This window comes from Bradyrhizobium sp. STM 3566, assembly GCF_045571445.1.
GTDB classification, from domain to species: domain Bacteria; phylum Pseudomonadota; class Alphaproteobacteria; order Rhizobiales; family Xanthobacteraceae; genus Bradyrhizobium; species Bradyrhizobium vignae.
The window spans coordinates 2,943,958-2,997,801 of sequence record NZ_CP120692.1; the positions used below are offsets into that span (position 1 = coordinate 2,943,958).

At 63.6% G+C, this 53,844-nt stretch carries 57 protein-coding genes, 4 tRNA genes and 7 pseudogenes (1 of these 68 only partly in view); 46 read left to right on the forward strand and 22 right to left on the reverse strand.

Features of this window, described 5'->3' with window-relative positions; all coding sequences use genetic code 11:
* Together P6U27_RS13975 and P6U27_RS13980 are read right to left on the reverse strand one after the other, a co-directional pair.
* A protein-coding gene (locus tag P6U27_RS13975) for a serine hydrolase (RefSeq protein WP_122402640.1) crosses the window boundary here: on the reverse strand, positions 1-369 show its beginning. 1,017 nt of this gene lie to the left of the window's left edge; 369 of the gene's 1,386 nt are visible here — the first part of the coding sequence; its start codon is at positions 367-369; its stop codon lies off the left edge, out of view.
* Positions 370-480: 111 nt separating this feature from the next.
* Positions 481-1,023, reverse strand: a complete 543-nt coding sequence (locus P6U27_RS13980; RefSeq protein ID WP_122402641.1) for a lipopolysaccharide assembly protein LapB — start codon at positions 1,021-1,023, stop codon at positions 481-483.
* Positions 1,024-1,319: 296 nt separating this feature from the next.
* Here P6U27_RS13980 and P6U27_RS13985 point away from each other — a divergent pair, with 296 nt between their 5' ends.
* The 4 genes from P6U27_RS13985 (at position 1,320) to P6U27_RS14000 (ending at position 3,761) form a co-directional block, all read left to right on the forward strand.
* A complete protein-coding gene (locus P6U27_RS13985; RefSeq protein ID WP_209295895.1) occupies positions 1,320-1,676 on the forward strand; it encodes a His-rich protein BRANT in 357 nt (118 codons plus the stop codon).
* Positions 1,677-1,908: 232 nt separating this feature from the next.
* Positions 1,909-2,304 carry a hypothetical protein gene (locus P6U27_RS13990; RefSeq protein WP_407194447.1) on the forward strand — a complete coding sequence of 132 codons (396 nt, stop codon included), beginning with the start codon at positions 1,909-1,911 and terminating at the stop codon, positions 2,302-2,304.
* A 260-nt stretch (positions 2,305-2,564) separates the two neighbouring features.
* Positions 2,565-3,269: an outer membrane protein gene (locus P6U27_RS13995; protein ID WP_407194228.1), complete on the forward strand. Its 705-nt coding sequence runs from the start codon at positions 2,565-2,567 to the stop codon at positions 3,267-3,269.
* Between the two features lie 249 nt (positions 3,270-3,518).
* Positions 3,519-3,761, forward strand: a complete 243-nt coding sequence (locus tag P6U27_RS14000; RefSeq protein WP_407194229.1) for a hypothetical protein — start codon at positions 3,519-3,521, stop codon at positions 3,759-3,761.
* Positions 3,762-3,787: 26 nt separating this feature from the next.
* Here the strand turns inward: P6U27_RS14000 and P6U27_RS14005 are convergent, their stop codons facing one another.
* Together P6U27_RS14005 and P6U27_RS14010 are read right to left on the reverse strand one after the other, a co-directional pair.
* Positions 3,788-4,042 carry a hypothetical protein gene (locus tag P6U27_RS14005; RefSeq protein ID WP_407194230.1) on the reverse strand — a complete coding sequence of 85 codons (255 nt, stop codon included), beginning with the start codon at positions 4,040-4,042 and terminating at the stop codon, positions 3,788-3,790.
* Between the two features lie 301 nt (positions 4,043-4,343).
* Positions 4,344-4,718, reverse strand: coding sequence for a hypothetical protein (locus P6U27_RS14010; protein WP_209295892.1), 375 nt, complete (start codon positions 4,716-4,718; stop codon positions 4,344-4,346).
* A gap of 101 nt (positions 4,719-4,819) precedes the next feature.
* Between P6U27_RS14010 and P6U27_RS14015 the strand changes: the two genes are divergently transcribed.
* Positions 4,820-4,984, forward strand: a complete 165-nt coding sequence (locus P6U27_RS14015; protein WP_407194231.1) for a hypothetical protein — start codon at positions 4,820-4,822, stop codon at positions 4,982-4,984.
* Positions 4,985-4,987: 3 nt separating this feature from the next.
* Here the strand turns inward: P6U27_RS14015 and P6U27_RS14020 are convergent, their stop codons facing one another.
* Entirely contained in the window at positions 4,988-5,350 is a 363-nt protein-coding gene (locus P6U27_RS14020; protein WP_407194232.1) for a hypothetical protein, read from the reverse strand.
* Between the two features lie 9 nt (positions 5,351-5,359).
* Between P6U27_RS14020 and P6U27_RS14025 the strand changes: the two are divergent.
* Both P6U27_RS14025 and P6U27_RS14030 read left to right on the forward strand, forming a co-directional pair.
* A pseudogene (locus P6U27_RS14025) lies at positions 5,360-5,593 on the forward strand (methyl-accepting chemotaxis protein); the annotation flags it as partial.
* A 61-nt stretch (positions 5,594-5,654) separates the two neighbouring features.
* Positions 5,655-5,849, forward strand: a pseudogene (locus P6U27_RS14030) (aldehyde-activating protein); the annotation flags it as partial.
* A 406-nt stretch (positions 5,850-6,255) separates the two neighbouring features.
* Here the strand turns inward: P6U27_RS14030 and P6U27_RS14035 are convergent.
* Together P6U27_RS14035 and P6U27_RS14040 are read right to left on the reverse strand one after the other, a co-directional pair.
* Positions 6,256-6,330, reverse strand: a tRNA-Thr gene (locus P6U27_RS14035).
* 187 nt (positions 6,331-6,517) lie between these two features.
* Positions 6,518-6,979: a hypothetical protein gene (locus tag P6U27_RS14040; RefSeq protein WP_407194233.1), complete on the reverse strand. Its 462-nt coding sequence runs from the start codon at positions 6,977-6,979 to the stop codon at positions 6,518-6,520.
* A 283-nt stretch (positions 6,980-7,262) separates the two neighbouring features.
* Here P6U27_RS14040 and P6U27_RS14045 point away from each other — a divergent pair, with 283 nt between their 5' ends.
* Both P6U27_RS14045 and P6U27_RS14050 read left to right on the forward strand, forming a co-directional pair.
* The gene (locus P6U27_RS14045; protein ID WP_122402648.1) at positions 7,263-7,745 is read left to right on the forward strand and encodes a hypothetical protein; all 483 of its coding nucleotides are present in this window, start codon (positions 7,263-7,265) and stop codon (positions 7,743-7,745) included.
* A 43-nt stretch (positions 7,746-7,788) separates the two neighbouring features.
* Positions 7,789-8,307: a hypothetical protein gene (locus tag P6U27_RS14050; protein ID WP_407194234.1), complete on the forward strand. Its 519-nt coding sequence runs from the start codon at positions 7,789-7,791 to the stop codon at positions 8,305-8,307.
* 60 nt (positions 8,308-8,367) lie between these two features.
* Here the strand turns inward: P6U27_RS14050 and rlmB are convergent, their stop codons facing one another.
* Positions 8,368-9,201 (reverse strand): 23S rRNA (guanosine(2251)-2'-O)-methyltransferase RlmB, encoded by an 834-nt coding sequence (gene rlmB, locus P6U27_RS14055; protein WP_209295887.1) that lies wholly within the window; start codon positions 9,199-9,201, stop codon positions 8,368-8,370.
* Positions 9,202-9,408: 207 nt separating this feature from the next.
* Here rlmB and P6U27_RS14060 point away from each other — a divergent pair.
* Positions 9,409-9,494: transfer RNA gene (locus tag P6U27_RS14060), tRNA-Tyr, on the forward strand.
* Positions 9,495-9,603: 109 nt separating this feature from the next.
* On the opposite strand, the gene P6U27_RS14065 is transcribed toward P6U27_RS14060, so the two are convergent.
* Positions 9,604-10,635: an LLM class flavin-dependent oxidoreductase gene (locus P6U27_RS14065; protein ID WP_209295886.1), complete on the reverse strand. Its 1,032-nt coding sequence runs from the start codon at positions 10,633-10,635 to the stop codon at positions 9,604-9,606.
* A gap of 137 nt (positions 10,636-10,772) precedes the next feature.
* A complete protein-coding gene (locus P6U27_RS14070) occupies positions 10,773-11,696 on the reverse strand; it encodes a LysR family transcriptional regulator (protein WP_407194235.1) in 924 nt (307 codons plus the stop codon).
* Positions 11,697-11,808: 112 nt separating this feature from the next.
* Between P6U27_RS14070 and P6U27_RS14075 the strand changes: the two genes are divergently transcribed.
* From P6U27_RS14075 to P6U27_RS14085, 3 genes are read left to right on the forward strand one after another with little or no spacing between them, the layout of a single operon-like run.
* Entirely contained in the window at positions 11,809-13,167 is a 1,359-nt protein-coding gene (locus tag P6U27_RS14075; RefSeq protein ID WP_407194236.1) for an MFS transporter, read from the forward strand.
* The gene (locus tag P6U27_RS14080) at positions 13,164-13,667 is read left to right on the forward strand and encodes a GAF domain-containing protein (protein WP_122402654.1); all 504 of its coding nucleotides are present in this window, start codon (positions 13,164-13,166) and stop codon (positions 13,665-13,667) included. The genes P6U27_RS14075 and P6U27_RS14080 overlap by 4 nt, the downstream gene beginning before the upstream one ends.
* Positions 13,668-13,680: 13 nt before the next feature.
* The gene (locus tag P6U27_RS14085; RefSeq protein WP_407194237.1) at positions 13,681-14,928 is read left to right on the forward strand and encodes an amidohydrolase family protein; all 1,248 of its coding nucleotides are present in this window, start codon (positions 13,681-13,683) and stop codon (positions 14,926-14,928) included.
* Positions 14,929-14,990: 62 nt separating this feature from the next.
* Here P6U27_RS14085 and P6U27_RS14090 read toward each other — a convergent pair whose 3' ends face one another.
* On the reverse strand, positions 14,991-17,048 hold the full coding sequence (locus P6U27_RS14090) for an ATP-dependent helicase (RefSeq protein ID WP_407194238.1): 2,058 nt from the start codon (positions 17,046-17,048) through the stop codon (positions 14,991-14,993).
* Between the two features lie 128 nt (positions 17,049-17,176).
* Here P6U27_RS14090 and P6U27_RS14095 point away from each other — a divergent pair, with 128 nt between their 5' ends.
* Positions 17,177-17,767, forward strand: a complete 591-nt coding sequence (locus tag P6U27_RS14095; protein ID WP_407194239.1) for a TMEM175 family protein — start codon at positions 17,177-17,179, stop codon at positions 17,765-17,767.
* A gap of 3 nt (positions 17,768-17,770) precedes the next feature.
* On the opposite strand, the gene P6U27_RS14100 is transcribed toward P6U27_RS14095, so the two are convergent.
* On the reverse strand, positions 17,771-18,151 hold the full coding sequence (locus P6U27_RS14100) for a YciI family protein (protein ID WP_407194448.1): 381 nt from the start codon (positions 18,149-18,151) through the stop codon (positions 17,771-17,773).
* Positions 18,152-18,349: 198 nt separating this feature from the next.
* Between P6U27_RS14100 and P6U27_RS14105 the strand changes: the two genes are divergently transcribed.
* The 3 genes from P6U27_RS14105 (at position 18,350) to P6U27_RS14115 (ending at position 19,178) form a co-directional block, all read left to right on the forward strand.
* Positions 18,350-18,535, forward strand: coding sequence for a hypothetical protein (locus P6U27_RS14105; protein ID WP_122402658.1), 186 nt, complete (start codon positions 18,350-18,352; stop codon positions 18,533-18,535).
* 52 nt (positions 18,536-18,587) lie between these two features.
* Complete coding sequence (locus P6U27_RS14110) at positions 18,588-18,761, forward strand: hypothetical protein (RefSeq protein ID WP_407194240.1); 174 nt, start codon at positions 18,588-18,590, stop codon at positions 18,759-18,761.
* 343 nt (positions 18,762-19,104) lie between these two features.
* Positions 19,105-19,178 (forward strand) — tRNA-Gly (locus P6U27_RS14115).
* 168 nt (positions 19,179-19,346) lie between these two features.
* Here the strand turns inward: P6U27_RS14115 and P6U27_RS14120 are convergent.
* Positions 19,347-19,997, reverse strand: a complete 651-nt coding sequence (locus tag P6U27_RS14120) for a GntR family transcriptional regulator (RefSeq protein ID WP_407194241.1) — start codon at positions 19,995-19,997, stop codon at positions 19,347-19,349.
* 101 nt (positions 19,998-20,098) lie between these two features.
* On the opposite strand from P6U27_RS14120, the gene P6U27_RS14125 reads away from it, so the two are divergent.
* The 4 genes and pseudogenes from P6U27_RS14125 to P6U27_RS14140 form a co-directional block, all read left to right on the forward strand.
* Positions 20,099-20,893, forward strand: a complete 795-nt coding sequence (locus P6U27_RS14125; RefSeq protein WP_407194242.1) for an enoyl-CoA hydratase/isomerase family protein — start codon at positions 20,099-20,101, stop codon at positions 20,891-20,893.
* Positions 20,894-20,961: 68 nt separating this feature from the next.
* Positions 20,962-22,095 carry a CoA transferase gene (locus P6U27_RS14130; protein ID WP_208738544.1) on the forward strand — a complete coding sequence of 378 codons (1,134 nt, stop codon included), beginning with the start codon at positions 20,962-20,964 and terminating at the stop codon, positions 22,093-22,095.
* A gap of 25 nt (positions 22,096-22,120) precedes the next feature.
* Complete coding sequence (locus tag P6U27_RS14135; RefSeq protein WP_407194243.1) at positions 22,121-23,326, forward strand: ABC transporter substrate-binding protein; 1,206 nt, start codon at positions 22,121-22,123, stop codon at positions 23,324-23,326.
* A gap of 828 nt (positions 23,327-24,154) precedes the next feature.
* A pseudogene (locus tag P6U27_RS14140) lies at positions 24,155-24,351 on the forward strand (transposase); the annotation flags it as partial.
* Positions 24,352-24,516: 165 nt separating this feature from the next.
* On the opposite strand, the gene P6U27_RS14145 reads toward P6U27_RS14140, so the two are convergent.
* Both P6U27_RS14145 and P6U27_RS14150 read right to left on the reverse strand, forming a co-directional pair.
* Complete coding sequence (locus P6U27_RS14145) at positions 24,517-24,879, reverse strand: hypothetical protein (RefSeq protein ID WP_129146313.1); 363 nt, start codon at positions 24,877-24,879, stop codon at positions 24,517-24,519.
* Positions 24,880-25,440: 561 nt separating this feature from the next.
* Positions 25,441-25,992: a ferritin-like domain-containing protein gene (locus P6U27_RS14150; protein WP_407194244.1), complete on the reverse strand. Its 552-nt coding sequence runs from the start codon at positions 25,990-25,992 to the stop codon at positions 25,441-25,443.
* 179 nt (positions 25,993-26,171) lie between these two features.
* Here P6U27_RS14150 and P6U27_RS14155 point away from each other — a divergent pair.
* The 10 genes and pseudogenes from P6U27_RS14155 to P6U27_RS14200 form a co-directional block, all read left to right on the forward strand.
* Positions 26,172-26,633 (forward strand): annotated as a pseudogene (locus P6U27_RS14155) (NuoB/complex I 20 kDa subunit family protein); the annotation flags it as partial.
* Positions 26,634-26,950: 317 nt separating this feature from the next.
* A complete protein-coding gene (locus P6U27_RS14160) occupies positions 26,951-27,403 on the forward strand; it encodes a DUF2231 domain-containing protein (RefSeq protein WP_407194245.1) in 453 nt (150 codons plus the stop codon).
* Positions 27,400-28,734, forward strand: a complete 1,335-nt coding sequence (locus P6U27_RS14165) for a PQQ-dependent sugar dehydrogenase (protein ID WP_407194246.1) — start codon at positions 27,400-27,402, stop codon at positions 28,732-28,734. The genes P6U27_RS14160 and P6U27_RS14165 overlap by 4 nt, the downstream gene beginning before the upstream one ends.
* 59 nt (positions 28,735-28,793) lie before the next feature.
* Entirely contained in the window at positions 28,794-28,997 is a 204-nt protein-coding gene (locus P6U27_RS14170) for a hypothetical protein (protein ID WP_061030115.1), read from the forward strand.
* A 40-nt stretch (positions 28,998-29,037) separates the two neighbouring features.
* Positions 29,038-29,208, forward strand: a complete 171-nt coding sequence (locus P6U27_RS14175) for a hypothetical protein (RefSeq protein ID WP_198028350.1) — start codon at positions 29,038-29,040, stop codon at positions 29,206-29,208.
* Positions 29,209-29,567: 359 nt separating this feature from the next.
* On the forward strand, positions 29,568-30,965 hold the full coding sequence (locus P6U27_RS14180; protein WP_407194449.1) for an MFS transporter: 1,398 nt from the start codon (positions 29,568-29,570) through the stop codon (positions 30,963-30,965).
* A 114-nt stretch (positions 30,966-31,079) separates the two neighbouring features.
* Complete coding sequence (locus P6U27_RS14185; RefSeq protein WP_407194247.1) at positions 31,080-31,907, forward strand: 3-keto-5-aminohexanoate cleavage protein; 828 nt, start codon at positions 31,080-31,082, stop codon at positions 31,905-31,907.
* Positions 31,908-32,041: 134 nt separating this feature from the next.
* Positions 32,042-33,247 (forward strand): MFS transporter, encoded by a 1,206-nt coding sequence (locus P6U27_RS14190; protein WP_407194248.1) that lies wholly within the window; start codon positions 32,042-32,044, stop codon positions 33,245-33,247.
* Positions 33,248-33,432: 185 nt separating this feature from the next.
* The gene (locus tag P6U27_RS14195) at positions 33,433-34,662 is read left to right on the forward strand and encodes a CaiB/BaiF CoA-transferase family protein (protein ID WP_209296401.1); all 1,230 of its coding nucleotides are present in this window, start codon (positions 33,433-33,435) and stop codon (positions 34,660-34,662) included.
* Between the two features lie 192 nt (positions 34,663-34,854).
* Positions 34,855-35,070, forward strand: a complete 216-nt coding sequence (locus tag P6U27_RS14200) for a hypothetical protein (protein ID WP_036010888.1) — start codon at positions 34,855-34,857, stop codon at positions 35,068-35,070.
* A gap of 126 nt (positions 35,071-35,196) precedes the next feature.
* On the opposite strand, the gene P6U27_RS14205 is transcribed toward P6U27_RS14200, so the two are convergent.
* Complete coding sequence (locus tag P6U27_RS14205) at positions 35,197-35,862, reverse strand: TetR/AcrR family transcriptional regulator (protein WP_407194249.1); 666 nt, start codon at positions 35,860-35,862, stop codon at positions 35,197-35,199.
* A 311-nt stretch (positions 35,863-36,173) separates the two neighbouring features.
* On the opposite strand from P6U27_RS14205, the gene P6U27_RS14210 reads away from it, so the two are divergent.
* Together P6U27_RS14210 and P6U27_RS14215 are read left to right on the forward strand one after the other, a co-directional pair.
* The gene (locus tag P6U27_RS14210) at positions 36,174-37,409 is read left to right on the forward strand and encodes an acyl-CoA dehydrogenase family protein (protein WP_407194250.1); all 1,236 of its coding nucleotides are present in this window, start codon (positions 36,174-36,176) and stop codon (positions 37,407-37,409) included.
* Positions 37,410-37,557: 148 nt separating this feature from the next.
* Complete coding sequence (locus P6U27_RS14215) at positions 37,558-38,616, forward strand: phosphotransferase family protein (RefSeq protein ID WP_129146307.1); 1,059 nt, start codon at positions 37,558-37,560, stop codon at positions 38,614-38,616.
* A 118-nt stretch (positions 38,617-38,734) separates the two neighbouring features.
* On the opposite strand, the gene argE is transcribed toward P6U27_RS14215, so the two are convergent.
* Entirely contained in the window at positions 38,735-39,913 is a 1,179-nt protein-coding gene (gene argE / locus P6U27_RS14220) for an acetylornithine deacetylase (protein ID WP_407194251.1), read from the reverse strand.
* A 691-nt stretch (positions 39,914-40,604) separates the two neighbouring features.
* On the opposite strand from argE, the pseudogene P6U27_RS14225 reads away from it, so the two are divergent.
* Both P6U27_RS14225 and P6U27_RS14230 read left to right on the forward strand, forming a co-directional pair.
* Positions 40,605-40,832, forward strand: a pseudogene (locus tag P6U27_RS14225) (hypothetical protein); the annotation flags it as partial.
* A gap of 27 nt (positions 40,833-40,859) precedes the next feature.
* Positions 40,860-41,105 (forward strand): annotated as a pseudogene (locus P6U27_RS14230) (integrase core domain-containing protein); the annotation flags it as partial.
* Between the two features lie 521 nt (positions 41,106-41,626).
* On the opposite strand, the pseudogene P6U27_RS14235 reads toward P6U27_RS14230, so the two are convergent.
* Both P6U27_RS14235 and P6U27_RS14240 read right to left on the reverse strand, forming a co-directional pair.
* Positions 41,627-42,792, reverse strand: a pseudogene (locus P6U27_RS14235) (IS110 family transposase).
* Between the two features lie 281 nt (positions 42,793-43,073).
* Positions 43,074-43,859, reverse strand: coding sequence for an SDR family NAD(P)-dependent oxidoreductase (locus tag P6U27_RS14240; RefSeq protein WP_129145679.1), 786 nt, complete (start codon positions 43,857-43,859; stop codon positions 43,074-43,076).
* Positions 43,860-43,991: 132 nt separating this feature from the next.
* Between P6U27_RS14240 and P6U27_RS14245 the strand changes: the two genes are divergently transcribed.
* Together P6U27_RS14245 and P6U27_RS14250 are read left to right on the forward strand one after the other, a co-directional pair.
* Positions 43,992-44,690 carry a histidine phosphatase family protein gene (locus tag P6U27_RS14245; protein ID WP_164937193.1) on the forward strand — a complete coding sequence of 233 codons (699 nt, stop codon included), beginning with the start codon at positions 43,992-43,994 and terminating at the stop codon, positions 44,688-44,690.
* Positions 44,691-44,723: 33 nt separating this feature from the next.
* Positions 44,724-45,491 carry an SDR family NAD(P)-dependent oxidoreductase gene (locus tag P6U27_RS14250; protein WP_122402678.1) on the forward strand — a complete coding sequence of 256 codons (768 nt, stop codon included), beginning with the start codon at positions 44,724-44,726 and terminating at the stop codon, positions 45,489-45,491.
* Between the two features lie 174 nt (positions 45,492-45,665).
* Here the strand turns inward: P6U27_RS14250 and P6U27_RS14255 are convergent, their stop codons facing one another.
* A complete protein-coding gene (locus P6U27_RS14255) occupies positions 45,666-46,901 on the reverse strand; it encodes a serine hydrolase domain-containing protein (protein WP_407194252.1) in 1,236 nt (411 codons plus the stop codon).
* Between the two features lie 149 nt (positions 46,902-47,050).
* Between P6U27_RS14255 and P6U27_RS14260 the strand changes: the two genes are divergently transcribed.
* A tRNA-Trp gene (locus P6U27_RS14260) sits at positions 47,051-47,126 on the forward strand.
* Between the two features lie 65 nt (positions 47,127-47,191).
* Here the strand turns inward: P6U27_RS14260 and P6U27_RS14265 are convergent.
* Together P6U27_RS14265 and P6U27_RS14270 are read right to left on the reverse strand one after the other, a co-directional pair.
* On the reverse strand, positions 47,192-47,608 hold the full coding sequence (locus P6U27_RS14265; RefSeq protein ID WP_407194253.1) for a hypothetical protein: 417 nt from the start codon (positions 47,606-47,608) through the stop codon (positions 47,192-47,194).
* 89 nt (positions 47,609-47,697) lie between these two features.
* Entirely contained in the window at positions 47,698-48,003 is a 306-nt protein-coding gene (locus P6U27_RS14270) for a hypothetical protein (RefSeq protein ID WP_407194254.1), read from the reverse strand.
* A gap of 142 nt (positions 48,004-48,145) precedes the next feature.
* Between P6U27_RS14270 and P6U27_RS14275 the strand changes: the two genes are divergently transcribed.
* From P6U27_RS14275 to P6U27_RS14310, 8 genes are all read left to right on the forward strand, one after another.
* Positions 48,146-48,844, forward strand: coding sequence for a methyltransferase domain-containing protein (locus P6U27_RS14275; protein WP_407194450.1), 699 nt, complete (start codon positions 48,146-48,148; stop codon positions 48,842-48,844).
* Positions 48,845-48,899: 55 nt separating this feature from the next.
* On the forward strand, positions 48,900-49,859 hold the full coding sequence (locus tag P6U27_RS14280; protein ID WP_122406484.1) for an IS110 family transposase: 960 nt from the start codon (positions 48,900-48,902) through the stop codon (positions 49,857-49,859).
* Positions 49,860-50,019: 160 nt separating this feature from the next.
* Positions 50,020-50,391, forward strand: coding sequence for a methyltransferase C-terminal domain-containing protein (locus P6U27_RS14285; RefSeq protein WP_407194255.1), 372 nt, complete (start codon positions 50,020-50,022; stop codon positions 50,389-50,391).
* A gap of 323 nt (positions 50,392-50,714) precedes the next feature.
* Positions 50,715-50,906 carry a preprotein translocase subunit SecE gene (secE, locus tag P6U27_RS14290; RefSeq protein ID WP_407194256.1) on the forward strand — a complete coding sequence of 64 codons (192 nt, stop codon included), beginning with the start codon at positions 50,715-50,717 and terminating at the stop codon, positions 50,904-50,906.
* Entirely contained in the window at positions 50,906-51,460 is a 555-nt protein-coding gene (nusG, locus tag P6U27_RS14295; protein WP_028146088.1) for a transcription termination/antitermination protein NusG, read from the forward strand. Before secE ends, nusG begins: the two co-directional genes overlap by 1 nt.
* A gap of 133 nt (positions 51,461-51,593) precedes the next feature.
* Positions 51,594-52,022, forward strand: coding sequence for a 50S ribosomal protein L11 (gene rplK, locus P6U27_RS14300; RefSeq protein ID WP_011088164.1), 429 nt, complete (start codon positions 51,594-51,596; stop codon positions 52,020-52,022).
* Between the two features lie 6 nt (positions 52,023-52,028).
* Positions 52,029-52,721, forward strand: a complete 693-nt coding sequence (rplA, locus tag P6U27_RS14305) for a 50S ribosomal protein L1 (RefSeq protein ID WP_025037003.1) — start codon at positions 52,029-52,031, stop codon at positions 52,719-52,721.
* Positions 52,722-52,811: 90 nt separating this feature from the next.
* Complete coding sequence (locus P6U27_RS14310) at positions 52,812-53,765, forward strand: 2-hydroxyacid dehydrogenase (protein WP_407194257.1); 954 nt, start codon at positions 52,812-52,814, stop codon at positions 53,763-53,765.
* Positions 53,766-53,844: the final 79 nt, after the last annotated feature.

Consider the following 53,844-nt stretch of genomic DNA (forward strand, 5'->3'; position numbering starts at 1 on the left):
GGAATCGGCGCCGTCGCGCGTCAGCCCCGCGCTGTGCGAGAGCACTTGCGCGATCGTCGTCTCGGCGACGCGCGGATGCAGGCCGCCGACATATTGGCCGACCATGTCGTCGAGCCGGATCTTGCGCTGCTCGCGCAGCTTCATGATGCCGGCCGAGGTGAAGCTCTTGGAATGGGAGGCGATGCGGAAGCGGTGGCGCGGCGTGAGCTTCTCGCCGGTGTCGAGATTGGCGAGGCCGAATGCATGCTCGGCGACGACCTCGCCGCGATGGGCGAAGGCCACGATGACGCCCGGCTGCTGGATTGTCGTCAGTTGGAATTCGATCCAGGAGCCGATGTAGTCGATCGCGGATCGCAGCCACGTGTCCATTGCGAAACCAATTTGCGAGGGAGGATTGGGTGCGCGAGGCTAGCCGAAAATGCAGAACGGGCACAACCCTGAGGTTGTGCCCGTCCGCTTCGTCGGAAGATGCGATTGGTCTCAGTAGACTAGCGTCGCGCCGGTCGGCTTGTCGAGCGCTGCGGCAAGCGAGCGATATTCAGAGCTGTCGGTGCCGGCGAGCGAGGCGATCTTGTTCAGATGATACTGCGCCTGTTCGCGGTTGCCCTGCTCGAGCTGCCAGAGGCCGTAATACTGCCAGGTGCGCACGTGGTTCGGATCGTCCTTCAGCGCCAGCTCGTAATAGACCTTCGACGACTGGTAGTCGCCGAGCTTGCGATAGGAATAGCCGATCAGGTTGGCGACGTCGGCGACGTCGTCGCGCCCCAGCGACTTCAGCTGGTCGATCGCGCCCGTGTAATCGTGCTTGTCGTAGACCGCGGCGTAGGCGGTGCGATAGGCAGCCAGGAATTTGGGATCGCTAACGGAAGAGCTCTTCTTCTTGCCCTTCTTGGACGAGGAGTCCGATTTCGGCGGTGAGGACGGCTCGTCGCTGCCAGCGGCGTAGGCGCTGGACAGCACCGGCGCAGCCGCCAACGTCATGGCGACCAGGCCCGGCACAACAAGCGTTGAGAGTTTGCGCATCTAAAAGTCTCCCGTATGGAACGTGGCGATCCTACACGATTGCCCAAAGACCGGAACACCCATCGGGCGGAAACATTCCCGCTTCGCACGATCTATTCGCCAAGTTCTATTCGCCAAGTTCTATTACCCAAGTCGCGCTGTTCGCCCAGCCGCGGATGACAAACTTGTCATCGAGATGAACGGAAGCCTGCAAGGGGCTTCAGACTGGGTTCAGCGCGCCACGCCTAGGCTCCGACCCACGATCGAAGGGGTGACGAGAGGGCGCCGCCTCAAGATCCTTGCAAGAGGAGACCACCATGTTGAAGACGATTTCTGCAGCCTTGCTCGCAGCTTCCGTGATCGCAGCCCCTGCCTTCGCAGCTGAACCCGGCAAGACCACCACGACAGCCCCGGTGATCAAGGCGGACCAGGGCCAGACCAAGGCGGCGACCACCGCCGCGAAACCGGACACCGGCGTCAAGGCGCCCGATGTAAAGGCCGATGCCAAGGTCGATACCAAGTCGAAGGCGATGAACGCCAATGCCGCGGTCACCACCGACGAGCACAAGACCGTGCGCAAGCATCGCCATCACCACAAGCAGGTCTCGGCCAAGGCGTCGCAGAAGGCGCAGCCGGACGTGACCAAGCCGGCAACGTCGGACAAGCGCAACTGACGACTGATCCCGCGCGGCGGCATCCCTGGCATTGCCCCGCCGCCGCGCGCGGACGTCAGGCCCGGTCCGCTCGCCACATCTTGCGCGAAAGCCCGAGGTGCCGGCAGCGGGCCGGTGCGCTGTTTGCTCCGCTGCAAGCGAATTCCCTTCGCGCAGGCTTGGGGCTAGAACGTCTCCGAATCTGATCGAGCGGAGAGCGGGGCCGGTGGGGCGATTGGCGAGATGTGCGGTGATCCTGGCGTTGCCGCTGGTGCTTGCGGCATGTTTCGGCAATGAAGGTGACCGTCCAACCCTGCTGGATGGGACACAGGCGGGCGGGCCGCAGCCGTTTCCCGACAATTTCCGCAGCGACACGGTGGCTTTGATGAAAGCGTATCTCAACAATCCGGTCGGCGTGCGCGATGCCAGCATGGCCGAGCCGGTGCAACGCGAGGTCGGCGGCCGGCAGTTCTATGTGAGCTGCCTGCACTTCACGCCGCGCGAGAGCGATGGCAGCTACAAGGCCATGCGTGAACGTGCCGTGATCTTCGTCAACGGCCGAGCGGATCGCGTGGTTGACCGGACCAGCGATCTCTGCACTGGTGCGGTTTACGCTCCCTTTCCGGAACTGGAAAAGATGACGCGGTAGCGCAAAGCCCGCCTTCATCGTCTGGTGTTAGACAGAAGCGGCCGAGCCGCTGGATCACGTTTCGGCGAGCTTTGAACGGGGTGGTTTGTCTTGCGACAAATCGTTGCGGCGGCCTTGCGCAGTCGACGTGGTGGAACAAAATACCCTTGTTGCAAAGCCGTCACAGTAACGAACGATCAACGTTCCGGCATCGCCGCGAAGCAACCCAATTCACGCCACGTTGTTTCCCGAGTGTCGTAGATGAAAGAACGGGGATGATCATGAAGTCGATTTTGCTCGGTGCAGCAGCTCTGCTGGCGCTGGCCGCACCGGCGGCCGCCGCGGACATGCAGCCGCGCACCTATACCAAGGCTCCGGCCTATACGCCGCCGCAGGTCATCTACAACTGGACCGGTTTCTACATCGGCGGCCATGTCGGCGGCGCGTTTGCCGGCGACAGCAGCTTCCAGTCGAGCGACGCCCGCTTCATGGGCGGCGTGCAGGGCGGCTTCGACTACCAGTTCGCGCCCAACTGGGTGGTAGGCGTCGAGGCTCAATATTCCTGGCTGCCGACCAACAACAACGGTGTCACCTTCCCGCTGGGCACGCAGGTCACGTCCAACACCGACCAGATCGGGTCGGTGACCGGTCGCATCGGCTACACCTGGGGACCGACGCTGCTTTACGCCAAGGGCGGTTACGCCTGGCGCAATAATGCCCTTGGCGTGAACATCGCCGGGGTGCCGCAGGCCTTCACCACCACCGGCAACAGCAAGGACGGCTATACCGTCGGCGCCGGCCTCGAATACATGTTCGCGCCGAACTGGTCGGCCAAGGCCGAGTACCAGTATTACAATTTCGGCAGCACCACCTTCGCCTCTGGTCCGGCCGACATCGTCGGCGTTCGTGGCCGGGAGGATGACCATACCGTCAAAGTCGGTGTGAACTATCGCTTCGGCTGGGGCGGCCCGGCCGGCTCCCGCTAGTGAGCGGCCCAGCGACGATCCAAAACCCGACAAAGGCCGGCTCCGCCGGCCTTTCGTTTGCCGGTCTTCCGGCCGGCTTGCTTGCCTTGCGTAAACCATCTGGCGCGTCACTTGCTTGCAAACGATGCTGACGCGCCTTCTCACGCGCGTCACGGAGCCGACGTAAAGCAAAAATAATCTTTGCGATTTACGGAACTCGCGCTCCGGAACGCGTTATATGAGATTTACCGGGCTGGTGGGACGACGGACATGCGTATCTTGATGTCGGCAGTGGTGCTCTCGTGCTTCTCCGGCCTGCCGTGCTCTGCACAGACAATCCTCAAATCCGAGCCTCTGATGCTGGCACCTTATGAGGTCGCCTTCGTCAAGGACGCTTCCTGTCCGTCGGGCCAGGTGTTGAAGGTTACCGGCGCCATCCGTGGGCTGCATCGCCGCAAGGCCTGCGTCGCCATGCCAGGCGAGCAGGCCTCGCTTGCGGCCGCCACGCCCTGAGCTGCGATCCGGTTTCGTGCCGGAGCTCAGGAGTTCAGCTCGAACTCCATCCGCGACTCCTGGTCGGCCTCAGCCTTGTTCTTGACGGGGTCCTCGCCCTGAGCTGCCTGGCAAGGCGCGATCTCGTAGTCGTTGTCGAGCACCCGGCGCGGTCCCGGCCGCTCGTCGTCCGCCATCACGTCCACGACGAGACCGCTCCGTTGCGCGAGCTTCCAGACGTCGGACTCGCTCGGATAGGCCTTGCTGATCTGGGCGTCGTTGCAGAACAGGGCGTAGGGCATTCTTCCCGCTCCAACAAACCCATTTAACGAGCTTGCCCGGTAAGGGGTTCCGGCCCGCGGTTCGATCACGGCGCCGTGATCGGTTACCGCCGTCCCTGAGTCCTTAACGAGTCCTGAATCCCGGAAAAAAGAATCCCTGGGACTCGTTGGCCGGAATCAGCGGATGTTTTCCGCCATGACGAGCGACCTGAAGACATCCTGTGGGCACATGCTCCTGCCCCTCACGCTAGCGCTGTTCGGCGCCTGCGCGACCAATCTCTGGCTGGTCTGGTCCTGGCTGTAGGTCCCTGACGGGGCGACCTTATTTTTTGGCCGGGGGGCCGCCGGGGTCGCGGATGGCGGCACGCAGTTTGGTCAGCGTCGCCGCATAATATTCCTCACGCTCGCGCTCGAAGCGCTCCTGATGCTTGCGGAAATTGGCGATGCGGGCCTGCATCTCGGTGCGGAAATCACCGTTTGCCCGCGGCAGCGGGACAGGTGCGGGCCGGGACGGAAGGGGGGCTGGCGGCGGTTCGAACTCGCGGGCGACCGCCTCCACGGCGACGATCTCCACCGCGGCGGTCGAGCCAACCGCAGGGTTCTCCGGCTGAAGGGTGTCATCCTTCCTGCCGGTCACCGATTGGACGAAGGCCAGTGTCTGCGCGATCAGTGCGTCGCGCTCGCTGATCCATTTCATGATCCACCTCAGCCACGCTTATTCCAGCAAAGCGGCTGCATCGAATCAAGGAGGTTCGCAAAGGGATTGCATAATTTTCCCGGTCGTCAGACATTGACCGAATGGTCGCTGCAGAAGAACGGTCGGACGAAATGGAGGGGCTGAGGCTCATCCGTGCGTTCCTGTCGCTGCCGCCCGACAAGCGGGCGGAGGTGATCGCGTTTGTGGAAGAATTGGCACGTGCCCACGTCCCGCCCGAGGAGGGCGCGAAGGTCTCGCCGCGGTGAGCGCTACCGCTCGCGCGGATTGACGTTGGGCTCGAACGGCGCGCCGACCACTCGAACTGGGGCCTGAATCGATGTCCGGGTAATGTCGATCACGGCTCCCTCGGCGACACGCTTTTCAGGCGCCGGTCCCAGCACCGGCTCGAACAGCGCCAATGTGCCAGCCAAGGCGCTGCAGCACAGCGTCACCGTCGCTAGCAGAATCATGTTTCGGTTTTCTTCCCGGATCCGCATGGGCCAATAACGGCTGGTGGCGGAGCCAGTTCCGGGCCCGGCGAAAACAGACGCGGTCCTCACCGAGGCAACCGAGGCCGTCTCAAGGCCGCGCAGATCGAAACGGAGAAGCAGGCCGCCGAGCAGCGCCGCCACGACATGCCGACCTCCGTCATCGTCGCGGCTTCGGGTGAAGCCACCGGCAACGTCCAGTCGGTTGCGACCGCGACGGAGGAGCTGTCCTCGGTGAACGAGATCAGCCGCCAGGTGCAGGCATCGGCGCGGATGGCGGGCGAAGCCGTCACCCAGGCGCGCACCACGACCGAGCGCGTCAGCGAGCTCTCGGTCGCCGCCACCCGCATCGGCGACGTCGTCGAGCTGATCAACAACCTTTGGGGCGCGGCAGTACGCTCGCGTCGCCGCAAGCGGCGATGAGGTTCGCTTCTATTTCTGCGCTGGCTGTGGCTCGACGGTCTGCTGGAAGGCCGACAATCTGCCCGACACGATCGGCATTGCCGTCGGCGCCATCGCGGGTCTGGATTTTCCGGCGCCCGTCAGATCGGTGTTCGAGCAATCGAAACATGCCTGGGTCGAGATCGGTGGCGCCGGCGTCGCGCACTTCGAACAGGGCAGCGCGCGCAAGCGTTCAAGCTGAGGCATAGGTATCGACTGCTGGTGCTGGTCGCGGCCGGCGTTCGGTCAGGGACGCTGCCTTGCGTTGGATGGCGTTCCTGTTGTCTGTATCGGTTCACCGGGAGCACGGTCCAGCGGCGGGTGGGGCCTGGCGAGTCCTACCGTTCCGGGAGGAGCGCCGTTGCTGGCCGTACGGGTATTGACGCGCTCCAACGTGACTGTCGATGCAACCACAATGGCGATGGCCAAGGCGACAGCGGATAGGGCTAAGGCTACCCGATCATTCGGGTCCATCGCTAGACCTCCGCGAGACGGCTCCATAGCAGGAGGATGATAACGCCAAACCGATGATTTAGTTCTTCCGGTGGTCGCCGAAAGGGGCCGTGGCCATTGACAGGTTTCGATCTGCGGTCGCGGAGCTAAACCAATGGTGCCGGCTGAGGGGATTGAACCCCCGACCTTCGGTTTACAAAACCGCTGCTCTACCGCTGAGCTAAGCCGGCGACGCCCAAGATGCGGGGCGGGGCTCGGCCTACCCGGAGCCGTCTGCCCGTGCGCGCCGCAATACCAGACTTGATTGGAAAGTGCCAGAACCCGCGATCGTGGTCGCAGGCATGAAATCAGGCGGCCCGAGGAGGAGCCGCCTGATCCGTGTCGCCGCCCAATCTGTGGCGTTCGGCTCAAACCGCTTTACTGGCACATGTGCCGGCGGCCGTCTTCACCCTTGAAGTAAGTGCCGGGCGTACAGACGAAGCCGTTGCGCTGGGCGTAGGTGCGGGTGTCCCAGCCGCGATTGTCCCAACCGCGGTCATAGGCGTAGGAATTGTCCCAGGCGCGGAACGGGGCGGTGGCAATCGCGCCGGCAGTGCCGATCGCGGCGCCGGCGACGCCTGCCGCGACGTCGGTGGGCCAGAAGCCGGTGCGGCTCCTGTTCCAATCGTTATTCCAGTCGGCCCGCGTCTGACGATAGGACATGCGGCGATGACGGTACCCGCTATCGGTGTACGGATTTCCGGGGCCGAGGTTCTGGCAATTGGCGTTGGGGAATTGCGCCGAGCAGCGGCCCGGATTGGTGACGACCGCCTGCGCCATGGCAGAGCCTGCCAGCATGGTCGCTGCAAGCGCGGTGGCCCCGAGAAGCTTGATGTTCATGGTTCTTCGCTCCCATTTTGTTGACGGAAACTAAACGCTGACGGCGCAGGACGTTCCGGTGCAACCGTGGGATTTTCGCCGGCGAACAGTCAAACGGATGTGAGCACAACGGCGCCGTTCCGGCGGCGGAATCCCGCGCCGTTAACGCTTCGCTAGCTCGCTCTTCAGCATTTGAGTGTCGCGCAATCCTTGCACGTTAGGCTTACCGGAATTTGGTGAGCTGGCCTTAACCCTCTCGGCGCCGCGATCGGTTAGGTTGTACCCGGATAACCGGGGTCTCCTCATGCGCGCTGTCGCGCTCGCCGCCTTTCTGATCGGACTGCCTGCGACGGCGTTGGCCGGCGGCTTCGAGATCGTCGTCCCGGGCCGTCCTGGCGTGCCGATCATCATCAACAACATCGACGCGTCCTATAGCGTGGTCGAAGGTGTCTGGGGCCTCGGCAAGAACCAGCAAGTACAGCCCACAATCTATGGTGGACGCTACATCGCCGAGCGGCAGCCCGACGACGTCGGCCACTATTATCCGACGCTGGGTCTGCGGCCGGGCTACGGCCGGCTCGAGGTCGAGCCGCCCGCGAACCGCAAATTGCCGGCGCCCGCCGAGAGCTACCACCAGAGTTGGGGCGCGTCGTCCGCGCCCTTGCCGCCGCAGATGGACGTGCCCGTCGATCCGCCGCCCGTGATCTATGCGCCCGAGATCAACGACCGTCCTCGGCCCCCTCGGCTGCGGCCGCATACGGAGATACCCGGCAAGCCGCCGGGTTGAGAAACGTGAAAATCCAAAAAACGGAAATCAACAGGAGAGAGTAATGCGTCAGATGATTTCGGGAGTGGTCGCGGCAGCTGCCGTGATGTTTGCCGCCACCGCGCCCGCCGCGGCCTGCGGCTTCACCACGTGCGCGCCGATTGCACCGGTCTATACCGGCTGCAACACCGGTTGCGGCGGGTATGGCTACGGCTATGGCTATGGCTATGGCGCCTATGAGCGTCTCGTCGAGCCGACCACGCAGTATTATTACGTCAACCAAGGCCCGACCTATACCGGTCCGGGTGCCTTCGCGCCGTATCCGACCTACCGTGAGGACGCCGTCGTCGCGCCTGCCAATTACGGCTACGGTTATGGCTATGGCTATCGTGCTGCTACGGTGGCGCCGCCGGCCGCTTATCCCTATCGCCGCCCGTACTTCCGTCCATATCGCTACGGCTATGGCCCGCGCTACGGCTATCTGCCGCGCGTGCACTACGGCCATGCTCCGCGTTACGGCTATGCCCATCGCCACGCGCCGTACTATTATGGCGGTCACCGCGTGCTGCGCCGCTATTACTGATCTCTGATCGGTTAGAGCCAACGAGACGCCCGTCTGCGCAATGCTGACGGGCGCTTTGTTCTATTGGCGCTTCATCAAACCCAGCCGGCTGGCGCCGACATAGAGCGCGAGCGCCGCGGCGTTCGAGACGTTGAGGCTCTTGATCTCGCCGGGCATGTCGAGCCGTGCGACGACGCTGCAGGTCTCGCGGGTCAATTGCCTGAGGCCCTTGCCTTCGGCTCCCAACACCAGTGCAAGCGGCTCGCGCAGCGCGACGTCGCCGATATCTTCGCTGCCTTCGCTGTCGAGGCCGACGGTCTGGAAGCCGCGCTCGTTCAGCGCCGTCAGCGCACGAGCGAGGTTTTGCACCGTGACAATCGGCACCAGCTCGAGCGCGCCGGAGGCGGCCTTGGCCAGCACGCCGGTCGCTTCCGGGCTGTGCCGCGCGGTGGTGACGATCGCCTTCACCGCGAAGGCTGCGGCCGAGCGCAGGATGGCGCCGACATTGTGTGGGTCGGTGATCTGGTCGAGCACCAGCACCATGCCCTCCTGCGTCAAGGTCTCGATATCGGGCGAGGGCAGGGGATCGGCCTCGGCCAAGAGCCCCTGGTGTACGGCGTCGGGCGACAGCAGCCGATCGATCTCCTGGGGCCGCACGATCTCGGGCGCCACACGGATCTGGATGTTCTCTTCCGCAAGTCGTCTTGCGGCGTTCTCGGTCAGCGTCAGCTTGCGGATTCGGCGCCGAGGGTTGGCGAGTGCCATGGTGACGGTGTGCCAGCCATAGAGAATGACGGGGCCATCTGCTTGCGAATCACGCTCGCGCCAAGCCGGCCGGCCGGGTGATTTTCCGGGCCGGCTGAAGGGCTTAGCGCCGCCGCGAGCCCCCTTGGGGCCGAATTTTCGATCCTTCATGGGCTCGCTTCTGTCACGGGTTCCGGAATATGGCAATTTCGGTGCCTGAGGGGGCGATTTTAGCTGCTTGCCTCGGTTGACTTTGCCCCACCGCTTCGCCCATAAACGCGCCCGGTCGCGCCCCGATCCGGGTTGTCGCGGCCTTCACGTTCCATGGCCGTCTTCGGTCCGCCGGCAAGGTCCGGCCCGATTGTGCTGCCGTCGAGCGGGGGAGTGTCCCGAGTGGCAAAGGGAGCTGACTGTAAATCAGCCGCCTCATGGCTTCGCAGGTTCGAGTCCTGCCTCCCCCACCATGCTTCGCCCTTCGGGCTAGGCGTGGCGCAGCCACGTGATACCCGAAAGGCGAAGCGTGGTGTCCGGCGAAGCCCGTAGGGCGAAGACGGACTGAGGCTGTCTCAACCGCTACCCCATCATCTCCCGCACCATCGGCACCACCTTCCGTCCATAAAGCTCGATGCTCCGCATCAGCTTCTCGTGCGGCAATGGTCCCGCCGAGTACTTCAGCTGAAATCGCGAAATCCCGAGCGCCTTTGCGGTCTTCGCGATCTTGCGCGCCACCGTTTCCGGCGAGCCGACATAGAGCGATCCATGCTCGGCCTCGTTGACGAATTCGTCGCGTCCCATCGGCGGCCAGCCGCGCTCCTTGCCGATACGGTCGCGCATGGCCTTGTAATCGGGCCACAGCTCCTCGCGCGCCTGCGCATCGGTCTCGGCGACATAGCCCGGCGAATGCACGCCGATCGGCTGCACAGTGCGGCCAAACTCCTTGAAGGCGCGGTGATAGAGATCGACGTAAGGCGCAAAGCGCGCGGGATCGCCGCCGATGATCGCGAGCATCAGGGGCAGATCGTAATGCGCGGCGCGCACCACCGATTGCGGACTGCCGCCGACGCCGATCCAGGTTTTGAGCGTGCCGTTCTCGACCGGCGGATAGACCAGCTGCTCCCGCAGCGGCGGACGCAGCTTGCCTTCCCAGGTGACCGGCTTCTGCGACAACAGCGCGGCGAACAGATCGAGCTTCTCCTCGAACAGCTCTTCGTATTTGCGCAGGTCGAAGCCGAACAGCGGGAAGGATTCGGTGAAGGAGCCGCGGCCGAGGATCACCTCGGCACGTCCGTTCGAGAGCGCGTCCAGTGTTGCAAAACGCTGGAAGACGCGAATGGGATCGTCCGAAGACAGCACCGTCACGGCCGAGCCGAGATGGATGCGCCTGGTGCGCGATGCGATCGCCGCGAGCACGGTTTCCGGTGAGGAGATCGCGAAGTCGGCGCGGTGATGCTCGCCGAGGCCGATGAAGTCGAGCCCGAGCTCGTCGGCCAGCACCGCTTCGTCGACGACGTTGCGGATCACCTGCGCATGCGGAAGCAGGCCGCCGGAGCCGGCCCTGGTGACATCGCCAAAGGTATCCAGTCCGAATTCGAGCGGTGCGGTCATCGATGAGGTCTCTGCGGGGCGCGAAGGCGCCGTCGTGTGGGAGGAAATGATTGCGGTGGAGCTAGGGGGTGAAGACCGCTTCGACAATGCTGCTCCAGGAAAGGCATCGTTTCCGGTTCTTCATCGAACCGGCGGGCTCAATCGGATCTGGCGAACATCTCGACCAGGGTTTCGCGCAGCCAGCGCTGCGCCGGCACGGTGTCGTTGCGCTGGTGCCAGAACAGGCTGACGATGCGCGGCGGCGCTTTGAGGGGCAGCGGCATCGCATGCAGGAACGGCGCTTGCCTCGATTGCGAGCGCAGGTCGCTCGGCAGCACGGCGATCAGGTCGGACTGGCGCACGACCTCGTAGGCGGCGCTGTAGTGATTGACGGTGGCGACCAGGTTGCGCGACAGCCCCCGCGAGGCAAGGAAGAGGTCGTAAGACGGCATGGTCTTGCCCGCGAGGCTCACGTCGACATGTCCCGCGTTCAGGAAGGTTCGCGTGCTCAGCCGTTTCTGGGCAGCAAGCGGATGGCCGCGCCTCATGAAGCAGGCATAGTCGACGGTCCACAGCGAGCGCGAACGAATGGCAGCCGGCTGCTGCGCCTCGTTGACATAGACGCTGAGCACGCAATCGACTCTGTTGTCCTCGAGCTGGTCGGCGATCTCGACGACGGTATTGGGCACAGTGTGGACGCGCGACTTTGGGGAAACCCTGCCGAGATGGTCGAGCAGGTTCGGCATCACCAGCGAGGAGACGTAGTCCGACATCGACAGGCTGAATTCCGTCTGTGCGCGAGCGGGATCGAACACCTGCTCGTCGAGCGCTCCACGGACGCTTTCCAGTGCCTCGCCGATCGGCTCCCACAGCACTACGGCGCGCTGGGTCGGGCGGATACCGGTGCCGGCTCGCACGAACAGGGGATCGCCGAGCGCGTCGCGCAGCCGCGCGAGCGCATTGCTGACGGCGGGCTGGGTCATCCGCAGCGCATTCGCGGCGCGCGTGACGCTGCCCTCGGTCATTAGCGCCTCGAAGACTTTCAGCAGGTTGAGGTCGAGCGCGCGGAACGACAAGGACATTCACCTTAGTGATATATCAGATCATGATTATAAATTATGACGATAATGTCACTTTGTCTATGGTTCCCTCCCGAGCGGCGCGCCGGGCCCGTGACATCAGAGGGGGACTTTCATGTCGATGATATCGGCGCGCATCGAGCGCCTTCCGTTCGCACGTTTCCACACGCATCTGCTGCTGATGGGCGGGCTCGGCTACATGTTCGACGCGATGGACGCAGCGGTGCTGGCCTTCATCCTGCCGGTGCTGCGCACGGCGTGGAATCTGTCGAGCGTGCAGATCGGCGTGCTCGGCAGCAGCACTTACATCGGCTTCCTGTTCGGCGCGTTGCTGGCCGGCACGCTGGGCGATTTGATCGGCCGACGTGCGGTGATGATGTCGGCGCTGGCGCTGTATTGCGCGGCGTCGATCGTGAGCGCGGTGGTCGACACATGGCCGTCCTTTTTCGCCGCGCGTGTCGTGGCCGGCATGGGCACCGGCGCGGAGAGCGCGATCATCGCGCCTTATCTCGCGGAGTTCGTTGCGCGCCGCTATCGCGGCAGCTTCACCGGCGCGCTGGCCGGCTTCTTCTCCTTCGGTTTCGTCGCTGCAGCCTTGCTCGGCTACTTCATCGTTCCCACCTCCGACAACGGCTGGCGTATCGTACTGGTGATCACCGCGGTGCCGGTCGTCATGCTGCTGTGGTGGCGCAAGTCGCTGCCGGAATCGCCGCGCTGGCTCGAAAGCCGGGGCAGGGGCAAGGAAGCCGAGGCCCTGCTGGACCGGATCGAGGCGGGCTTTGCGCGCGAGGGTCATGTCCTGCCGCAGCCGGTGGTGGAAGCAACAGCGCCGGCGGGGATAGGCGGGACGCTGCTCGCCAATTTCGCCGCGCTTCTGGCGGGCCGGCAGGCGCGCATCACCATCATGACCTGGATCATGTGGCTGGCGATCACCTTCAGCTATTATTCCTTCTTCGTCTGGATCCCCGGTCTCCTGGTCCAGAACGGCATGAGCATCACCAAGAGCTTCGCCTATTCAATCGCGATCTATTGCGCGCAGATTCCCGGCTATTTCAGCGCGGCGTATTTCAACGAGCGCATTGGCCGGCAGGCGACGATCGCGACCTACATGGTGCTCGGCGGCGCCAGCGCGCTCGGGCTCGCCTTCGCGCAGAGCGACCAGCAGATCATGGCGGCGGGAATCTTCCTGTCGCTGTTCATGAACGGCACTTATGCGGGCGTCTATGCCTATACCGCGGAAGTCTTCCCGACCCCGGTCAGGACCACGGGTGCCGGGCTCGCTTCCGCAATCGGCCGCATCGGCGCGATCGTCTCGCCGATCCTGGTCGGCTATCTCTATCCGACCTTCGGCTTTGCCGGCGTGTTCGGCGTCACCACCACCGTGCTGCTGCTCGGGGCTGTCACCGTCGTGCTGATGGGCGTGCCGACGCGCGGTCGCTCGCTGGAGGAGATTGCGGCGGGCGAAGTCGCATGACGCGGACGAAACTGAAGGCCGATCCCTGGCTCTGCGCCGTCGCGGCGGCGCAGGGCAGGATGGATCAGCCGGATGCGCTGTACGTGGCGCTGGACCAGGCCGTGAAGTCGGCGATCGGGCACAAGCTGTTCACGATCCTCACCTATGACGGCAGCACCGGTGAAGCGGCGCGGGTCTATTCCAATCTCCCGGGCCCGTACCCGACCGGCGGACGCAAGCGGCTCACGCCCGGACCGTGGACCGAGGCCGTGCTCGATCGCGGCGAAGCCTATATCGGCCGTACCCATGACGATCTGCGCACCGTCTTCTCCGATCATGAGCTGATCGCTTCGCTCGGCTGCGAGAGCGTGCTCAACATGCCCGTGCGCTGGCGCGGGCGCACGCTCGGCTCGCTCAATCTGCTTCACGAGGCGGGCTGGTACGGCGAAGATGATGTGGCTGCGTGCCTTCCCTTTGCCCAGCTTACCTTGCCGGCACTGCTCTCGCCGGCCGATCTCTGACAGGACCGTCGCGATGACAAGCATCCTCTTCAAGAACGCCGCACTGCTCGATCCGCTCCAGCCGGACTTGCTGGAGGGGCATCATGTGCTGGTCGAGGACAATCTGATCAGGGAGATCTCCGACCGGCCGATCCAGGCCACCGCCGATCGCACCATCGATTTGAACGGCAAGACGCTGATGCCCGGGCTGATCGATCTGCATGTTCACGCGATCGCGGTCGAGCTCAATCTGGCGCAACAGGTGCACATGCCGAACGTGCTGGTGACGCTGCGCTCGACGCTGCTCTTGCGCGGCATGCTGCGGCGTGGCTTCACCACGGTTCGCGACGCAGGCGGCGCCGGCCACGCGCTGAAGCAGGCGATCGAGACCGGCCTGACCGATGGACCGCGGCTGTTCGTCTCCGGTCGCGCGCTCAGCCAGACCGGCGGCCACGGCGACATGCGGGCACGCTCGGATTACCTTGCGAGCGACGCGCCCTGTCCCTGCTGCGTGCGGGTCGGCGCGCTGGCGCGCGTTGCCGACGGCGTCGACGGCGTACGCAAGGCCGCGCGCGAAGAGCTCCAGATGGGGGCCGACCAGATCAAGATCATGGCCTCCGGCGGGGTGGCGTCGCCGACCGATCCGGTCGGCGCCTTTGGTTACTCCGAGGACGAGATCCGCGCCATCGTCGAGGAGGCACGCGGGCGACAGACCTATGTGCTCGCCCACGCCTATACCGCTGCCGCGATCGAGCGCGCGGTGCGCTGCGGCGTGCGCACCATCGAACACGGCAATTTGGTCGATGCGCCGACCGCGCACCTGATGGCCGAGAAGGGGGCCTATGTGGTGCCGACGCTCGTCACCTATGAGGCGCTCGCCAACGAGGGCGCCCGATACGGCCTGCCACCCGAGAGCGTGGCCAAGATCGCCGATGTCCGCGACGCCGGCCTGCGCTCGCTCGCGATCTATCGCGACGCCGGCGTGAAGATGGGCTTCGGCAGCGATTTGCTCGGGCCGTCGCAACGCCTGCAGAGCGATGAATTCCGCATTCGTGCCGAAATCCTCGGCCCGCGCGCCGTCATCGCCAGCGCAACGGTGATCGGTGCCGAGGTGCTCGGCATGGAGAGCAAGCTCGGCCGCATCATGCCGGAGGCTATCGCGGACCTGCTGGTGGTCGACGGCAATCCGCTGCGCGATGTCGCCTGCCTGCTCGGTCAGGGCGAGCATATCCCGCTGGTGGTGAAGGCGGGGAAGGTCCAGTTCGACAGGCTGAAAGCCTAAGGCGTTTTCGAGCGAAGTGGATACCGGTTCGCTAAAGAAAACGCGTCAAAACAAGACGCCAACTACCGCCACATCCCCCGCATCTTCGCCCCGATGTCGATCTTCGGCCCCTGCGCGGCAGTGCGCGCTGCGCCCGCCGCGGCTTTCGGCCAGGCGGTGCGCTCGAACAGGTAGACCAGCTGCTCCGGGATGAAGCGGGTGCGCGAGGCGTAGACGTGGCGGTCGCCCTTGGCGGCCTGGCCGTGGACGAAGAAGCGTTGCGGCACCACGAGGTGGAGATCGTCCTTGGCGCGCGTCATCGCGACATAGAGCAGGCGGCGTTCCTCCTCGAGCTCGGCGCTGGTGCCGGCGCCGAGATCGGAGGGCATGCAGCCGTCGACGACGTTGAGCACGAACACCGATTTCCACTCCTGGCCCTTGGCTGAATGGATGGTGGAGAGGATCAGATAGTCCTCGTCGCGCAGGGGCGGTCCGGATTTGTCGCTGGTCGCATCGGGCGGATCCAGCGTGAGTTCGGTCAAAAACTTCTCGCGCGAGGCATAGCCGCCGGCGATCTGCTCGAGCTGCATCAGGTCGGCGCGGCGCGTCTCGGCATCCTCGTGGATGCGATCGAGATGCGGCTCGTACCAGAGCCGCACGCGTTCGAGATCGGCAGGCCATTCCGAATAGCGCAGGTTTTCGACGGTGCGGACGAAGTCGGTCCAGTCGGGGCCGGTGCGCGCCGGCACCGGGAGCCGGCCGAGCGCGGCAAGCGGGTCGGTGCTCTCCGCCATCTGGTCGAGCACGCGCTGCGCCGTCGCGGGGCCGATGCCCGGCAACAGATGCAGGAGGCGAAAGCCGGCGACGCGGTCGCGCGGGTTTTCGGCGAAGCGCAACAGCGCCAGCACGTCCTTGACATGGGCGGCGTCGAGGAATTTCAGCCCGCCGAACTTGACGAACGGGATGTTGCGGCGGGTCAGCTCGATCTCGAGCGGCCCCGAATGCGAGGACGTCCGGAACAGCACCGCCTGGTGCTTGAGCAGAGCACCTTGCTCGCGATTGGCCAGCACCGCTTCGACGATGTAGCGCGCCTGGTCGGCCTCGTCGTGCACGGTGACGAGCTGCGGCTTCTGCCCGGAGGTGCGGTCCGTCCAGAGGTTTTTCGTGAAGCGCTCACGCGCCAGGCCGATGACGCCGTTCGCCGCCGACAGCACTGCTTGTGTCGAGCGGTAATTGCGGTCGAGCGTGATCATCTGCGCGCGTGGCGAGAAGCTCTGCGGGAACTCCAGGATGTTGCGCACGGTGGCGGCGCGGAACGAATAGATCGACTGCGCATCGTCGCCGACGACGGTGAGGCCGCGCCCGTCGGGCTTTAGCGCCAAGAGGATCGAGGATTGCAGGCGGTTGGTGTCCTGATATTCGTCGACCAGCACGTGATCGAAGCGCCCGCCGATCTCTTCCGCAATCAGCGCATCGCTCATCATCTGCGACCAGTAGAGCAGGAGGTCGTCGTAATCGAGCACGTGCTGGGCCTGCTTGGCCTCGACATAAGCGGCAAACAAGCCCTTCAGCTCGGCGGCCCAGCCCGCGCACCAGGGATAGTGCTGGCCGAGCACCTTCTCGATTTCCATCTCGGCATTGACGCAGCGGGAATAGATCGACAGGCAGGTGCCCTTGGCGGGAAAGCGGCTCTCGGTCTTCGACAGCCCGCGCTCGTGCCGCACCAGGTTCATCAGGTCGGCGGAGTCCTCGCGGTCATGGATGGTGAAGGCGGGATCGACGCCGATCCGCTCGGCATATTCGCGCAGGAGCCGCGCGCCGATGCCGTGGAAGGTGCCGGCCCAGGTGAGCGCATCGCGCATGATCGCGGCGTTGTTCTCACCCAGCACCTTGCGGGCGATACGCTCGACGCGGCCGGCCATCTCCGCCGCCGCGCGGCGGGAAAAAGTCATCAGCAGGATGCGGCGGGGATCGCTGCCTGCGACGATCAGATGCGCAACGCGGTGGGCCAGCGTGTTGGTCTTCCCGGAGCCGGCGCCGGCGATGACGAGCAGGGGGGCGCCCACGGTCGCGCCTTCAGCCACGCCATGCTCGACGGCGCGGCGCTGCTCCGCATTGAGCGTGTCCAGATATGTCGCCACGAATCGCCCCGGTGGAAGGATGAGAGTCGGCGATCCCGGTGCGAATCGCAATGCGGCTGGACGAAACCGGGTTTAGGATTTAGGGGGAAAGGGCGGCCCCGAGTTCCAGCCCGAGAAACGCGTCCGCTATGACCGAGCTCAAGCGCGACCAGTTCGAGATGCGGCGGCTGGAATCGCTCAGCAACACCATCTTCGGTGTCGCCATGACGCTGCTCGCCTACGACCTGCCCAAGGCTGCGGTGTTCACCAGCGCTCCCGGCTGGAGCGATCTTGCCCATGTCTATTCCGGCAAGCTCGCCGGCTTCGCGCTCAGCTTCATCATCGCCGGCGTGTTCTGGATCAGTCATCACCGCCGGCTGGCGCGCCAGCCGGTCGGCAGCCGCGGCATGGTGATCCTCAATCTGTTTTTCCTGCTCTCGATCGTGCTGCTGCCGGTGACCAACGGCCTCTATACCAATTACGCCATGAGCAGCGCCGTCGCCGTGCTCTACGGCTTGCATCTGACCGCGATTGCCGGCCTCAACGCCTGGATGTGGTGGACGATCCTGGGCGGCTGGCGCCACGAGATAATGGCCTCGCTGTTTCCACTTCTGGTGTTCATCCCGGGCACGATCGTTGCGGCGTTCGCGCCCCAGGTCGCCCCCTTTTTGTGGTTCATTGCGTTCGGCGGGCTCGTGATCCAGCGCTTCTATGCGGGGCGGACAGGGCCGGAGGCGTAGGACTCAACCGGATGTCGCGCCGAACCCATCGGCCGGCACGTAGAGCTTGACCGGGCGGATTTCGTAGACGGCCGTCGGATTGACCGCACGCAGCTTCCGCGCCGCCGCGATCGCCTCATCCTCGGTGGCGCATTGCATCAGGTGGAAGCCCAGAAGCTGCTCCTTGGTCTCGGCAAACGGCCCGTCCAGTACCATGCCCGCGCCAGGGCCCCGCAGGGTGCGGGCCTTTCGGGTTTCATCCAGGCGGGCCGCCGGCCCAAACTGTCCGCTGGCCCGAAGAGGTGCTTGAACCTCGATGACTTTGGCCACGACCGCGGCGTCCTGCTCCGGCGTCCAGGACGGGACTTCGTCTTCCACGTGATAGGCCAGGATGGCGTACAGCATCATCATCTCGTTTCTTTCTGCGCAAGTCCAAAGGACGTGGCACGGCAGCCCGTGCCGACAATCCCGAAGCAAAATATTGCGTGGCCGGCAAGCGGCGAAACCGTCCTGAAACCCGATTGCGGCCTTGCCATGTGAACGCCGCCGGAACTGGTCGCGACTGATGGACCACGAACAACAAAGCTTTGGCTGGAGGCGGCAATGTCGGGTCACACCATCAAGATCATCTGCGATGCGCGGCGGGCGGCACAGTCGCAGCCGGCCGATTTGCACGACGAGGCGGGCCATCACCGCTATTACGGCAGCTCGGCCGAGAACGGCGGCGAGCGCATCGCGGAGAGCCGGCGCGGCAAACGGCCGCGCGCGTTCAACATCTGCGGCTTCTGAAGCATTTCGACGCGCCGGTCAAAATGAGCGCCCTGCAAATGCGATCGCGGCGATGCCGTTCCTGGTCGCGCTGATGAGCCGGACCGGCAAGGCCATTGCGCCGTGCCTTCTGGCGAGCCTCTTCACGGTGCTGCTCGGCGGCGAGCCGCACCGCGCGGTCGTCGCCTGGTGCGTCGGCATGCTGATCGCCGCCGTCGCACTGCGCGAGCGGCTTCGCGCCGGCTGACCCGGCGATCCGGCTTCAAGGAAATCGCGAAGAAAAGGCGCGGCGGGGAGACCCCGTCGCGCCCGATTTCTTGCTCGCTGGTCCAGGGCTGAGAGCGCCCCGATGCCAAGCTTCAGCCAAAGCTCAGCGGGCGATCCCAGCGAGGTGACAGCGCTTGAGATAAGACACTGGATCACCTCCTTTCGTTGGTTTCGGAAGTCTTCAATATAGGTAGCATTGCTGCCGCTGTTAAGGGCGGCGAGTCCAGAGGGGACAGAAGCGGTCCGCGAGGGGTGGAAGACGCCGGAAAGCGACCTCCTGGGCAGTTGAGACCGCGGTCCGGCCGTGTTAGGGAGCCCGTAACGCGGGTGTAGCTCAATGGTAGAGCAGCAGCCTTCCAAGCTGAATACGAGGGTTCGATTCCCTTCACCCGCTCCAATGATTTCAGTTACTTAGTGAGCTTGTTGGTTTTCATTCCGACAAGGGTTCACTTTTGGGCCGCCTGCTTGATCCGCTTCATTTTTGCGTCCTGCTTCTCCTCATCATCGTGATGAAGATGCACCATCGTTTATCGATGACCTTTTCACGGCGCGGGGCGCGGAACCGTCACTCGGGCTTGATGGAAGCGACCATGTCGGCAAAGAGGTTGCCTCCGACGATGATGTGAGCGCGCATCGATTGCTGTGCGTCGCCTTCGCTCCCTGTTTCAATCGCCCTGACTATCAGAGCGTGCTCGCCGAATGATGCCGCGAGGCGGGCTGGTCGCGACAAGCTCTGATGCCGGAAGAACCGCATGCGAAGGCGGGTTTCAGTCACGAGATCGGCCAAGGGCGTGTTGCGTGCGCCAGCGTAGATGGCTTGGTGAAATGCGGTGTTGAGTTCGACGTAGCGCGCCGTGTTGCCGGTGTGCACGGCTTGCGCGGACTGCTCGTGTATCTCACGCAGGCCGGTTCGTTCGGCGACAGTCATTCGGCGAGCCGCCAGACCGGCAGCCTCCGCTTCGAGCGCAGTGAGAATTTCCACCATGCCGATCGCTCGCTGAGGTGTCATGCTCGCGATGGTTGCGCCTTGGCGCGACCTGAACTTGACGAGACCCTCATTGGCCAAGCGAAGCAGCGCTTCCCGCGCTGGCGTGCGCGAGACCGAAAAGCGTCTGGCGAGGCTCTGCTCGTCCAGCTTGTCGCCGGGGAGCAGCCGTCCCTCGGCGATATCGCTTTCGATCCGTCGACAAAGCTCATCGGAGACACGAACCCGCATTGGCTTGCCCTTATGTATACGCTTATGCCTTTATGTATACGTAGACCATTTAAAAAAATACATATAATCCGGGCACAGAACGAGGACAACAGGAAACGCCGATGACTTCCGTGAATTTGAGCGGCACCCCTTTGCTGAAGACGGATGGGCCTATCGCGACGATCCAGCTCGATCGCCCGCGGCAGATGAACAAGATCACCGCAGCCGATCTCGCCGTGTTGTCGGGCCACTTCGCCAGCATTGAGAAGGCAGGTGCGAGAGTTCTCATCCTGACCGGCGAAGGACGCGCGTTCAGCGCCGGATACGACCTCGGAGACATCGCTGCGCGAACGTCGTCTAAGGAAGATGTTCATGCTTCCGGTTTTGAGAACGTCGTCGATCAGCTCGAAACGCTGGCGATACCGACCATCTGCAGGCTGAACGGCGGAGTCTATGGCGGCGCAACTGATCTTGCGCTCGCCTGCGACTTCAGGATCGGCGTGGATGATTGCGAGATGTTCATGCCGGCCGCGCGCCTCGGGCTTCACTATTACAGCAGCGGTCTCATGCGCTTTGCGTCGCGCCTCGGCGTAGCGGCGACAAAGAAGCTGTTCCTCACGGGCCTGAAACTGGACGCGGCCGAGATGCTGCGCATAGGCTATCTGGATGAAGCCGTTCCTGCGGGCAGCCTCGATGCGCGCGTGAAGGAGCTCGCCTCTGTTCTCGCTGCCAATGCGCCGGCCGCCATGCGTGGCATGAAACGCGCCATCAACGAGATCGCCGGAAACTCGTTCGATCGTGCTGCTGCCGATCAGCCTTACCGTGAGAGCCTCGTGGGCGCCGAGCTGCGCGAGGGCAGCGCGGCTTTCGCCGAAAAGCGCCCCCCGCGCTTCGGCGCCGACCTGGACGGCCGATGACCGGACCTCACTCGCCACCGGCGTCCACGCTGAAGCCGCGGTCAAAGGGGCCACTCGCTGGGTTGATCGTGATCGATCTCACCCGCGTGTTGGCCGGACCGTATTGCACCATGATGCTCGCGGATCTCGGCGCGCGGGTCATAAAGGTCGAGATGCCGGGCATCGGTGACGATGCGCGGCACATCGGCCCGTTCATCTCGAACGCCGATGGCTTGCCAAGCTCGGGCTATTTCTTCTCGATCAATCGAAGCAAGGAATCGATCGCACTGAGCCTCAAGGATGCTGCCGACCGCGCGATTTTCGAGCGACTATTGCTGGACGCCGATGTCCTCGCGGAAAATTTTACGCCCGGTACCATGGACCGTTTCGGCTACGGCTGGGAGGCGCTCAGCTCGCGCTTTCCCCGGCTGGTTCTGGCGTCGATATCGGGCTTTGGTCAGACGGGGCCCTACCGCGAACTGCCGGCTTACGACATGGTCGTGCAGGCCATGGGCGGTGTCATGAGCTTGACGGGCGAGGAGGGAGGCCCGCCGACGCGCGTCGGAGTATCGATCGGCGACATCGCCGCGGGCACTCATGCGGTGATCGGAGTTCAAGCGGCGTTGATCGAGCGCGCCCGCACCGGTCGCGGTAAGCACGTCGATATTTCCATGCTAGATACGCAGATCTCTCTGCTCGAGAATGCCCTTGTCCGCTATCAAGTCGAGCAAGTCGTTCCTGGGCCCATCGGCTCCAGGCACCCCTCTATCACGCCATTTGGCGTCTTCAAGAGCAAGGTCGGGCATCTCATCATCGCCGCCGGCAACGACCGGAAGTTCAGAGACCTTTGCGATGTGCTGCAGATGCGGGACGTCAAAGCCGATCCGCGATTCCTCTCCAATTCGTCGCGATGCGAACATCATCGTGCCCTCGCCGCGCGGATCGAAGAGGCGCTGGCAACCAGAACCGCCGAGGAATGGCTCCCCATCCTGACGCAAGCCGGGATTCCCTGTGGACCAATGAACGACATTGCCGGCGTACTGCGTGATCCGCAGCTCAACGCGCGCGACATGTTCGTCTCATTGGAGGCTCCGGGGGGCATGGTGTTGAAAACCGCGGCCTGTCCCATCCGGTTCGCCGGCGAACAATTCGCAAACTATCGGCCTGCGCCAGAGCTCGATGCCGACCGCAATGCTCTCCTGCAAGAACTCGGACTCGTCTGATCGGCTCCGCGAAGAGGATTTGACAATGAGATATGCCTGCTCCTCGACGTTCGTCGCCTTGAGCGTCGCTCTCCTTTCTTCGGCCGCGTCCGCGCAGAAGCAATATGATCCCGGCGCCAGCGATACCGAAATCAAGGTCGGCAACCTGATGCCCTATAGCGGGCCGGGATCGGCTTATTCCGTGATTGGGAAAGTCGAGGCGGCGTACTTCGAGATGATCAACAAGAACGGAGGCATCAACGGTCGAAAGATCAACTTCATCTCGTACGATCATGCCTACAGTCCGCCGAAAGCCGTCGAGCAAGTCCGCAAGCTGGTGGAGAGCGATGAGGTTCTGCTGACCTTCAACATCCTCGGCACGGCACACAATGCCGCTGTGCAGAAGTACCTCAACGGCAAGAAGGTGCCGCAATTGTTCGTGGCCAGTGGTGCGGAGCGATGGAACGACCCGGCGCACTTTCCCTGGACGATGGGCTGGCAGCCAAGCTACCAAGCCGAAGGACGAATTTATGGTCGGTATGTCGCTCAAACGCTTTCCGATGCAAAGATAGGGATACTTTGGCAGAACGACGACTCCGGACGGGACTACGTCAAGGGCTTCGTTGCGGGGCTAGGCGGCAAATTCGAGCCCACAACCAGATTGTCCTATGAGATCACGGACCCGACCATCGATCCCCAGATGTCGCAATTGAAGGCATCCGGCGCGAACGTTTTTTTCGACGTGACGTCGCCGAAATTTGCCGCGCAGGCCATTCGCAAGACGGGTGAGCTGCAATGGCGGCCGCTGCACATCCTGAACAACGTCTCCACGTCGGTGGCCGCGGTCTTGAAACCTGCCGGGCTCGACAACGCCAAGGGCGTGATCTCGACCGCATATTTGAAGAATCCGCTCGATCCGGCCTGGAGCGGCGACGAGGGCTACCGGCACTGGCTTGCCTTCATGAACGAATACATGCCCGGAACTGACAAAGCCGATTCCAACACGGTCTATGGGTATTCGGTCGCGCAGACCCTGGCGGAGGTGCTCAAGATGTGCGGCGACGATCTCACGCGAGAGAACGTTATGAAAAAAGCTGCCAGCCTCAAGGATCTGAAGCTCGACATGCTTCTCCCGGGAATAACGATCAACACGTCACCGACGGACTTTGCGCCGATTAAACAGGAGCAACTCATCCGGTTCGACGGGGAAAAATGGGAGCGGTTTGGGCCGGATGCGGAGAATATGAGGTAATCAAAAAGATTTCGATTCCGCCAATCGGAGGCTCGATCCATCTCCAGCTAGATGCAACGTGGTGAATCATGAGGATAAATACCTCCGCTTCGTGGCCTTCGATTCATTTGGAAACTGAGGGTAGACCTCATACTCGCTCAGCGAGACTGGCCGGCTCGCGACTCCTCCAGGTAGGCCACGATGGCCTCCATCTGGTAGTCGGAAGGCCTCGGGTTTGGCGTCGCCTGGTCTGGTCCGAGTCCTAACAGCTTGCCTGCCAAACAATCGTTCCGCGGCGACCGGATGAGCTGTGCTCAATCGCGAGACACGTTGCCACCCGTACTTCATGGATTTCCATAGACTAGGAGACCGTTCGGGAAACTCGCACGACCATTCCGACAACGGGAAATTCCCTTGTGATCTCAAGCGTCCGGAGGGCTGCAAAATGTCGGAATCGGCCTTGCGCGGATTGCGAATTTGTGACTTCCAAGCTGAATACGAGGGTTCGATTCCTTTCACTCGCTCCGGTTGCGCCGTAAAAATCATCGATGATTCAATGCATTGCATGCGGTTCCGACGGCAGTCAATCGCTCTTCACAACCCAATTGTGGATACTTCGGGCGCAGGTCGGACTCCAAAAATCCCGAAGTCTATGAGACGCGTGCACTTTTGACTCCGAGCGATTTAGATCATCAGAATTTTCGTCTGATGATTAGCGCGCTCGGCGCTTCATTCGTCGCGCTCTAGCAGAAAGATAACAGTCGTCGGGCCGGGGACAGGCCCGGCTTCAGTCGCATGTCGATGAGGCGAAGACGGAGGAAGAGCGGGAGAGGGCGGAGAGGGAGTTGCGCAAGCTCGACGCTGATCGCGATCGGGGTCGACTGGGAGGGACGGCGCCAGGTGCTCGCGGTTGAGCTCGCCAACCGGGAGAGCCGATCGAGCTGGAAGGTGTTTTGGAAGGCCTGAAGGCCCGCGGCCTGCATGGCGTCGAGTTCGTCGTCTCCGATGATCATCCGGGCTTGAAGAAGACCATTCCCGACGTTCTCACCGGCGTGTTCGCTGGCGAGCGACGGCGGCGGAGAGGGGTGGCGTGCATCCCCTTGATGGGCCTCAGCATCGTGGTGCCAATTTCTTCGTCCGCTTCGCGCTTAGGGGGTGCCGGATCACTGAAAACGGCTGAAACATAGTCATTTGGCTATTAAAGTCGGTTGCTAGTTCAGATCACTTGAGACTGCGGTGATCCATCGAGAGTTCTGTGTGTCAAGTTCAGCAAAATTGATCATGGGGTCCGGCCGAGCCATCCCCTCGGAGCCGCCGTCGCTCGCTTGCCCAAAAGCGCAGCGCTGGCGAGCGATGGCGGCGGAGAGGGGTGGCGTTCGTTGCACAAGATCGCGTTCGCGCTCGGCATCCAGGTCGCCGAGCTTGTGCTGCCACAAGGCACCGTGCTCGCGCAGGGGACGAAGCCGGCCGCGCGAGGCCGAGAAAGAAGCCCGAGAAGACGGGGCATCCCATGAAGCCGCGCGAGCGCTGATCAGGCCGTGCTCGTCAGCAATGCGATCGAGCAGACTGTTCATGGCTGCTGAATATGTGCTCAGCTCTGTTTCTGTGTTTAGGATGCGGGTGTCGAGGTAGTCACCGTGCAGCTTCACACCTGAAGGGTAAGTGCGGCTCCCTGTTCCATTCCTCTCCGAGATCCGGCTTCCTCCGCTCAGCGCCTTGCGCTCCAGCGCCAGTACGGAGGATCAGAAACATTAAAAATGGCCGTCGTCCGGAACGTCCATGGAGGTCATCGGTTGGTAGTTCAGTGACGATCGATGAATGGCGAGGCCAGAGCGAAAGCTGCGGATAAACCAAATCAAAGATTCGTCACAAGCCCCGCCAGGTTACCCCGGTAACCGGCGGGGTCCTTTTTTTGAAGACTCCTTGTTTTGAAGACCTCGCTTTAGGGATGATGGGCCCGTTGGGATTTGTGTAGGGTCCAAGGTTCCGCGACGAAAAACCAAGCGCAACTATCCGTTTCACGCGTGATTGCGGGTACAAAGACTGCGCTTAAGACCCGCCGCATCTAAGGCAGGCCGGGGCCTTCCCACCGAACTCGAGTGGCCGTCAGCAAGGAGTCATCAGCGACGTTCCAGTCAGGCTGCAAGAGCGTCGAGATTGACCTCGTCCTTCGCGAGCGTCGTCAGCATGACGTCGGTCGCCTTCTCCTCCTCCAGGCTTTCGTGCAGGATGTTCTGGTCCTCCCTCACCTCGAGCTGCCCGGCAAGGGCGGCTGCGCTGCCGTAGGCGGCAATCTCGTAATGTTCCAGCTTCTGGGCCGAGGCGATCATCGCGGCGTCGCGCAAGTCATCCTGCGTCACCATCTTCATCATCTTCGCAGTTTCTTCGATCAACGATTCCACGGCCTGATCGGTGTGCACGCGCGCATCTGCGCCATGCCGCCGCAGGATTTTCTGAAGCCGTTGACCTTGTTGCTCCGTCTCTCGCTGATGCTCGGCCAGAGCAAGTTTCAGGGAAGGATGCACCGCCATCTCGGCCATTCGTTTGAGTGCATCGCTGAGCTGGTCCTCCATGCTGACGAGTTCCTGCAGCTCGGCGATATACAGGTCTTTGAAGTTTTCGATCTTCATGATGTTCGTGTCCATGGCTTGGATTGGGATGACCCGGGTTCCGGATTCGGCGGTCAACCGCCTATCCGCGAGACTGTTCCGGGGTGCAAACGACATTTGAGCTCGGGGCCGAGGAATCAGCGAAGAAATTAGGAACAGCGCGACGGAGCCGTGCTTGCCGCATCGGGAAGGGCTTGCAAGGCGATATCGCCATGAACCATCTCGAAAACGCTGCCCTCGACAATGTCCAGGACCATCTCGGTGACCGTGGCTACTTCGTCGCCCCGCTCGACGACCTCATCACATGGGCGCGATCGGGTTCTCTGATGTGGATGACGTTTGGCCTTGCGTGCTGTGCGATCGAGCAGATGCAGGTATCGATGCCACGATACGACATCGAGCGGTTTGGCGCGGCTCCTCGCGCATCGCCAAGGCAGTCCGATGTCATGATCGTCTCGGGTACGCTCTGCAACAAAATGGCACCAGCCTTGCGCAAGGTCTATGACCAGATGCCGGAGCCGCGCTACGTCATCTCGATGGGATCGTGCGCAAACGGGGGCGGCTACTATCACTATTCGTACTCGGTCGTGCGCGGCTGTGATCGCATCGTGCCGGTCGACATCTATGTGCCCGGCTGTCCTCCGACGGCTGAAGCCCTGCTTTATGGGCTCGTCCTCCTGCAGAAGAAGATTCGGCGAACCGGAACGATCGAGCGGTGACCCGATGTGTCAGCCCCGCGGACGGGGCTATCGCATTTGATGGCGTCTTCACTGCGGCGCCTCCTTCGAGACGCCCGCCTCTGGCGGGCCCTCAGGATAAGGGCGGAGTGTGTGGCAGCTGCTTTGGCGGGCGCCGATGCCCGTTTAGCCTTATCCTGAGGGACCGCGAAGCGGTCGTCTCGAAGGACGAGGCGTGCGTACAGGTCTTTCAAAAAGCCATACGCGATTGCCCTGCCGGGGAAGGTCGGGTCCGAGGAACCATCACTGCAGGCGCGAGTTGGCCGGCCGGGCGGGGCGAAAGTCACGCGAGGCCAACCGTGCAAGACGACGTGCGCGTGCGCTCGACCGCGCAGATCGCGGGTCATCCGATCCATCCGATGCTGGTGCCGACCCCGATCGTGTGCTTCATCGGGGCGCTGCTGACCGACATCGCCTATGTCGTCAGCGCCGAGATCATGTGGGCGGATTTTTCGGCCTGGCTTCTGCTCGTCGGCGTCATCTTCGGCGTGCTGGCGGCGATCGCGGGCCTGATGGACTTCCTCGGAAACCGGCTGGTGCGGGCGCAGACCCCGGCCTGGCCGCATCTGATCGGCAACGCCGTGGCGCTGATCCTGGCGATCTTCAACGCGCTGATCCACACCCGCGACGCCTGGACCTCGGTTTGGCCGGTCGGGCTGGTTCTTTCGGTCCTCACCGTCCTGATCCTGCCCGTCACGGGCTGGCTCGGCTGGGCCATGGTGTACCGCCACGGCGTGGGAGTTGTGCGATGAGAACCTCGATTGCCCGCGCGCTGCTCTGCTCCTCCTTGCTGTGTCTTGCCGGCTGCAACGACGGGAGCGGTGATCCGAAGGCGCAAATCGGCGCCAATCCGGTGCTGCCCGAGATCCAGCAATATCTGCTGCCGCCGATTCATATCGCGCGCATCGTCGGCTGGAAGAAGGACGAGACGCCGACCGTTGCGCAGGACTTGCAGGCCAAGGCCTTCGCCACGGGCTTGCAGCACCCGCGCTCGCTTTACGTTCTTCGCAATGGCGACGTGCTGGTGGTGGAATCCAAGGCGCCGAAGGGCGCCCCGATCAAGCGTCCCAAGGAGATCGTGATGGGCTTCGTCGAGTCCTGGGCGACCTCCGGCGGCGACAGCGGCGAGAGCAATCGGATCACACTGCTGCGCGACAGCAATGGCGACGGTGTGCCGGAGACGCAAAGCGTCTTCCTCGACCATCTCAACTCGCCCTTCGGCGTCGCGCTGGTCGGCAACGAGCTCTACGTTGCCGACACCGATGCCATCGTCAGGTATCCGTACAGGGAAGGCGATACGAAGATCACTGCGGCCGGCACGGTGCTGACACCGCTGCCGGGTGGTCCGATCAATCATCACTGGACCAAGAGCCTGGTCGCCAGCCCCGACGGCTCGAAGCTCTATGCCGGCGTCGGCTCCAACAGCAACATCACCGAGAATGGCATGGAAGCCGAACACAACCGCGCTGCGATCCTCGAGGTCGATCGTGCCAGCGGCGGCTGGCGCGTGTTCGCAAGCGGCCTGCGCAATCCCAACGGCCTCAGCTTCGAGCCGCAGACCGGTGCATTGTGGACGGTGGTGAACGAGCGCGACGAGCTCGGTCCCGATCTCGTGCCCGACTACATGACCTCGGTGAAGGGGGGCGGCTTCTACGGCTGGCCCTACAGCTATTTCGGCCAGCACGTCGATCCCCGCGTCAAGCCGGAGCGGCCGGATCTCGTCGCCAAGGCGATCGTGCCGGATTACGCGCTGAGCTCGCATGTCGCCCCGCTCGGGCTCGCCTTCAATACCGGCACCAGTCTTCCGGCCAACTATCGCGGCGGCGCCTTTGTCGGTGAGCACGGCAGCTGGAACAGGCAGGTGCTCAACGGCTACAAGGTCGTGTTCGTGCCGTTCACGGACGGCAAGCCGAGCGGTCCCGCGCAAGACGTCGTCACCGGCTTCCTAAACGATAAGAACCAGGCGCGCGGCCGCCCCGTCGGCGTCGCCATCGACAAGACCGGCGCGCTGCTGGTCGCCGACGACAGCGGCAACACGGTCTGGCGGGTGAGTGCGGCGCATCCGCAGCTGACGCAACGTTAAGCCCGGCACCGCGTTGAGAGCCCAGGCGATTTTTTGAACGGCAAATCAGGAGTAGGACAATGGGTCTGGCTCAATACGCCATCGTGCCGGTGCAGGACGAATGGGGCGTGCTGCATGACGGCGACGTCAAGAGCAGATACGCCACCAAGGAAGCTGCATTCGAGTCGGCGGTGGCCGCGGCATCCCTGGCCCTCCGTGAGGGACACGAAGTCCATGTCAGCGTGCCCGGCCGCGAAGCCGGCGATAACGCGCTCGGCGTGTAGAGCCCGCCGCAGACATGGCGTTCGAGAGAAGGAGGCCGCGATGACGAAACCCCGTGAGCCCAACGGTGTCGAGCCATCCCGCTCCGAGGACGACATCCAGCGCGACCAGCTCGGACCGCGCGGCGTGCCGGACGCGCCTGATCCGGCCAAGATGACGCCCCAGCGCGACAAGAAGACCCCGAAGCATATCGATCCCGGCCACACCGCGTGACGCCGCTCGGCGGCTGTCGTGATCACACGATCAGCCGCCCGCGCCCGGCAGGCGATCCCGATCGCGACCCCGGCGCCAGCGGCCGGCTTCGATGCCATCGCCGAGGACGACGCCACTTTGCGCCCCCATCGCTGCCGCCGGCGAGTCCGCCACCGCCATAACATCATGTTAGGTTTATCGCATAACTGGGTAATTGTGTTACCCCGGCGAAAGCCTATTGTCGTCCTCACCCAAGACACCGACCGGCAGTGCCAAGCGCTCGCGGAGCTCCGCAGAGCGCCGGGAGATTGCTGTCCAATTGTCCAACGAAGCCCGCCAACGGGACGTCAACGAACAGCCAGATCGGGAGGAATTTTATGATGGCTACCACGCGCGCGATCCATGACAGGAGTCAGTCGAGGAAGGCTGCAGCAAGCGGCTGGATCGGCTCGGCTCTCGAATACTATGACTTCTTCATCTACGCCACGGCGGCATCGCTGATCTTCCCGCAGATCTTCTTCCCGTCGGACAATCCCACCGTTGCGATCGTCGCATCGCTTGCGACCTATGGCGTCGGATACGTGGCGCGGCCGATCGGGGCCTTCGTGCTCGGACATTGGGGCGACACGCATGGCCGCAAGACCGTTCTCATCCTCTGCATGTTCCTGATGGGCATCTCGACGATGGCCGTCGGTTTGCTGCCGACCTATCAGCAGGCCGGCATCCTGGCGCCGACCCTGCTCGTCATGCTGCGTCTCGTGCAGGGATTTGCCGTGGCCGGTGAAATCTCCGGCGCCAGCTCGATGATCCTGGAGCATGCGCCGTTCGGCCGGCGCGGCTTCTATGCGAGCTTCGCGCTTCAGGGCGTGCAAGCCGGACAAATCCTCGCGGCCGCGGTTTTCCTGCCGCTGGCGGCCTATATGCCGACCGAGGCCTTCAACAGCTGGGGCTGGCGGATCCCGTTCCTGCTCAGCTTCTTCGTCATCGTCGCCGGCTACATCATTCGCCGCGAGGTCGACGAAACGCCTGCCTTTGCCCGCGAGGAGAAACGGGGAGAAACGCCGCGCGCTCCGATCGTCCAGGCCATCAGGTTGAGCTGGCCCGACATGCTGAGGGTGATCTGCATGGCGCTGATGAACGTCATTCCCGTGGTCGCGACCATCTTCGGTGCGGCCTACGCGGTGCAGCCGGCCTATGGCATCGGCTTTGCCAAGGACGTTTATCTGTGGATCCCGGTGCTCGGCAACATGCTGGCCGTATTCATCATTCCCTTCGTCGGCCATCTCTCCGACAAGGTCGGCCGCAAACCTCCGATCATCGTGGGCGCGTTGCTCTCGGGTCTGCTCGCGTTCGGCTATCTGTATGCCATCAGCATCCGGAACGTGCCGCTCGCGATCCTGTTGTCGCTCTTGATGTGGGGCGTCGTCTATCAGGGCTACAACGCGATCTTCCCGAGCTTCTATCCGGAGCTGTTTCCGACCCGCACACGGGTATCGGCGATGGCGATCTCGCAGAATATCGGCACGACCATCACTGCACTACTTCCTGCTCTGTTCGCGACCGTGGCGCCTCCGGGCTCGGCCAACATTCCCTTGACGGTCGGCGCGATCGCCTTCGGCATCACGGTCATCGCGGCGCTCGCGGCGGTGACGGCCCGCGAAACCTATCGGATCAAGATCGACGATCTCGGCAATCCCGAGGCCGTTCCGATGGCGCGGGCCGATTATGAGCGGCAGCGCGCGGAGGCGGCGAACGGTGCGGCCGCAATTCCCACCTGATGGGAACGCAAACAAGCCCGCCGCTGCGATCGATGACGTTTGCAGCGGCAGGGCTCCTTACGCTACGTCTATTCGGCTTTGGGCGCGCGAGCGCGATCATCATGAGGTCCAGGGATGAACCCCGTCGTCGTTGCAGTCGCTATCACCGGCTCCGTTCCGCGCAAGAAGGACAATCCGGCGGTGCCGATCCTGCCGTCCGAACAGATCGAGTCGACGCAGCAAGCCTTCGAGGCCGGCGCCACGCTCGCCCATATCCATGTTCGAAATGATGACGAGACGCCGTCCTCCGACCCCGAGCGCTTTGCGCTGGTGCAGGAGGGCATCAAAAAGCATTGTCCGGGAATGATCGTTCAGTTCTCGACCGGCGGGCGAGGGCGCGATCCCTCGGCGCGCGGATCGTCGCTCTACCTCAAGCCCGACATGGCCTCGCTCTCCACGGGATCGGTGAACTTTCCGACCATCGTCTACGAGAACAGCGCCGCGCTGGTCGAAACGCTCGCCACCGGCATGAAGGCGAACGGCATCCGGCCGGAAATCGAGATCTTCGATCTGTCGCATCTGCATGGCGCCCGGCGCTTGATCGAGGCCGGCCTCATCGACGCGCGTCCGCACGTGCAGTTCGTCATGGGTGTCAAGAATGCCATGCCCGCAGACGAGCATGTGCTCGACATTCTGCTCGGAGAGCTCAGGCGGCTAATCCCGGAAGCGACCTGGACCGCAGCCGGAATTGGCCGCCATCAAGCCGGGGTGATGGGCTGGGCGCTCGAGCGCGGCGCCGACGCGGTTCGCACCGGGCTCGAGGACAATATCCGGATCGACAAGACGCGCCTCGCCGCCAGCAACGCGGAGCTGATCGCCATCGCCGCCGAGGCGGTCGCGCGCCACGGCCGGCGCGTTGCGACCGCAGCCGAGGCGCGATCCTTGCTCGGGATCGCGGGGTAGGGACGACCATCCACCGCCCGACATGCCCCCGGCTGCCTCCTGCCATTCGGCGGCCGGCGTTCCCGTGCGCCGAGTCTGCAGGTAAAGCAGATGCACAGGCGTGATCGGCGCCTGCCGGGCAGGCGACGGTTGGAATGCGATTCTTGAAGGCTGACAGCGGGCTCATCGGCATCCTGGTGGTGCTCGCGGTCACGCAACTGATTGGATGGGGGACGATCGGGCTGCCCGCCATCGTCGGCCGCGACCTTGCCGCAGATCTCGGCATGAGCCTGCCGGCGGTGTTCGCGGGGACGTCCGTTCTCTACGTCTCGATGGGGCTGTGCGCGCCCTGGCTCGGCAAATTCTTTGCGCGGCACGGCGCACGCAAGGTCATGATGGTCGGCACGATCGTCACCGCGCCCGGCTTCGTGCTGCTGTCGCTCGCGCGCGAGCCGGTGCTCTACTTCGCCGCCTGGATCGTGCTTGGCCTCGCCGGCAGCGCCACGCTCTCGACCGGCGCCTATATCATGCTGAACGAGGCCGCGGGAAAGCAGGCCAAGAGCGCGATCGGCGCGCTGATGCTGGTGACGGGCCTCTCCAGCAGCATCTTCTGGCCGACCACCTCGTTCCTGAGCGGTCATCTCGGCTGGCGCGGCACGTGTCTCGTCTATGCCGCCATGCTGATCTTCATTTCGCTGCCGCTCTATGCGTTCGCGGCGCCCCGGCGCAGCGTCGCGAGGGACGATGGCAGCGCGCCGGAAAGGCGCTCCGATGCGCCGGCGATTCCGCGCAGCACCTTCATCCTCGTCGCCGCCGTGATCACGCTCAACGCCTTCGTCAATTTCGGCATCAGCGCCGTCATGATCGAGCTATTGCGGGCGGAGGGGTTGGCACCGGCGCAGGCTCTGGCCTTCGGCTCGATGCTCGGCGTGATCCAGGTCAGCGCCCGCGGGCTGGATTTCCTGGGCGGCGGGCGCTGGGACGGCATCACGACCGGGCTCGTCGCCGGCACGGCCTTGCCGGTCGCCATGCTGCTCTTGATGCTGAGCGAGGGCGCCACCTGGGCAGTCGCCGTCTTCATCCTGCTCTATGGCGCCGGCAGCGGCGCGATGGCGGTGGCGCGGGCGACGATTCCGCTGGTGTTCTACGACCAGGCCGAGTTCGCCAAGGCGATGTCGATGATCGCGCTGCCGCTCAATCTGGCCTCGGCGATCTCGCCACCCGTGCTCGTCGCGCTGCTGACGCAGTTCGGCAGCCGCGGCGCACTCGGTCTCACCTTCGTCTTCTCCTGCGCAACGGTGCTGATCCTGGTCCTGCTCGGGCGACGGCGGCCGCGCGCGATCGCGGCGGTGGCGGTCTAAGGCGATCTTCGCGGCGCGGAAAGTTGCGAGCAGCAATCGGCGCCGCTCGCCCGGCAACAGATGGCCGTATGCCGTCAGTGCAGTGCTCAGGGCGCGAAAATGGTGTATCCGCAGGGAGCGCGGCCCTGCGATCTCGCCGTCGCGCCAAAATCAGCTCCAAGATCAGTTCCCCGGAGGAAATCGACATGTCGGCCTTGCCGCTCTCAGGCATCAAGATCCTTGATCTCACCCGTGTGCTCGCCGGGCCCCTGTCGGCCCAGATGCTGGGGGATCTCGGCGCGGAGGTGATCAAGATCGAGCGGCCGGGCACCGGCGACGACGCACGCGCCTTCGGCCCGCCTTACCTGACCGACCCAGAGGGCAAGGCCAACAACAACAATTCGTTCTATCTCTGCGCCAACCGCAACAAGAAGTCGGTCACGGTCAACATCGCCAAGCCGGAAGGGCAGGCGATCATCCGCGAGCTCGCCAAGGACGCCGACGTCTTCATGGAGAACTACAAGGTCGGTGATCTCAAGCGCTACGGCCTGGACTACGAGACCATCAAGGCGATCAATCCCAGCATCATCTATTGCTCGGTGACCGGCTTCGGCCAGACCGGTCCCTATGCGCCGCGTGCCGGCTATGACGCCATCCTGCAGGCGATGGGCGGCTTGATGAGCGTCACCGGCCATATCGACGGCGAGCCCGGCGAGGGCCCGATGAAGGTCGGCCCCTCGATCGTCGACTACATGACCGGCATGAACGCGTCGATCGGGATTCTCTCGGCGCTCTACCATCGCGACGCCAATGGCGGGCAGGGACAGCACATCGACGTCTGCCTGTTCGACACCGTCATCGCATCCTTGTCGCACTGGCTGCAGATCTATCTCGTCAACGGCAAGACGCCGCCGCGCCGCGGCACCTGGGGCAATGGCGGCATGCCGGCCGGCGTGTTCCGCTGCGCCGACGGCGAGTTGATGCTGGTGGTCGGCAATGACGGCCAGTTCCAGCGCACCTGCGCCGTGCTCGGCGAGCCCGAGCTCGCGAACGATCCGCGCTTCGTCAAGAACAACGACCGCGTCGTGCACGGCAAGGAGATCATGTCGATCTTCGCCGGCTTGTTCCTCAAGCAGCCGGTGGCCTACTGGCTGGAGAAGCTGGAGGAGGCGGGCGTGCCGTCAGGTCCGATCAACAATTTCGAGCAGGTGTTTTCCGATCCGCACGTGCAGTCGCGCGGCATGCGGGTCAAGGTCAATCATCCCTTCGAGCCCGATCTGTCGCTGGTCCGCAACGCGCTGACCTTGTCGGAGACCCCGATCAAGGATTACCGCGCGCCGCCACTACTCGGGGAGCACACCCAGGAGGTGCTCAGTGGCAAGCTCGGCTACGATGCCGGCAAGATCGAGCAGCTGAAGCAGCAGGGGATTGTCTGACGCTATCACCGTGCCCTGGAGGGCCCTCCTGGGGAGGCTGAGAAGACTTGTGCCGCAGGGCGCGCGCGCGATGCTGGAGCTTGCCTGAAGCTTGCCGCAATCCCCAGATTATCCCGGTCCGTAGTCGCACAGGCTTCCGCTTTGCGTCCGACTCTGGTTCGATACTTCCACTTGAGTTCGGGAGGGAAGCGAATGTCCTACACGATCGGGTTCCAGGCGAAGGACCAGAAGGCCATTCTAGCGACCGAGGCGGCCACCGCCAATCAGGCCGTCGCCATCATTGCCGCATTGCGGCAGAGCGCCGACGAGATAAAGTTCATCCGATCGCCGCAGGAAGGCGAGATGGGCATCGAGATGCTGCTGCTGCTCGCCAAGGAAGAGGCCGAGGAGATGCCGCAGCGGGCGTAGCCCGCCGTTACGGCTATACTTCGAGCATGTAGCAGAGGTCGTCATGCCCGGGATCGTCCCGGGGATCCACGTTCTTTGTGCTGCGTGGCAAGACGTGGATGGCCGTGAAAAGCCCGGCCATGACAGCTAACGCGCATCCCGCGCCAGCGCGCGCGGTTTGGCTTCGACCTTCGCCGCCGTCAGCGCCATCGTCGCGACGCTGACGACGCGCCCGACCACGTCCTCGACGTCGTCGAGATCGCATTTGCCTTCCGACAATTTGATCAGCCGCTCGCTCTCGCGGATGGTGTGGTGCGCCATGGCGAGCGCGAAGTTGAGGCCCCAATAGATATCGATCTCGCTGCGCTCGGGCAGGGACCTGCGCATCGAGGCGGCGAATTTGCGCAAATGGTCGATCTCGCGGTTCTTGATGCGGCGGATCGGCGGCACGGATTCGATCGAGGCGCGGATCATGAAGCGCGCGGCGGTCGAGCGCTGGTTCTCCGGCCCCAGGCAGCCGCGCAAGGTCGGCCCCACCAGCGCGCGCAGGATCACTTCGATCGGCGCGCGGCCGCCGCCTTGCTCCTCCGCCGCCTTCAATTCGCGCAGGCGCTCGCGGTTGGTCTGAACCGAACGAGTGACGAATAATTCCGCGATCAGTTCGTCCTTCGAGCCGAAATGATAGTTCACCGCGGCGAGGTTGACGCCGGCCTCCGCGACGATGTCGCGCAACGTCACGTCGCCGAAGCCGCGGTCGGCATAGAGCCGTTCGGCGGCGGCGAGAATGGCAGACCTCGTATGATCGCTGGCCATGACCTTTGTCCCGTCATTCCGGGGCGACGCGCCAGCGTCGAACCCGGAATCTCTCGCCACATTTCGAGATTCCGGGTTCAGCCCTGCGGGCCGCCCCGGAATGACGCCGTGAGCGAGGGAGTTGCAATTCAAACATTTGTATGAAACTATCGTTTGAAGGCCGGGAAAGTCAATCCGCTTTCGGGACTCATTCGCAATTGCGATGGGTTCCGGTGCGCCCCGCAGTTCGCGTATTCGCGCTTGCGGGCCGCGCACGGCGGGAGGACAGTCCGGCGCAAAAGTACCAGCGAGAGAGAACCGAGGAGCGTCCCATGGACTTCGACATGTCCCCCAAGCAGAAGGAATGGCTCGACCGCGTGCGGTCCTTCATGGCCAAGCACGTGCGCCTGGCGGTGCCGATTTACGATCAGCAGGACAAGAGCGGCGACCGCTGGAAGGTCATTCCGATCCTGGAAGACCTCAAGAAGAAGGCCAAGGCCGAGGGTCTCTGGAACATGTTCATGCCGCCGTCCGAGCACGAGGACGACGAATTCCGCGGCGCGGGACTGACCAATCTCGAATATGCGCTGCTGTCGGAAGAGATGGGCCGCATCACCTGGGCCTCCGAAGTGTTCAACTGTTCGGCGCCCGACACCGGCAACATGGAAGTGTTCATCCGCTACGGCACCAAGGAGCAGAAGCGCAAATGGCTGCGTCCGCTGATGGACGGTGAGATCCGCTCCGCCTTCCTGATGACGGAACCGGCGGTCGCCTCGTCCGACGCCACCAACATCGAGACCCGCATCGAGCGCGATGGTGACCATTACGTCATCAACGGCCGCAAATGGTGGTCGTCCGGCGTCGGCGATCCCCGCTGCAAGATCGCGATCCTGATGGGCAAGACCGATTTCAAGGCGGCCAAGCACCAGCAGCAGTCGCAGATCCTGGTTCCGCTCGACACGCCAGGTATCAAGGTCGAGAAGATGCTGCCGGTGTTCGGCTTCGACGACGCGCCGCACGGCCACGCCCAGGTGCTGCTCGAGAACGTACGGGTGCCGAAGGAGAACATCCTGCTCGGCGAAGGCCGCGGCTTCGAGATCGCGCAGGGCCGTCTCGGTCCGGGCCGTATCCATCACTGCATGCGCACCATCGGCAAGGCCGAGGAGGCGCTGGAGAAGATGGTGAAGCGGCTCGCCTCGCGCACCGCGTTCGGCAAGAAGATCGTCGAGCACAGCGTTTGGGAGCAGCGCATCGGTGAAGCCCGCACCAACATCGAGATGACGCGTCTTCTGTGCCTCAAGGCAGCCGACATGATGGACAAGGTCGGCAACAAGACCGCGCAGGCCGAGATCGCGATGATCAAGGTCGCAGCGCCCAACATGGCGCTGAAGATCATCGACGAGGCGATCCAGGCCTTCGGTGGCGCCGGCGTCTCGGATGAAGCCGGCCTTGCCAAGGACTACGCCCACATCCGCACGCTCCGTCTCGCGGACGGTCCGGACGAGGTGCACAACCGCGCCATTGCCAGGCTCGAACTTCGGAAGTATGCAAACTCTACCAGTCACTAAGAGGGAGAGCCAGGCGGCGCTCCCGACTTGAAGAAACGACAGGGCATGGTCCCATTCGGAATGACCGCTTGACGCAAGTGCGTCAGCGGTTACCGATTAGGATCATGCTCGACCTGCACAAGGTCAGGACTGAAGAGGGAGCGTCATCGTGGCGGACGGCGTCAGAAAGGACGAAGAATTCTCGGGCACCAAGCCGGTCGAGGAGCGGCATCGTTTCGACGAGCTGCGCCTGGAAGCGTGGATGCGCGAGCACGTCGAAGGTTTTGAAGGCCCGCTGGTCGTGCTCCAGTTCAAGGGCGGCCAGTCCAACCCGACCTATCGCCTCAACACGCCGAAGCGCTCCTACGTGATGCGCCGCAAGCCCTTCGGCAAGCTGCTGCCGTCGGCGCATGCGGTCGATCGCGAATACCGTGTCATTGCAGCCCTTGGTAAGCAGGGCTTTCCGGTCGCGCGCGCCTATGCGCTGTGCCAGGACGACAGCGTCATTGGCGCGGCCTTCTACATCATGTCGATGGAGGAGGGCCGGGTGTTCTGGGATCCGACACTGCCGAGCCAGGATCGCGATGCACGGCGCAAGATCTTCACCAGCAAGATCGAGACGCTGGCGAAACTCCACATGTTCGATCCCAATGCCATCGGCCTTGGCGATTTCGGCAAGTCGGGCAATTATTTTGCACGCCAGATCGACCGCTGGACCAAGCAGTACCGGGCGTCCGAGACCCAGCACATTCCCGAGTTCGAGAAGGTCGCCGAATGGCTGCCGAGGACCGTGCCGGAGCAGGCGCGCGTCTCGATCGTCCATGGCGACTACCGTCTCGACAACATGATTTTCCACGCGACGGAACCGCGCGTGCAGGCCGTGCTGGATTGGGAGCTGTCGACGCTCGGCGATCCCATGGCCGACTTCACCTATTTGTTGATGCAGTGGATCATGCCGGGCCTGGAAGGCGCCGACCTCGAGGCGCTCAACATCCCGAGCCTGGAAGAGGCGGCGCAGATCTATTGCAACGTTACAAAGATGACGGTGCCTGATCTCAACTGGTACTTCGCCTACAATCTGTTCCGTCTTGCCGGCATCACCCAAGGCATCGCCGGCCGCGTCCGCGACGGGACCGCCGCCAACGCCAAGGCGCTCGAATCCGCCAAGCGCACCGTGCCGCTGTCAAAGGCATCGTGGGAGTACGCGCAGAAGGCGGGCGCGGTGTAAGAGACGACAGGGCGCGGCGATGGCCGCGCCCTTTTTCTTCGGTTCTCGTGTCCCGGACAAGGCGCATCACGACGTGATGCGCCGCCGAGCCGGGACCGAGTCACGTCACGGATATCACCTACGACGGTGCCTTCGCACAATGCGCGATCAGCCTCTCCACGAAGCCCGCGCACTTCTCCAACTCCGCCATCTCCACGAACTCATCCGGCGTATGCGCCTGCGCGATCGAGCCCGGGCCGATCACCACCGCGGGGACATCGGCCATGCTGGCGAACAGGCTGGCTTCGGTGCCGAAGGCGACCTTGGCGTGGTCATTGCGGCCCGCAAGGCTCTTGGCGAGGGTGACGATCGGGGCGTCGGCGGCGGTGTCGAGCGCGGGGTAGTCGAGGATCTCTTCGAACGTGATGCCGCACTCGGCATTCTTCGCCTTCATCGCCGGCTCGAGTTCGGACTTGGCCCAGGCGACGATCGCATCCGTGACCTCGCGCGATTCGGTGATGCCGATGCCGCGGCATTCGAACTCCACCGTGCAAGTGTCGGGCACGATGTTAAGCGCCGCGCCGCCATGCACGATGCTGGTGAGCAGCGTCGAGTGCGGAACGTCGTAGAGGCTGTCGGTTGACCGCGCGGCCGCGAGCGCTACGGCGCGGCGGCGGATCTCGACGATCAACTCGGCGGCATATTCGATCGCATTCACCCCATCGGGCGCGATCGAGGAATGACGGGCGAGCCCACGGAACGTGGCGCGCACGCCGTGCTTGCCCTTATGGCCGATGATGACCTGCATCTGGGTCGGCTCTCCGATGAAGGCGCCGAGCGGCTTGACCTGCTTCTTCGCGACCTCACGCAGCATCGGCCGCACGCCGACGCAGCCGATCTCCTCGTCATAGGAGATCGCCAGATGAATCGGCGTCTTGAGCCTCGCCTCCACCATCTCCGGCACCATGGCAAGGCACACCGCGACGAAACCCTTCATGTCGGTGGTGCCGCGGCCGTAGAGCTTGCCGTCGCGCTCGACGAGCTTGAACGGATCATGGCTCCAGTCCTGGCCGACGACGGGAACGACGTCGGTATGGCCCGACAGCACGAAGCCCCGCCGGTCGTCCGGCCCGATCGTGACCCAGAGCGAGGCCTTCTGCCCGGTCGCGTCGACGATGCGCTCACTCTTGATGCCGAATGCGGCGAGGTAGCTCTCGATATGGGCAATCAGGGGCAGGTTGGTGCGGTCGCTGATGGTGTCGAAGCCGACGAGGTCGGCAAGCAGTTTGCGGATGCGATCGGGTCTTGAGCTCTGCATTGTCTCGGTCTGGTCAGGAAATGGAGGCTGAGTTGCCTGCAGGAACCATACCAACGTGATGGCCGGTCGGGCAAATCAACACAGCCCAGGGATGGAGCGCAGAGCAATCGGGGCCGCTGTATCTGCTGACGCGATTCCGAAAGTCCGCGTCGCTCGATCCGGGCCACAATCCCTTGCGTTGCCGGTCGGGCAAAACACGCGAGCGGTGGGTCAACGCACCCGGCCAAAAATATTCCGCTTTACCGAAATTCGGAAAGGGCGTATGTCTCGCCGCAATCCGGCCCAAGGAAGAGGGGCGTATCGCGATCGTCACGAACGCGGGCCGGGCGGCGGTGGACGTGGGTTGCACCGGCGCGAAGGGTTTTGCAGGGCGGGCAACCGTGAGCGAAGACCTCGCGCCAACGACGGGTGCGGTTCGCGTACGGCAAAATCGTGTGGTCCTGGCGCCCGGGGTCTGTGCGCCAAGTGTTGCGGTGATGTGGCGGCCCGACCGGGCACGTGCATCAGCCATCCGCAAGGCGACGGGGGCAATAGTGCATCGCTCCCCGAGGAGATCACGACATAAGCCGTCAAACCACTGCGCAGGGAAGGCCGGGATGTCTCCGGTTGCCCTGTTTCTCCGCCGTGCATGAAGCATACGCAATCTGCTCTTGGCATGGCGGTCGATGGGAGCCATCAATTGCCGCGCGATATGTTCCTCGCGCCACCCCCGGTCACGGCCTACATCATCAGCCTGATCGACAGCTGCTCGCGTCTGGCCTGGGCCGAGGTCCTGACATCCAAGAAGGCGCTGCCGGTCATGTTCAAGACCCTGAAGATGATCAACACCCTCAACGTCACCTATGGGCTCGTCTTCCAGGAAATCCTGTCCGACAACGGCGCCGAGTTCGCCGCCCGCACCAAGCCGGCCGAGCATCCATTCGAGGCCATGCTGCTCGAGCTCGGCATCAAACACCGCTACACCAGGCCCTATCGGCCGCAGACCAACGGCAAGGTCGAACGCTTCTGGCGTACCCTCGATGACGACGTCATCGAGGGTACGACCTTCGACAACCTGGACCACTTCGCCAATGAACTGTTCGAGTACCTCGTCTACTACAACAACCACAGACCCCATCAGGCCTTGGCAGGACAAACTCCCAAGGCTTTCGCCGCTTCCAAGACCACCGCGATCCAATCAGCGAATTATTGAACATCGACAATTGCGAGCGCAGCGAAGCAAATCCAGAGTCTTTCCGCGGATGCATTTCTGGATTGCTCACATGGGGATTTGGTGTGTCAAGGCGGTTTGTTCAGCTCTTTGTTCGATTGCAGGCCAGCTCTTCGTCCCGACCGTGGAGCACGTAGGATGGCGCGCGCAGATCGAGTCAAGGTCGGCCCGTAGGGCCGTCGCGAAGCGACTTGGCCTTGACTCGAGCGAGCACGCCATCAGGCTTTGGCAGTCGGGGCAGCGGGCGGATAACTCCTTTTCGTCAGGCGATCCAAGGGTCGAGCCGGTTTTTGCAATCTGGTTTGCTTGCCAGATCAAACTCACATTCGGTCGCTGCGCGGCGGCGGCTGCACCAACATTCCGCTTGCGGCGGGCAGGCTCGAGAGGACGAGACCATTCTTCGTTACGGCGTTTGAAGCCATGCAATCCATCGGTTCGTCCACCCGGATCGGCCGAGGCTGATCAATCTCGGCGGATTGGCTTTGAGGCTGAGGAGCGTGGTGTCAGGCGGCGGCCTTTATCTCGGCTCCCTCGATCACCACGCCCGCGGTCACGTACTTCCAGAGGGCCACGAGCAGCTTGCGCGCGAGCGCCACGATCGCGCGCTTGCGGCCGCGTTGGCTGTGCACCTTGAACCACTGGGTCAAAGCCGATTGAGGCTGGTGGCGTACCCAGAGCCAGGCGAGCTGGATCATCGTGGTTCTCAGGCGCGGATTGCCAGCCTTCGACACGCCTTGCTCGCGCTCGATGCCGCCACTGCGCCATGGCGTGGCTGCAAGGCCGGCATAGGATGCAATCTGGCGGCGGTTGGCGAACTGCCGGTAAAAGGCCTCCGACCAGAGAACGGCCGTGAAGTTCGGGCCCAGGCTCTTCAGTTCGAGCAGCATTGCCACCGGGTTCGATACGGTCTTCTCCCCGCCGCCTTGCTCGCGGCCAGCAACGCATCCTGCTCGCGCTCCACCGCCGTGATCTGGTCGAGCAGCAGTTCGAGCCGGTCGAGTTCGCGGCTGATCTGCGCCTTCAGATGCGCCAGCAAGGCGCGCCCGTCGCCCGTCCGCAAGGCCTCCAGCCGCTTCCGCCGGTCTCGCCGCAGCGGCGCGTAGTCGAAGATCCCTTGCGCGAACAGAAGACCCTTGATCCGGTTCACATGCTCGATCCGCTCCGCGATCAAGGTCTCTCGCTCGCGGCACAGCCTACGGCGGTCCTCCTCTGCCGGAGAGGGCGCAACGACCATGGCGCAGACCCGTACCTCGCCGCGCTTGTAGGCCAGCAGCGTCCGCAACAGCGTCTCGCCATCCAGCCGGTCCGTCTTGGCCCGCCGGCGCCGGCGCGGCGTCGCAATCGAGGCCGGATCGACTACGTGGCTCTCGATGCCTTCCTGCTGCAGGGCGCGGTGAAGCCAGAACCCGTCCAGCCCCGCCTCCTGGATCGTGATGAGCGGATAGCTCTCACCCGTTCGCGCCTGCGCCTTGCGCTTCAGCTCCGCAAACAGCTTCAACAGTTCCGAAAGCTCGCCGGCCTTCATGCTGCGTTTGGACATCTTCTCGCCCTTGCAGGGCGACAGCGAAGTGACCAGCCATGTCGAACGGCTCAGTTCCAATGACACAAAAATTGCGCCAAACTGCGTGCGGATAGCGGCCAGTCCGTCGGAAGGATGATCGAGCAACATCGTCGTCTCCAGGTTGAATGGATTCAGCAACCCTCAGTCTGGCCTCAGACCTGGTCGCTATCCACTCCCCATGGAATCTTCGCTCCGCTCGCAATGACGATGTTGAGGCAGCTGTGCGCGACAAAATCCGCTCTCGTGCCCCGGACGCAGCGCAGCGCTCCTCTAGCGCTGCGCTGCAGAGCCGGGGCCCATGCTGCAGCGAGCTCCGTAGCCTGCTGGGTCCCGGCTCTGCGCCGCAACGCTTGCGCGCTGCAGCGCGTCCGGGACACAAAGTGTACGAACTAAACCGGCTTCCCCGTATACGGCATGGATGCCGTCAAGCCTCCGTCGACGGGGAACGCCTGGCCGTTCACATAGGACGCTTCGTCGCTCGCCAAAAACAACCCCATCGCGGCGAGCTCGTGCGGCTGTCCCGCACGCTTCAGCGGGTTGAGCTGGCCGATCTTGTCATGGGTGCCGCGCTCCTTGGCGCGGTCGAAGATCGGCTTGGTCATGCCTGTTTCGATCAGGCCCGGGCACACCGCGTTGATGCGCACGCCGGTGCCGGTGAGCGAATAGGCCGTGGTCTGCACCAGGCTGATCACGCCGGCCTTGCTCGCCGCGTAGGGATGCCCGCTGGCGCCGGCCTTGAGGCCCGCGACGGACGCGGTCAGCACGATCGCGCCGGACTGCTGCTTGACCATATGCGGCATCGCGTATTTCACCGCGAGGAACGGCCCGATCAGATTGACGCGCAAAATCTCCTGCCAGTGCTCCACTGTCTGCTCGGCGAGCGGAACGAGGCCGCCGGAGATGCCGGCATTGGCCCAGATCACGTCGAGCCGGCCATGCGTCTTCACCGCTTTGTCGATCACGGCGATGACGTCGGCCTCGGAGCCGGCATCCGCCACCATGGCTTCCGCAATGCCGCCGGCCTTCTTCACCTCCTCGACGGTCTCCTTCACCGCCTCGGTACGATCGACCGCGATCAGCTTTGCGCCTTCCCTGGTGAACAGCAGCGAAGCCGCACGGCCGATGCCGCTGCCGGCGCCGGTGATGATGACGGATTTGCCTTGCAGGCGGCCCATGCGTTTCTCCCTTTGCTCGCACGCGGCCCTTGCCGCGCGACGGAATTTCAAACAAGATTTCAAACGGTAAAGTGTCTTGAGACACGTTCGTTACTGACGTACAGCGACATCACACGGGATGGAAGGGTTTCGATGGCTGGTGCAGACAGGCCGAATGTGGTCATAACACGATGGTGGTGGGTCCGGCACGCGCCAGTGCGCAATGACGGCGGCAACATCTACGGCCAGTCCGACATCGCCTGCGATACCAGCGACACCTATGTGTTCAACGCTGTTGCCAAGGTGCTGCCACGCAAGGCGGTCTGGTATTCGAGCAATCTGATGCGCACGCATCAGACCGCCGAGGCGATCTGGGCCGCCGGCTTTCCAAGGCCTGCGTCGATGAAGTGGGAAGCGGATCTTGCCGAGCAGAATCTCGGCCGCTGGCAGGGCATGAACCGCGCTGAATTCATCGCGAGCCGTCCCGTCGGCGCCAGTTGGTTCGCCGATATCAACGAGCCCGCGCCAGGCGGCGAAAGCTTCATGGATCTCTACAACCGCACGCGCCGCACCATCGACCGGATCAACAACGAGGCGGCAGGGCAGGACATCATCGCGGTCGCGCATGGCGGCACCATCAAGGCGGCACTCGGGCTTGCGCTCGACGGCCAGCCGGAGCGGGGGCTCTCGTTCGACATCGACAATTGCTCGGTGACGCGGCTGGACTATTTTGCCAGTCCCGAACGCACGGTCTGGCGGCTGCCGATGGTCAACCAGCAGCCCTGGATCGCAGATGACGCGCACGCGGCGATGCATCAGCCGGCAGGACCGGAGGTCAAGAAGCTCGCCTGACACTGAATACGAAAGTCAATCTGGGAGAGAAACATGACCTTGTTCGACATGAAGGGGAAAGTCGCCGTCATCACGGGATCGACGCGCGGCATCGGGCTCGCGATCGCCGAGCGCATGGCCGAGCACGGCGCCAAGGTGGTGATCTCCTCGCGCAAGGCCGACGTGTGCGAGCAGGTGGCGAAGAGCATCAACGACAGATTCGGCAAGGCCACCGCCGTTGCGATCGCCGCGAACATCTCGTCGAAAGAGAATTTGCAAAACCTCGTCGACGAGAGCAACCGCGCCTTCGGCAAGATCGACGTGCTGGTCTGCAATGCGGCGTCGAATCCGTATTACGGTCCGCTCGCCGGCATCTCCGACGATCAGTTCAGGAAGATCCTCGACAACAACATCGTTGCCAACAATTGGCTGATCTCGATGGTGGTGCCGCAGATGATCGAGCGCAAGGACGGCTCGATCATCATCGTCTCCTCGATCGGCGGCCTCAAGGGCTCGACCATCCTCGGTGCTTACGCGATCTCGAAAGCCGCCGACATGCAGCTCGCGCGCAATCTCGCCTGCGAATACGGCAAGCACAATATCCGCGTGAACTGTATCGCGCCCGGCCTCATCAAGACCGATTTCGCGAAAGCGCTGTGGGACAATCCGGAGAACCTGAAGGCTTCGACCTCACGCTCGCCGCTGCTGCGTATCGGCATCCCCGACGAGATCGCGGGCGCGGCGGTGTTCCTGGGCTCGAAGGCCGGCGACTTCATGACCGGCCAGACCATGGTGATCGACGGCGGCGCGACGATCAGTTGAGGCGATAGAGCGCAGAAGGGAAGCGGCACGCAGCCTACCCACAACCAGTGTCATCGCCCGCGAAGGCGGGCGATCCAGTACTCCGCGGCGGAAGTTGCGTGAACGAACTGCTGCCGCAGGTCGTACTGGATGCCCCGTAAATGTGGGTATAAGGGTCGCGCCTAAGCGCGGACCTCACTCCACCGCCGCGTAAACCAGATCCCGCACCAGGGTTCGCGTGTAGTCGCGCTGGCCCGGGCCCTGGCTCATGAAGACCGCGAACAGATCCTCCTTCGGATCGATCCAGAAGAACGTGCCGGCAATGCCGCTCCAGAAATACTGGCCGACGCTGCCAGGGAAGGGGGCGATGCCGGCCTCTCGGCGCACGGCAAAGCCGAGACCGAAGCCGTGGCCGGGCGACAGCAGCGTGCCATTCGTCACAACATGCGGCCCGAGATGATCGGACGCCATCAGCGCCAGCGTCTTGCGGCCGATGATCCTGTTGCCGTCGAGCGTGCCGCCATTGCGCAGCATCAGGCAGAAGCGGGCATAGTCCATCGTGGTCGAGACCAGGCCGCCGCCGCCGGACTCCATCACCGGCTGCTCGAGCATGTTGAACAGCGCGACCTTGTCGCCGGTCCAGGGGTCGGTCGCGAATGGCTCGGCAAGACGCCCGGCATTGGCCGCGGGGGTCGAGAAGCCGGTCTCGGCCATCTGGAGCGGCGCGAGCACGCGCTCGGTGAGGAACGCGCCGAGCGTTTTGCCGCTGACGACCTCGATGATGCGGCCAAGGATGTCGGTGGACCGACTGTAGTTGAACTCCGCGCCGGGCTGGCAGACCAGCGGAAAGCTCGCCACCAGTGCGGCATGCTCGGCATTGGTGATCTTGCGGCTGCGGACGCGGGAGTCCTGGTAGAGCTTGTGCACGGGGCCGTCGCCCTGGTGCTCGTAGGTGAGGCCGGAGGTGTGGCGGAGCAGGTCCTGCACGGTCATGGGCCGCGTCGGCGGCACCAGCTCCAACTTGCCGTCCTTGACGACGCCGACCTGCTGGCTCGCGAACTCCGGGATGAATTTTGCGACCGCGTCGCTGAGCAGGAGCTGGCCGTCCTCGACCAGCGCCATGATGCCGACCGAGACGATCGGCTTGGTCATCGAGAAGATGCGGAAGATCGAATCGCGCGCCATCGGCGCCGCGCCCGCCGGGCCCTGCTTGCCGAGCGCCTCGAACCAGCCGATTTGGCCGCCCCTCGCCACCAGCACGGTGACCCCGGGAACGGTTCCCTTGTCGATCTCGCGGCTGAAGGCATCAGACATGGCCTGGAGACGGGGGCGCGACAGCGCGAGCGTCTCGGGGCGGGCCTCCGGCAAAGGCGGGGTGTGGAGCGCGATCGGTGCCTGTTGGGCGGCTGTGGCGGTCGCTGTAACGGTCATGGGCACTCCCGATTGTTTTTCGTTATGGCCAATGGACTGTGGCCCAGAAAGCCCGGCACAAACAAGCGAAGCCGGCGCGGTTCACCCTTGCAAACCGGCCGCTCTCTGTGCTTGAAAGCGCCCCTGATCCGCGGCGACGCTGGGTCTATAGGAGTGTAGCTCAATTGGTAGAGCACCGGTCTCCAAAACCGGGGGTCGCAGGTTCGAGCCCTGCCACTCCTGCCAGATAAATCAAGGGCTTAAGCGGCGTTTAATATCTCGAACAGAGGCTGAACGGGACCCAAAGCAGCTTAGGACCCAAGAATTCCCGCAGAGATAGCATTGATGACATCTACGACCGAAGTATCGGCCGTCTGCTTGCGTTTGCGCTTTGCGTAGTTCCTCAGCCGCACCGCGGGGTCGTCCCCGATCCGTTCAGCAACAGTGTGCACCGGCACGCCCTTGTCGAGCAGGAGGGTGGCGTGGGTGCCTCGCAGATGGTGGAACTCGAAGCCGACAAACCCCAGGGCGTCAGCGCCGCGGCGGAAGGTCTTTGAGAACGCGCTTGGGTCTCTCGGCTTGGCAAAATCGAAGTCCTCGCCGGCCGCTGGGGCGCCCGGAAAGATCAAGGCGTTCTCCGGCAGCCGGACGAGGCTTAGGTCGACTTCGACGTCGTCGGGAATGCCCGCCAGAAGGCGCTGGAGCTTCGCCCGCTCGGCCAGCAGCAAAGTGACGGTCCCCTCGTCCCGAGCGATCGTGCGCTTTCCGCGCCACGTCTTAGGTACCTTTAAAGGGATCCCGAACTTCTTGGTGATCTCTAGAGCTCGCTCGACCCTGAGGGTCTTTTGCTCTGGATTGAAGTCGATCCAGCGGAGGCCAGAAGCTCGTTGCGGCGAACGCCAGTCGCGGCATCGACCGCGACCGGAGCGTACATGGTCGGGGAGGGCTTGAACCCGTCCACCAGGGTCTTGAGGTCCGGCTCATCAAGCGCCAAGCCGTGATCGCTCTCGCCGGCCGAGGGAAGTTGTTCGATCCGGGTCATCGGGTTGCTGGTAAGCATCCCTTTCCGCTCTGCGGTCGACAGGCAGGAGTTGAAACACCGGTGCACGTGGTTGACGGTCATCGGTGCCAGCTTTTGCTCGAGCTTCCCATATAGCTCGTCAATTTCAATGGCCTTCAGATGACGAGCTCTCGTTCGGCCTGCCGGAGCATTTCGCAGGCTATGCCAACGACGTCGTCAGCCGCTTCGGCATCGCGCGGGTTCGCTGGTCGTCGAGCTCGGCAGCAACGACGGATCGCTGCTCGGCTTCTTCAAGGAGCGCGGCATGCGCGTGCTGGGTGTCGATCCTGCAGTCGACATCGCGCGGCGCGCGACGGAAGCGGGAATCGAGACTATCGGCGATTTCTTCACCGATGCGATCGGGCACCGCATCCTGCAGAGCCATGGTGCGGCGAGCGTCGTGATCGCCAACAACATGATCGCCAATGTCGACAATCTCGATCCGCTGGTGATCGGGGTTCGCGACGTGCTTGCGCCGGACGGATTGTTCGTGTTCGAAACGCAATACGGCGTCGATGTCACCGAGAAGAACCTGCTCGACACCGTCTATCACGAGCATCTGTCGTATTTTAACATCAAGCCGCTGACGCGCTTTTTCGCCCGGCTTGGCATGGAAGTGATCGACGTCCAGCACATCTGGACCAAGGGCGGCTCGATCCGCGTGACGGTCCAGCGCGCCGGCGGTGCGAAGAAGCCGTCCGCGGAGGTCGCGCGCTTCATCGCGGAGGAGGACCGGCTCGGTGTCGATCAGCCGGCCTATTATGCGCCCTTGTGTCCCCGAAATCTGCCAGAATGTGGCAACGGGCGGTTGGATCAGAACCGCCCGTTGCCGGAACTGAGCCCGTTGCGCCCAAAGGCGACAGAGCCTGCTAAAGAGCAAGGGACAGCTCCGGTGTCTTCCTGAACCCGAACAGTTGCAAGGGCTGCGAGCCCGTACCAGGCAAGGAAGGGAGTGGATGATGACACAAGACGATCTGGTTGTCGTCGGCATCGATGTCGCTAAAGACAAGATTGATGCGTGCATTCGGACCGTAACGGAGCGGAAGACTTGCCCAACAACCGCGGCGGGGCGACGGAGCTTGATTGCATGGCTTCGCAAGCATCAGGTCGGCAAGGCAGTGATGGAGGCAAGCGGCGGCTACGAGCGGGTATGGGCCAAGGCGTTGCGCCAAGCAGGGCTGGAAGTACGGATCGTCGATCCCAAACGGGTTCGCCACTTTGCGGAATCGGCGGGACGCCTTGCGAAAAATGACAAGATCGACGCGGAGATGATCTCCTGGTTCGCCGAGACATTCGGCGAGGCTCCCAGCCAAGTCGACAATCCCGCTCACGAGGAGATGAAGGCACTGGTGAAGGGACGCCAAGGCCTGCTTGACGTCAGGGCTCGCCTGGAAATGCAGAAGGAGCATGAGGCGCCGGCCCTTGTTCAGAAGGCTCGCGCGCGTCTTCTTAAGAAGCTGGCTGACGAAATCGCCGCGCTCGAGACCGCGATCGCGGCGACGATCAAGACAACGCCGGACTTTGCCAAACGCGCCGAGATCATCCAGAGCGTACCAGGCTTTGCTGAGGGGACCGCAATGGCGCTGCTTGGAGGACTACCGGAGCTGGGGCAGGTGAGCGACGAAGTTGCCGCCGCGTTGATGGGCGTTGCTCCTTATGACGATGATAGCGGCAAACGTCGAGGTGAACGCTGCATCAAGGGTGGCCGCCGCTGGGTGCGAAATGCCCTCTACATGCCCTGTGTCGGTGCCGCAACGCTGAACAATCCGGTGTTCAAGGCCTTCTACGAACGGCTGATTGCCAAGGGCAAGCCGCCAAAGGTCGCGATCGTCGCCTGCATGCGCAAGCTGATCATCATCCTCAACACCATGATCGCGCGCGGCGAGACGTGGGATCCGAAGAAATACAGGGTGGCCTGACGAGCGCGCCTATCTCGCGCTCGGACCTCGGCCGAGCGCATGCAAAGCCAACAGACCGGTGAGCGGACGGGGTCAAGGCCGTCAGCCGCCGCAGGCGGGGGCGCGCCAGCGCCAGCCTTGAGGCCGGCCGATCGCCGGGCTACTTCGCCACAGTTGCTATGTGAAGAGGATCGCTGCCATCCGCGACGAGCTGGTCGCGATGGCGGATGCCGCCCATGCGCGTGGTCAGCTGGTCGCCGGCTACGGCGTCTCGGTCGGCACCACGACCCTGCTTCCGCAGTTCGGCCTGGAGAACAAGATCGACTTCCTGGTGGACGACGACCCAAAAAAGGGGAACGTGATGGCCGGCCCGGGTTACGACATTCCGATTCTGCCTCCGGCCGCCCTTTACGAGCGCAAGCCCGCCTTCGTCGTGGTCTTCGCCTGGCGCTATGTCGACCCGATCCGGGCAAAGCACGCTCGCTATTTCGCCGAAGGTGGAAAGTTCGTGGTGCCGCTGCCTGGCATTTCCAGGGTGGAACGGGCCGACTGACTGTGCCGGGCTGCCGATGGTCTCCCCGGCGCCTTGCGGGCGGTGGATAACCCCTTGATCCACATGGTCTCTGCACGGCCGTCCGGGGGAAGGCGGCTTGCCCGCACGAACTCTCTATATCTTGACCTTTGGCCCCATCCGCAGTAGATACCCCGCACTCGCAGCCGGCCCGTTAGACGCGGATCTCCGGCGCGGCTTTGAAATCCCCGAACAATCGAGCCCGGTTTCCGGCTCATCCTTCGAGACAGAGGGCTGGGCCAACGGCGGCTGTTCGGATCCCTGAAATTCATTCGCGTCTGTCGACGGACGCTGGACCCTAGACGATGGCAGTCAGCCCGTTCAAGTTCTTGCAGGAAGTGCGCTCGGAGACTGCCAAGGTCACCTGGCCGACCCGCCGCGAGACCACTATCACCACCATCATGGTGTTCGTCATGGTCGCGCTGGCCTCGATCTTCTTCTTCGCCGCCGACCAGATGATCCGCTACCTCATCACCTTCGTCCTGGGCATTCACTGATGGCAACAGCAACCGCTCAAGTGTCCGACAAGCGCTGGTACATCGTCCACGCCTATTCGAACTTCGAGAAGAAGGTCGCCGAATCGATCCGCGAGCAGGCCAAGCAGCGTGGGCTCGAGGATTTATTCGAGCTGGTGCTGGTTCCGACCGAGAAGGTCACGGAAGTGCGCCGTGGCCGCAAGATCGACGCCGAGCGCAAGTTCTTCCCGGGTTACGTGCTGGTGAAGATGAAGCTGACCGATGAGGCGTTCCATCTGATCAAGAACACGCCGAAGGTCACCGGCTTCCTCGGCGCGGAAAACAAGCCGATGCCGATCTCGGAAGCCGAGGCCATGCGCATCCTGCACCAGGTGCAGGAAGGCGTGGAACGGCCGAAGGCGTCGGTGTCGTTCGAGATCGGCGAGAACGTGCGCGTGGCCGACGGCCCGTTCGCCTCGTTCTCGGGTGTGGTCGAGGAAATCGATGAGGCGCGCTCGCGCGTGAAGGTCGCGGTGTCGATCTTCGGCCGCGCGACGCCGGTCGAGCTGGAATTCGGTCAGGTCGAGAAGGTCTGACCGGGTAACGCGTGAGGCCGAAAGGCTTCGCGCAAAGAGAGGCCGTGGGAGGGAGAGGGCGGTTGCCAGCCGCATCCGACCCAGACCACGAACCTGAAACCGCCGGCAATCGCCGGCACAACAGGAGTGATACATGGCAAAGAAAGTGACCGGATACCTGAAGCTTCAGGTCCCGGCCGGTGCGGCGAATCCTTCGCCCCCGATCGGTCCCGCGCTCGGTCAGCGCGGTCTCAACATCATGGAGTTCTGCAAGGCGTTCAACGCCCAGACCCAGAAGGAAGAGAAGAACACCCCGATCCCGGTGATCATCACCATCTATGCGGACCGTTCCTTCACCTTCGAGATGAAGACGCCGCCGATGTCCTACTTCCTCAAGCAGGCGGCCAAGATCCAGTCCGGCTCGAAGGCGCCGGGCCGTGACAAGGCCGGCAAGGTGACCAAGGCGCAGGTGCGCGAGATCGCCGAGAAGAAGATGAAGGACTTGAATTGCGACACCATCGAATCGGCCATGAAGATGGTCGAGGGCTCCGCCCGTTCGATGGGTCTGGAAGTTGCGGGGTAAGCGGCCATGGCAATCGGAAAGCGTTTGAACAAAGCCCGCGAAGGCATTGACCGCGAAAAGCTTTACCCGCTCGCGGACGCCATCAAGATGGTCAAGGAGCGCGCGAAAGCGAAGTTCGACGAGACCATCGAGGTCGCCATCAATCTCGGCGTCGATCCGCGTCACGCCGACCAGATGGTCCGCGGCGTCGTGACCCTGCCGAACGGCACCGGCCGTACGCTCCGCGTCGGCGTGTTCGCCCGCGGCGCCAAGGCCGATGAGGCCAAGGCCGCGGGTGCCGACGTCGTCGGCGCCGAGGACCTGGTCGAGAAGGTGCAGAACGGCACGATCGATTTCGACCGCTGCATCGCCACCCCCGACATGATGCCGCTGGTCGGCCGCCTCGGTAAGGTGCTCGGCCCGCGCGGCCTGATGCCGAACCCGAAGATCGGCACCGTGACCATGGACGTCACAGGTGCGGTGAAGGGTGCCAAGGGCGGCTCGGTCGAGTTCCGGGTCGAGAAGGCCGGCATTCTGCAGGCCGGTGTCGGCAAGGCCTCGTTCTCCGAGGAGAAGCTGGTCGAGAACATCAAGGCTCTCGCGGACGCCGTCTCCAAGGCGAAGCCGGCCGGTTCCAAGGGCACCTACATCCAGCGCGTTGCGGTGTCCTCGACGATGGGCCCCGGCGTGAAGGTCGAGCCGGGGACCATTCTCGGCTGAAGTTTGAAAATTGCATGAGGCGGGGGGCGGAATTGGGCGACCGATTCCGCCCCTCGTCGTTTGTGGTGGCGTTGACTGGAAACAAGAACAATGGCTGACAAGGTCCTGATCTACTCGCGCTTTCCCAAGTCGATGATGGTGCGTTTCGCCGAGCGGTTCGAACTGCTCGACACCGGCGGCAAGCCGGCGCGGGAGGTGTTTCCGGCCGACGTGCTCGGCGGCATCCGTGCGCTGCTGACCGCGGGCGGCTCGCCGCTGGGGGCAGAGGCGATGGACCTGTTTCCAAAGCTCGGCGTCATCGTCTGCTACGGCACCGGCTATGACGGCGTCGACCTGAAGGCCGCCGCCGCCCGCAATATCGCGGTTGGCCACAGTCCGGGCGCAAATGCGGCTTCCGTCGCTGACATTGCGATGACCCTGATGCTGGCGACGACGCGGCGGATTTTGGTGGCCGACCAGTATGTCCGCAGCGGCGACTGGGCGGCCTCGAAACAATCGCCGATGATGCGTCCCCAGGCCGGCATGCCCGGCCGCCGCATCGGCGTCTATGGCATGGGCGAGATCGGACGCAAGATCGCCGCGCGCTGCGTCGCTTTCGAGAGCGAGGCCGGCTACTACAGTCGCACCAAATACGATCTGCCCTATCAATATTTCCCGTCGCTGGAGGCGCTGGCCGACTGGTGCAGCGTGCTGATGATCGCGGTGCGGGCAGGGGCCGAGACCCAACATGTCGTCAACGCCGATATCCTCAGGCGAATCGGCGCGGACGGCTACGTCGTCAACATCTCCCGCGGCTCCGTCGTCGACGAGAAGGCCCTGGTCGCGGCGCTCACCGACAAGACCATCGCGGGGGCCGGCCTCGACGTCTTCGAGAAGGAACCGCACGCGCCCGACGCGCTGACCGCGCTCCCGAACGTCGTGTTCGCCCCCCATATCGGCGGCCACACCCTGGACTCGCACGTTGCCATGCAGAATTGTGTGCTGGCGAACCTGGCGGCGTTTTTCGAGGGCAAGCCGCTGCCTTACGCCGTCAAATCGGCCTGAATCGGTCCCTGTTGGGCCATCCCAAGCCCTGTCGGCAATAGCTTGGAACTGGTGTGAATTTTGCTCTTGGCAAGCAGGC

What these genes read in the sequence shown, in the direction of transcription:
- P6U27_RS14005 (WP_407194230.1), bottom strand. Translation starts at nt 4,042, where the DNA reads ATGCCCTACGCCCTGTTCTGCAACGACGCCCAGATCAGCAAGGCCTAT.
- P6U27_RS14195 (WP_209296401.1), top strand. Translation starts at nt 33,433, where the DNA reads ATGTCGGCCTTGCCGCTCTCAGGCATCAAGATCCTTGATCTCACCCGT.
- P6U27_RS13980 (WP_122402641.1), bottom strand. Translation starts at nt 1,023, where the DNA reads ATGCGCAAACTCTCAACGCTTGTTGTGCCGGGCCTGGTCGCCATGACG.
- P6U27_RS14015 (WP_407194231.1), top strand. Translation starts at nt 4,820, where the DNA reads ATGGTCGCTGCAGAAGAACGGTCGGACGAAATGGAGGGGCTGAGGCTC.
- P6U27_RS14085 (WP_407194237.1), top strand. Translation starts at nt 13,681, where the DNA reads ATGACAAGCATCCTCTTCAAGAACGCCGCACTGCTCGATCCGCTCCAG.
- P6U27_RS14100 (WP_407194448.1), bottom strand. Translation starts at nt 18,151, where the DNA reads ATGCTGTACGCCATCCTGGCCTATCACGTGGAAGACGAAGTCCCGTCC.
- P6U27_RS14095 (WP_407194239.1), top strand. Translation starts at nt 17,177, where the DNA reads ATGACCGAGCTCAAGCGCGACCAGTTCGAGATGCGGCGGCTGGAATCG.
- P6U27_RS14205 (WP_407194249.1), bottom strand. Translation starts at nt 35,862, where the DNA reads ATGGCCAGCGATCATACGAGGTCTGCCATTCTCGCCGCCGCCGAACGG.
- rlmB (WP_209295887.1), bottom strand. Translation starts at nt 9,201, where the DNA reads ATGAAGGATCGAAAATTCGGCCCCAAGGGGGCTCGCGGCGGCGCTAAG.
- P6U27_RS14210 (WP_407194250.1), top strand. Translation starts at nt 36,174, where the DNA reads ATGGACTTCGACATGTCCCCCAAGCAGAAGGAATGGCTCGACCGCGTG.
- P6U27_RS14040 (WP_407194233.1), bottom strand. Translation starts at nt 6,979, where the DNA reads ATGAACATCAAGCTTCTCGGGGCCACCGCGCTTGCAGCGACCATGCTG.
- P6U27_RS13985 (WP_209295895.1), top strand. Translation starts at nt 1,320, where the DNA reads ATGTTGAAGACGATTTCTGCAGCCTTGCTCGCAGCTTCCGTGATCGCA.
- rplK (WP_011088164.1), top strand. Translation starts at nt 51,594, where the DNA reads ATGGCAAAGAAAGTGACCGGATACCTGAAGCTTCAGGTCCCGGCCGGT.
- P6U27_RS14050 (WP_407194234.1), top strand. Translation starts at nt 7,789, where the DNA reads ATGCGTCAGATGATTTCGGGAGTGGTCGCGGCAGCTGCCGTGATGTTT.
- P6U27_RS14280 (WP_122406484.1), top strand. Translation starts at nt 48,900, where the DNA reads ATGACACAAGACGATCTGGTTGTCGTCGGCATCGATGTCGCTAAAGAC.
- P6U27_RS14070 (WP_407194235.1), bottom strand. Translation starts at nt 11,696, where the DNA reads ATGTCCTTGTCGTTCCGCGCGCTCGACCTCAACCTGCTGAAAGTCTTC.
- P6U27_RS14240 (WP_129145679.1), bottom strand. Translation starts at nt 43,859, where the DNA reads ATGGGCCGCCTGCAAGGCAAATCCGTCATCATCACCGGCGCCGGCAGC.
- P6U27_RS14175 (WP_198028350.1), top strand. Translation starts at nt 29,038, where the DNA reads ATGACGAAACCCCGTGAGCCCAACGGTGTCGAGCCATCCCGCTCCGAG.
- P6U27_RS14245 (WP_164937193.1), top strand. Translation starts at nt 43,992, where the DNA reads ATGGCTGGTGCAGACAGGCCGAATGTGGTCATAACACGATGGTGGTGG.
- P6U27_RS14135 (WP_407194243.1), top strand. Translation starts at nt 22,121, where the DNA reads ATGAGATATGCCTGCTCCTCGACGTTCGTCGCCTTGAGCGTCGCTCTC.
- P6U27_RS14125 (WP_407194242.1), top strand. Translation starts at nt 20,099, where the DNA reads ATGACTTCCGTGAATTTGAGCGGCACCCCTTTGCTGAAGACGGATGGG.
- P6U27_RS14250 (WP_122402678.1), top strand. Translation starts at nt 44,724, where the DNA reads ATGACCTTGTTCGACATGAAGGGGAAAGTCGCCGTCATCACGGGATCG.
- P6U27_RS14170 (WP_061030115.1), top strand. Translation starts at nt 28,794, where the DNA reads ATGGGTCTGGCTCAATACGCCATCGTGCCGGTGCAGGACGAATGGGGC.
- P6U27_RS14310 (WP_407194257.1), top strand. Translation starts at nt 52,812, where the DNA reads ATGGCTGACAAGGTCCTGATCTACTCGCGCTTTCCCAAGTCGATGATG.
- P6U27_RS14185 (WP_407194247.1), top strand. Translation starts at nt 31,080, where the DNA reads ATGAACCCCGTCGTCGTTGCAGTCGCTATCACCGGCTCCGTTCCGCGC.
- P6U27_RS14065 (WP_209295886.1), bottom strand. Translation starts at nt 10,635, where the DNA reads ATGACCGCACCGCTCGAATTCGGACTGGATACCTTTGGCGATGTCACC.
- secE (WP_407194256.1), top strand. Translation starts at nt 50,715, where the DNA reads ATGGCAGTCAGCCCGTTCAAGTTCTTGCAGGAAGTGCGCTCGGAGACT.
- P6U27_RS14010 (WP_209295892.1), bottom strand. Translation starts at nt 4,718, where the DNA reads ATGAAATGGATCAGCGAGCGCGACGCACTGATCGCGCAGACACTGGCC.
- P6U27_RS14120 (WP_407194241.1), bottom strand. Translation starts at nt 19,997, where the DNA reads ATGCGGGTTCGTGTCTCCGATGAGCTTTGTCGACGGATCGAAAGCGAT.
- P6U27_RS14000 (WP_407194229.1), top strand. Translation starts at nt 3,519, where the DNA reads ATGCGTATCTTGATGTCGGCAGTGGTGCTCTCGTGCTTCTCCGGCCTG.
- P6U27_RS14145 (WP_129146313.1), bottom strand. Translation starts at nt 24,879, where the DNA reads ATGAACAGTCTGCTCGATCGCATTGCTGACGAGCACGGCCTGATCAGC.
- rplA (WP_025037003.1), top strand. Translation starts at nt 52,029, where the DNA reads ATGGCAATCGGAAAGCGTTTGAACAAAGCCCGCGAAGGCATTGACCGC.
- P6U27_RS14180 (WP_407194449.1), top strand. Translation starts at nt 29,568, where the DNA reads ATGGCTACCACGCGCGCGATCCATGACAGGAGTCAGTCGAGGAAGGCT.
- P6U27_RS14200 (WP_036010888.1), top strand. Translation starts at nt 34,855, where the DNA reads ATGTCCTACACGATCGGGTTCCAGGCGAAGGACCAGAAGGCCATTCTA.
- P6U27_RS14105 (WP_122402658.1), top strand. Translation starts at nt 18,350, where the DNA reads ATGTCGGGTCACACCATCAAGATCATCTGCGATGCGCGGCGGGCGGCA.
- P6U27_RS14190 (WP_407194248.1), top strand. Translation starts at nt 32,042, where the DNA reads ATGCGATTCTTGAAGGCTGACAGCGGGCTCATCGGCATCCTGGTGGTG.
- P6U27_RS14270 (WP_407194254.1), bottom strand. Translation starts at nt 48,003, where the DNA reads ATGACCGTCAACCACGTGCACCGGTGTTTCAACTCCTGCCTGTCGACC.
- P6U27_RS14165 (WP_407194246.1), top strand. Translation starts at nt 27,400, where the DNA reads ATGAGAACCTCGATTGCCCGCGCGCTGCTCTGCTCCTCCTTGCTGTGT.
- argE (WP_407194251.1), bottom strand. Translation starts at nt 39,913, where the DNA reads ATGCAGAGCTCAAGACCCGATCGCATCCGCAAACTGCTTGCCGACCTC.
- P6U27_RS14110 (WP_407194240.1), top strand. Translation starts at nt 18,588, where the DNA reads ATGCCGTTCCTGGTCGCGCTGATGAGCCGGACCGGCAAGGCCATTGCG.
- P6U27_RS14075 (WP_407194236.1), top strand. Translation starts at nt 11,809, where the DNA reads ATGTCGATGATATCGGCGCGCATCGAGCGCCTTCCGTTCGCACGTTTC.
- nusG (WP_028146088.1), top strand. Translation starts at nt 50,906, where the DNA reads ATGGCAACAGCAACCGCTCAAGTGTCCGACAAGCGCTGGTACATCGTC.
- P6U27_RS14045 (WP_122402648.1), top strand. Translation starts at nt 7,263, where the DNA reads ATGCGCGCTGTCGCGCTCGCCGCCTTTCTGATCGGACTGCCTGCGACG.
- P6U27_RS14080 (WP_122402654.1), top strand. Translation starts at nt 13,164, where the DNA reads ATGACGCGGACGAAACTGAAGGCCGATCCCTGGCTCTGCGCCGTCGCG.
- P6U27_RS13995 (WP_407194228.1), top strand. Translation starts at nt 2,565, where the DNA reads ATGAAGTCGATTTTGCTCGGTGCAGCAGCTCTGCTGGCGCTGGCCGCA.
- P6U27_RS14255 (WP_407194252.1), bottom strand. Translation starts at nt 46,901, where the DNA reads ATGACCGTTACAGCGACCGCCACAGCCGCCCAACAGGCACCGATCGCG.